General features: G+C 74.9%; 45 protein-coding genes and 2 pseudogenes (1 of these 47 running past the window's edge). 16 read left to right on the top strand and 31 right to left on the bottom strand.

From position 1 onward, the window contains the following. Nucleotides 1–697 carry the 5' portion of a transposase gene (locus tag WJM95_RS33365; RefSeq protein ID WP_339134580.1) on the bottom strand. 668 nt of this gene lie to the left of the window's left edge, so 697 of the gene's 1,365 nt are visible here — the first part of the coding sequence; its start codon is at nt 695–697; its stop codon lies beyond the left edge, outside the window. Nucleotides 698–709: 12 nt separating this feature from the next. Between WJM95_RS33365 and argC the strand changes: the two genes are divergently transcribed. From argC to WJM95_RS33330, 7 genes are all read left to right on the top strand, one after another. Next, on the top strand, nt 710–1,738 hold the full coding sequence (gene argC, locus WJM95_RS33360; RefSeq protein WP_339134578.1) for an N-acetyl-gamma-glutamyl-phosphate reductase: 1,029 nt from the start codon (nt 710–712) through the stop codon (nt 1,736–1,738). 55 nt (nt 1,739–1,793) lie between these two features. Next, nucleotides 1,794–2,945: a bifunctional glutamate N-acetyltransferase/amino-acid acetyltransferase ArgJ gene (argJ, locus tag WJM95_RS33355; RefSeq protein ID WP_339134576.1), complete on the top strand. Its 1,152-nt coding sequence runs from the start codon at nt 1,794–1,796 to the stop codon at nt 2,943–2,945. Next, entirely contained in the window at nt 2,942–4,369 is a 1,428-nt protein-coding gene (locus WJM95_RS33350) for an acetylornithine transaminase (RefSeq protein WP_339134574.1), read from the top strand. Before argJ ends, WJM95_RS33350 begins: the two co-directional genes overlap by 4 nt. 145 nt (nt 4,370–4,514) lie before the next feature. Continuing rightward, nucleotides 4,515–5,201: a hypothetical protein gene (locus WJM95_RS33345; RefSeq protein WP_339134572.1), complete on the top strand. Its 687-nt coding sequence runs from the start codon at nt 4,515–4,517 to the stop codon at nt 5,199–5,201. 29 nt (nt 5,202–5,230) lie between these two features. Continuing rightward, nucleotides 5,231–6,226 carry an ATP-binding cassette domain-containing protein gene (locus WJM95_RS33340; protein WP_339134570.1) on the top strand — a complete coding sequence of 332 codons (996 nt, stop codon included), beginning with the start codon at nt 5,231–5,233 and terminating at the stop codon, nt 6,224–6,226. Then, the gene (locus WJM95_RS33335; protein ID WP_339134568.1) at nt 6,223–6,999 is read left to right on the top strand and encodes an ABC transporter permease; all 777 of its coding nucleotides are present in this window, start codon (nt 6,223–6,225) and stop codon (nt 6,997–6,999) included. The genes WJM95_RS33340 and WJM95_RS33335 overlap by 4 nt, the downstream gene beginning before the upstream one ends. 296 nt (nt 7,000–7,295) lie before the next feature. Then, complete coding sequence (locus tag WJM95_RS33330; RefSeq protein WP_339134566.1) at nt 7,296–8,078, top strand: LmbU family transcriptional regulator; 783 nt, start codon at nt 7,296–7,298, stop codon at nt 8,076–8,078. A 28-nt stretch (nt 8,079–8,106) separates the two neighbouring features. Here WJM95_RS33330 and WJM95_RS33325 read toward each other — a convergent pair whose 3' ends face one another. After that, nucleotides 8,107–8,751: an FMN-binding negative transcriptional regulator gene (locus WJM95_RS33325; protein ID WP_339134564.1), complete on the bottom strand. Its 645-nt coding sequence runs from the start codon at nt 8,749–8,751 to the stop codon at nt 8,107–8,109. Nucleotides 8,752–9,298: 547 nt separating this feature from the next. Between WJM95_RS33325 and WJM95_RS33320 the strand changes: the two genes are divergently transcribed. The 3 genes from WJM95_RS33320 (at nt 9,299) to WJM95_RS33310 (ending at nt 12,530) form a co-directional block, all read left to right on the top strand. Next, nucleotides 9,299–10,651, top strand: coding sequence for a SidA/IucD/PvdA family monooxygenase (locus WJM95_RS33320; protein WP_339134562.1), 1,353 nt, complete (start codon nt 9,299–9,301; stop codon nt 10,649–10,651). Nucleotides 10,652–10,935: 284 nt separating this feature from the next. Continuing rightward, entirely contained in the window at nt 10,936–11,847 is a 912-nt protein-coding gene (argB, locus tag WJM95_RS33315; RefSeq protein WP_339134560.1) for an acetylglutamate kinase, read from the top strand. Beyond that, nucleotides 11,844–12,530, top strand: coding sequence for a hypothetical protein (locus WJM95_RS33310; RefSeq protein ID WP_339134558.1), 687 nt, complete (start codon nt 11,844–11,846; stop codon nt 12,528–12,530). Before argB ends, WJM95_RS33310 begins: the two co-directional genes overlap by 4 nt. Before the next feature lie 75 nt (nt 12,531–12,605). Here the strand turns inward: WJM95_RS33310 and WJM95_RS33305 are convergent, their stop codons facing one another. The 15 genes from WJM95_RS33305 to WJM95_RS33235 form a co-directional block, all read right to left on the bottom strand. After that, nucleotides 12,606–13,559: an AfsR/SARP family transcriptional regulator gene (locus WJM95_RS33305; protein ID WP_339134556.1), complete on the bottom strand. Its 954-nt coding sequence runs from the start codon at nt 13,557–13,559 to the stop codon at nt 12,606–12,608. Then, a complete protein-coding gene (locus WJM95_RS33300; RefSeq protein ID WP_339134554.1) occupies nt 13,556–14,311 on the bottom strand; it encodes an alpha/beta fold hydrolase in 756 nt (251 codons plus the stop codon). Before WJM95_RS33300 ends, WJM95_RS33305 begins: the two co-directional genes overlap by 4 nt. 293 nt (nt 14,312–14,604) lie before the next feature. Further along, entirely contained in the window at nt 14,605–15,066 is a 462-nt protein-coding gene (locus WJM95_RS33295) for a nuclear transport factor 2 family protein (RefSeq protein ID WP_339134552.1), read from the bottom strand. 50 nt (nt 15,067–15,116) lie between these two features. After that, complete coding sequence (locus tag WJM95_RS33290) at nt 15,117–16,382, bottom strand: MFS transporter (RefSeq protein ID WP_339134550.1); 1,266 nt, start codon at nt 16,380–16,382, stop codon at nt 15,117–15,119. Between the two features lie 86 nt (nt 16,383–16,468). Further along, the gene (locus tag WJM95_RS33285; RefSeq protein ID WP_339134548.1) at nt 16,469–17,797 is read right to left on the bottom strand and encodes an insulinase family protein; all 1,329 of its coding nucleotides are present in this window, start codon (nt 17,795–17,797) and stop codon (nt 16,469–16,471) included. Then, nucleotides 17,794–19,122 carry an insulinase family protein gene (locus WJM95_RS33280; protein WP_339134545.1) on the bottom strand — a complete coding sequence of 443 codons (1,329 nt, stop codon included), beginning with the start codon at nt 19,120–19,122 and terminating at the stop codon, nt 17,794–17,796. Before WJM95_RS33280 ends, WJM95_RS33285 begins: the two co-directional genes overlap by 4 nt. Next, on the bottom strand, nt 19,119–19,661 hold the full coding sequence (locus tag WJM95_RS33275) for a GNAT family protein (RefSeq protein WP_339134543.1): 543 nt from the start codon (nt 19,659–19,661) through the stop codon (nt 19,119–19,121). The genes WJM95_RS33280 and WJM95_RS33275 overlap by 4 nt, the downstream gene beginning before the upstream one ends. Further along, complete coding sequence (locus WJM95_RS33270) at nt 19,658–20,578, bottom strand: AAC(3) family N-acetyltransferase (protein ID WP_339134541.1); 921 nt, start codon at nt 20,576–20,578, stop codon at nt 19,658–19,660. The genes WJM95_RS33275 and WJM95_RS33270 overlap by 4 nt, the downstream gene beginning before the upstream one ends. Next, nucleotides 20,575–22,680: a prolyl oligopeptidase family serine peptidase gene (locus WJM95_RS33265; protein WP_339134539.1), complete on the bottom strand. Its 2,106-nt coding sequence runs from the start codon at nt 22,678–22,680 to the stop codon at nt 20,575–20,577. The genes WJM95_RS33270 and WJM95_RS33265 overlap by 4 nt, the downstream gene beginning before the upstream one ends. After that, nucleotides 22,677–23,954, bottom strand: a complete 1,278-nt coding sequence (locus WJM95_RS33260; protein ID WP_339134537.1) for a TfuA-like protein — start codon at nt 23,952–23,954, stop codon at nt 22,677–22,679. The genes WJM95_RS33265 and WJM95_RS33260 overlap by 4 nt, the downstream gene beginning before the upstream one ends. Next, complete coding sequence (locus WJM95_RS33255; protein ID WP_339134535.1) at nt 23,951–25,144, bottom strand: YcaO-like family protein; 1,194 nt, start codon at nt 25,142–25,144, stop codon at nt 23,951–23,953. Before WJM95_RS33255 ends, WJM95_RS33260 begins: the two co-directional genes overlap by 4 nt. Next, nucleotides 25,141–26,106, bottom strand: a complete 966-nt coding sequence (locus WJM95_RS33250; RefSeq protein ID WP_339134533.1) for a cupin domain-containing protein — start codon at nt 26,104–26,106, stop codon at nt 25,141–25,143. The genes WJM95_RS33255 and WJM95_RS33250 overlap by 4 nt, the downstream gene beginning before the upstream one ends. After that, entirely contained in the window at nt 26,106–26,972 is an 867-nt protein-coding gene (locus WJM95_RS33245; protein ID WP_339134531.1) for a cupin domain-containing protein, read from the bottom strand. Before WJM95_RS33245 ends, WJM95_RS33250 begins: the two co-directional genes overlap by 1 nt. Before the next feature lie 74 nt (nt 26,973–27,046). After that, the gene (locus tag WJM95_RS33240) at nt 27,047–27,223 is read right to left on the bottom strand and encodes a hypothetical protein (protein ID WP_339134529.1); all 177 of its coding nucleotides are present in this window, start codon (nt 27,221–27,223) and stop codon (nt 27,047–27,049) included. Nucleotides 27,224–28,124: 901 nt separating this feature from the next. Then, nucleotides 28,125–29,339 carry an aminotransferase class V-fold PLP-dependent enzyme gene (locus WJM95_RS33235; protein ID WP_339134527.1) on the bottom strand — a complete coding sequence of 405 codons (1,215 nt, stop codon included), beginning with the start codon at nt 29,337–29,339 and terminating at the stop codon, nt 28,125–28,127. A 399-nt stretch (nt 29,340–29,738) separates the two neighbouring features. Here WJM95_RS33235 and WJM95_RS33230 point away from each other — a divergent pair, with 399 nt between their 5' ends. Beyond that, a complete protein-coding gene (locus tag WJM95_RS33230) occupies nt 29,739–30,311 on the top strand; it encodes a hypothetical protein (protein WP_339134525.1) in 573 nt (190 codons plus the stop codon). A 299-nt stretch (nt 30,312–30,610) separates the two neighbouring features. After that, nucleotides 30,611–34,825: a methyltransferase gene (locus tag WJM95_RS33225; protein WP_339134523.1), complete on the top strand. Its 4,215-nt coding sequence runs from the start codon at nt 30,611–30,613 to the stop codon at nt 34,823–34,825. A 275-nt stretch (nt 34,826–35,100) separates the two neighbouring features. Here the strand turns inward: WJM95_RS33225 and WJM95_RS33220 are convergent, their stop codons facing one another. From WJM95_RS33220 to WJM95_RS33205, 4 genes and pseudogenes are all read right to left on the bottom strand, one after another. Next, nucleotides 35,101–36,327: a helix-turn-helix domain-containing protein gene (locus WJM95_RS33220; protein WP_339134521.1), complete on the bottom strand. Its 1,227-nt coding sequence runs from the start codon at nt 36,325–36,327 to the stop codon at nt 35,101–35,103. Between the two features lie 451 nt (nt 36,328–36,778). Continuing rightward, entirely contained in the window at nt 36,779–39,139 is a 2,361-nt protein-coding gene (locus WJM95_RS33215) for a hypothetical protein (protein ID WP_339134519.1), read from the bottom strand. Between the two features lie 332 nt (nt 39,140–39,471). Beyond that, a pseudogene (locus WJM95_RS33210) lies at nt 39,472–39,855 on the bottom strand (transposase); the annotation flags it as partial. After that, nucleotides 39,854–40,186, bottom strand: a complete 333-nt coding sequence (locus tag WJM95_RS33205) for a hypothetical protein (RefSeq protein WP_339134517.1) — start codon at nt 40,184–40,186, stop codon at nt 39,854–39,856. The gene WJM95_RS33205 and the pseudogene WJM95_RS33210, both read right to left, overlap by 2 nt. A gap of 41 nt (nt 40,187–40,227) precedes the next feature. Here WJM95_RS33205 and WJM95_RS33200 point away from each other — a divergent pair. The 4 genes and pseudogenes from WJM95_RS33200 (at nt 40,228) to WJM95_RS33185 (ending at nt 43,986) form a co-directional block, all read left to right on the top strand. Then, a pseudogene (locus WJM95_RS33200) lies at nt 40,228–40,805 on the top strand (IS607 family transposase). Further along, entirely contained in the window at nt 40,802–42,259 is a 1,458-nt protein-coding gene (gene tnpB, locus WJM95_RS33195) for an IS607 family element RNA-guided endonuclease TnpB (RefSeq protein ID WP_339134515.1), read from the top strand. The pseudogene WJM95_RS33200 and the gene tnpB overlap by 4 nt, the downstream one beginning before the upstream one ends. 33 nt (nt 42,260–42,292) lie before the next feature. Beyond that, nucleotides 42,293–43,720 carry an ATP-binding protein gene (locus WJM95_RS33190; protein WP_339134513.1) on the top strand — a complete coding sequence of 476 codons (1,428 nt, stop codon included), beginning with the start codon at nt 42,293–42,295 and terminating at the stop codon, nt 43,718–43,720. 8 nt (nt 43,721–43,728) lie between these two features. Further along, nucleotides 43,729–43,986 (top strand): acyl carrier protein, encoded by a 258-nt coding sequence (locus WJM95_RS33185; protein ID WP_339134511.1) that lies wholly within the window; start codon nt 43,729–43,731, stop codon nt 43,984–43,986. A 183-nt stretch (nt 43,987–44,169) separates the two neighbouring features. Here the strand turns inward: WJM95_RS33185 and WJM95_RS33180 are convergent, their stop codons facing one another. From WJM95_RS33180 to WJM95_RS33135, 10 genes are all read right to left on the bottom strand, one after another. After that, nucleotides 44,170–44,991 carry an AfsR/SARP family transcriptional regulator gene (locus WJM95_RS33180; RefSeq protein WP_339134509.1) on the bottom strand — a complete coding sequence of 274 codons (822 nt, stop codon included), beginning with the start codon at nt 44,989–44,991 and terminating at the stop codon, nt 44,170–44,172. 401 nt (nt 44,992–45,392) lie between these two features. Continuing rightward, the gene (locus WJM95_RS33175; RefSeq protein ID WP_339134507.1) at nt 45,393–46,382 is read right to left on the bottom strand and encodes an ornithine cyclodeaminase family protein; all 990 of its coding nucleotides are present in this window, start codon (nt 46,380–46,382) and stop codon (nt 45,393–45,395) included. Nucleotides 46,383–46,601: 219 nt separating this feature from the next. Further along, complete coding sequence (locus WJM95_RS33170) at nt 46,602–47,474, bottom strand: 4'-phosphopantetheinyl transferase superfamily protein (protein WP_339134505.1); 873 nt, start codon at nt 47,472–47,474, stop codon at nt 46,602–46,604. Nucleotides 47,475–47,634: 160 nt separating this feature from the next. Beyond that, nucleotides 47,635–48,486, bottom strand: a complete 852-nt coding sequence (locus tag WJM95_RS33165) for a phosphopantetheine-binding protein (RefSeq protein ID WP_339134503.1) — start codon at nt 48,484–48,486, stop codon at nt 47,635–47,637. Nucleotides 48,487–48,708: 222 nt separating this feature from the next. Then, the gene (locus WJM95_RS33160; RefSeq protein WP_339136008.1) at nt 48,709–49,686 is read right to left on the bottom strand and encodes an AfsR/SARP family transcriptional regulator; all 978 of its coding nucleotides are present in this window, start codon (nt 49,684–49,686) and stop codon (nt 48,709–48,711) included. Nucleotides 49,687–49,998: 312 nt separating this feature from the next. After that, entirely contained in the window at nt 49,999–50,196 is a 198-nt protein-coding gene (locus WJM95_RS33155) for an acyl-CoA carboxylase subunit epsilon (protein WP_339134501.1), read from the bottom strand. A gap of 233 nt (nt 50,197–50,429) precedes the next feature. After that, a complete protein-coding gene (locus tag WJM95_RS33150; protein ID WP_339134499.1) occupies nt 50,430–52,742 on the bottom strand; it encodes a condensation domain-containing protein in 2,313 nt (770 codons plus the stop codon). Nucleotides 52,743–52,863: 121 nt separating this feature from the next. Continuing rightward, nucleotides 52,864–53,958 (bottom strand): 4'-phosphopantetheinyl transferase superfamily protein, encoded by a 1,095-nt coding sequence (locus WJM95_RS33145; protein WP_339134497.1) that lies wholly within the window; start codon nt 53,956–53,958, stop codon nt 52,864–52,866. Continuing rightward, entirely contained in the window at nt 53,952–55,379 is a 1,428-nt protein-coding gene (locus tag WJM95_RS33140) for a hypothetical protein (RefSeq protein ID WP_339134495.1), read from the bottom strand. The genes WJM95_RS33145 and WJM95_RS33140 overlap by 7 nt, the downstream gene beginning before the upstream one ends. A gap of 404 nt (nt 55,380–55,783) precedes the next feature. Next, a complete protein-coding gene (locus tag WJM95_RS33135) occupies nt 55,784–56,728 on the bottom strand; it encodes an SRPBCC family protein (RefSeq protein WP_339134493.1) in 945 nt (314 codons plus the stop codon). Nucleotides 56,729–56,798: the final 70 nt, after the last annotated feature.

Raw genomic sequence — 56,798 nt, 5'->3', positions numbered from 1 at the left:
CCAGGTCGATGCCGACCTCGGCACCCACGGGCGCGAGCGGCTCGGGCTCGACCTGAACGACGAAGCTCGCGAAGTACCGCCCCGACGGATCCTTGAGCACAGTCACCGAGGAGGGAGGCGACGGCAGTTCCCGGGACCAGCGGACCCGCACGTCCCCGATCTTCGCGAGGTTCAGCCGGCCGTTGTCCCGCAGCCGGAACCCGTTCCTGGAGAAACGGACCGCCCGCCGGCTGTCCCTCTTCGACTTGAACGTCGGCAGTCCCATACGGCGCCCTGGCCGCTTGCCCGACACCGACGCGAAGAAGTTCGCGTACGCCGTATCGAGATCACGAAGAGAAGACTGCAAGGCGTCCACCGACACCTCGGCGAGCCAAGCCCGCTCGGCCGTCTTCTTCGCATCGGTGATCACCCGCTTCGCCAGAGCACCCGTCGCGATCCGCGACCTGTCTGCCTGGTAGGCGGCCTTCCTCGCCGCCAACGCATCGTTGAAGACCACCCGGGCACAGCCGAACGTACGAGCCAGCGCGATGCGCTGACCCGGCGTCGGCTCGATCCGGAACGAATACCGCAGATGCACCCGAGCAACGTAGCGGCCGCCACTGACAACCCCGGTCCACCCGACGGGCGAAACAGCTTTCCCCGCCCTGCTCCGCAGGACCTTCACTTCCTCCCCCGGCCTGAAGGCCGGGGTATCCACGAAGGAGACCTGATGACAGTGCGAGCAGCGGTGGCCGGAGCGAGCGGCTACGCGGGGGGCGAGCTCCTGCGTCTGCTCCTTTCCCATCCCCAGGTGCGCATCGGCGCCCTGACCGGGCATTCCAGCGCGGGAGAGCGGCTGGGCGTTCTCCAGCCGCATCTGGCGGCGCTGGCCGGGCGGGAGGTGGAACCCACCACCGCCGAGGTCCTGCGGGGGCACGATGTCGTCTTCCTGGCCCTGCCGCACGGCCAGTCCGCCGCCGTGGCGCGGGAGTTGGGCCAGGACACGCTCGTCGTCGACTGCGGGGCGGACTTCCGGCTCGTGGACGCGGCCGACTGGGAGAGGTTCTACGGCTCGCCGCACGCGGGCACCTGGCCCTACGGCCTGCCCGAACTGCCGGGCTCCCGGGAGAAGTTGGCGGGTGCCCGGCGCATCGCGGTGCCGGGCTGCTATCCGACCGCGGTGTCGCTGGCGCTCTTTCCCGCCTACGCGGCCGGTATCGCGGGGCCGGAGGCGGTGGTGGTCGCGGCGTCGGGCACGTCCGGTGCGGGCAAGGCGCCGCGGGCGGACCTGCTGGGCAGCGAGGTCATGGGGTCCATGCGGCCCTACGGGGTGGGCGGCGGGCACCGGCACACCCCGGAGATGGTGCAGAACCTCAGCGCCGTGGCGGGCCGGCGGGTCGCGGTGTCCTTCACCCCGGTGCTGGCCCCGATGCCGCGCGGCATCCTGGCCACCTGCTCGGCCGCCGTCCGGCCCGGCACCAGTGCCGGGCAGGTGCGGGCCGCGTACGAAGAGGCGCTGGCCGGCGAGCCGTTCGTCCGGCTGCTGCCCGAGGGCCAGTGGCCGAGCACCGGGGCGGTGTACGGGTCGAACGCCGTGCAGGTCCAGGTGGCCCTGGACCCGGCGGTGGGCCGGATCATCGCGGTCTGCGCCGTCGACAACCTCACCAAGGGCACCGCGGGCGGTGCCGTGCAGAGCATGAACATCGCCCTGGGCCTGACCGAGGAGCTGGGGCTTTCCACCACCGGAGTCGCCCCGTGATCCGGGGCGGCACGGACATGAGCCGCCGACGCGGCGGGCGAACGAGGGAGTTGCGTTGAGCGTCACCGCAGCACGAGGCTTCAGGGCGGCGGGCATCGCCGCGGGAATCAAGACCAGCGGCGGCCTGGATCTGGCGCTGGTCGTCAACGACGGGCCGCGCCGCGGCGCGGCCGGTGTCTTCACCTCCAATCGGGTGCAGGCGGCGCCCGTCCAGTGGTCCCGGCAGGTCCTGGCGGACGGCGAGATCCGCGCGGTCGTCCTCAACTCCGGTGGTGCCAACGCCTGTACGGGGGCGCAGGGGCTGAAGGACACGCAGGCGACCGCCGAGCGGGCCGCCCGTCTGCTGGGTCTTGACTCCGGTGAGGTGGCGGTGTGTTCCACCGGGCTCATCGGGGTGCCGCTGCCGATGGAGCGGCTGCTGCCCGGTGTGGAGAGCGCCGTCGCGGTGCTGTCCGCCGACGGCGGCCAGGACGCGGCCCGCGCGGTGATGACCACCGACACCGTGCGCAAGACGGCCCTCGCCCGCGGGAAGGGGTGGACGGTGGGCGGCATGGCCAAGGGGGCTGGGATGCTCGCCCCGGGTCTTGCCACCATGCTGGCCGTGCTCACCACCGACGCGGACGTGGACAGTGCCTGGCTGGAGGAGGCGCTGCGGGACGCCGTCCGTGTCACCTTCGACCGGGTCGACTCCGACGGCTGCATGTCGACCAACGACACGGTGCTGCTGCTCGCCTCCGGGGCCGGTGAAGTGGTCCCGGACCGGGCGGAGTTCGCCGAGGCCGTCCGGGCGGTCTGCGCGGATCTGGCCCGGCAGCTGACCGGGGACGCGGAGGGCGCGAGCAAGGAGATCCGGATCGAGGTGGCGGGGGCGGCGAGCGAGGACGACGCCGTCGAGGTGGGCCGCTCCATCGCCCGCAACAACCTCCTCAAGTGCGCGATCCACGGCGAGGACCCCAACTGGGGCCGGGTCCTGTCCGCCATCGGCACCACCTCCGCCGTCTTCGAGCCCGACCGGCTCGGCGTCGCCATCAACGGCGTGTGGGTCTGCAAGAACGGCGGCGTCGGCGAGGACCGGGCGCTGGTGGACATGACCGGCCGCGACGTCGGCATCACCGTCGACCTCGGCGCAGGCCCGCACAGCGCGGTCGTCTGGACCAACGACCTCACCGCCGACTACGTCCACGAGAACAGCGAGTACTCCTCATGAGCCCCCTCGACCCCGCAGGCGCGGGAAGCGGCACGACCGGCAGCGCGGCCAGCGGCACGACCGGCGGCACGACCGGCGGCACGGCGGGCAACGCGGCGCTGACCGGGCGCTGGCAGGAGGTCATGATGGACAACTTCGGCACCCCCCGGCTGCCGCTCGTCGAGGGCCGCGGCTGCCGGGTCCGGGACGCCGAGGGCAACGAGTACCTCGACTTCTTCGCCGGCATCGCGGTCAACGCGCTCGGCCACGCGCACCCCGCGGTCGTCCGGGCCGTGTGCGGGCAGATCGCCTCCCTGGGGCACGTCTCGAACCTGTTCGTCGCCGAGCCGACCGTGCGCCTGGCCGAACGTCTGCTGGAACTGGCCGGGCGCGAGGGGCGGGTGTACTTCTCCAACTCCGGTGCCGAGGCGGTCGAGGCGGCCTTCAAGATCGGCAGGCTCACCGGCCGCACGCGCATGGTGGCGACGGCCGGCGGCTTCCACGGCCGCACCATGGGGGCGCTGGCACTGACCGGCCAGAGCGCCAAACAGCGTCCCTTCCTGCCGCTGCCGGGCGAGGTCGTCCATGTGCCGTACGGGGATGCCGCGGCCCTGCGCGGCGCGGTCACCGAGGACACCGCGCTGCTGGTCCTTGAGCCCGTGCAGGGGGAGAACGGTGTGGTCGTGCCGCCGCCGGGCTATCTGCGGGCGGCCCGCGAGATCACGGCGGCGACCGGAACGCTGCTGGTCCTGGACGAGGTGCAGACCGGGATCGGGCGCACGGGCCACTGGTTCGCGGCCCAGGCCGAGGGCGTCGAGGCGGACGTCGTCACCCTGGCCAAGGGGCTGGGCGGCGGGCTGCCCATCGGCGCGACGCTCGCCTTCGGGGCGGCCGCGCGTCTGCTCACCCCCGGCGCGCACGGCTCCACCTTCAGCGGCAACCCCGTGGTGTGCGCGGCCGCCCTCGCCGTCCTGGACACCATCGAGCGGGACGGGCTGCTGGAGCGGGTGGCGCGGGCCGGGCGGCGGCTGCGGCGCGGTCTTGAGGACCTGGCCCATCCGCTGGTGCGCGAGGTCCGCGGCGCCGGGCTGCTGGTGGGCGTCGTGCTGGAGGGGGATCTCGCGGCCCGGGTGCAGCAGGCCGCCCAGGACAGGGGGCTGCTGGTGAACGCGGCGGTGCCGGGCGTCGTCCGGCTCGCCCCGCCGCTGATCGTGTCGGACCACGAGGTGGACGCCTTCGTCGAGGGGTTCGGGGCGGCACTGTCCGCGGTCCGCGCCGGGACCGATGCCCGGGCCGGGACCGGTATCGGCCCCAGGGCCAGGGCGGGTGCGGATACCGGGGCCGGCGCGGGTGCCGGGGCGGGTGCGGATACCGGGGCGGGTGCGGGTGCCGGGAGCGCAGCGGAGCGTTCACTTCCACCCCATTGCAACACGCCCAGCCGTTGACGTTGCGTTAGATTCAGCTCCATTGCAACAATTGAGCAGCGCTGAGCTGCGGATACATACACAGTGCGCAACAGGCTTGTTGCCAGCTCCTTGAATGCAACGTAGCGTTTTCCATATCGGAAAACACGAGTCCAAGGAGCCGGCCATGCAGAAGACCGAGTACGCGACGCAGCAGTTCGACACCCCCGCCCCCGTCCGCGCCGTGGTCGACATCCCCGCCGGACGCATCCGGTTCGTCGCCGCGGAGCGGAGCGACACCGTGGTCGAGGTCCGGCCCGCCGACCCGGCCAGGAGCCACGACGTGAAGGCGGCCGGCGAGATCAGCACCGCCTACGGCGACGGCGTCCTGCGGATCGAGGCCCCCGAGGCGGCCCACGCGCTCCTCGGGCACCGCGGCTCCGTCGAGGTCACGGTCACGCTGCCGGCCGGCTCCGGGGTCGAGGCCAGGGCGGGCGCCGCCGAGTTCCGCGGGGTCGGACGCCTGGGCGAGGTCTCCTTCACGGGCGGCTGCCGCTCGGTGGAGATCGACGAGGCCGCGAGCGCCCGTCTCAGCGTCCACGAGGGCGAGGTCGTCATCGGCCGCCTCGAAGGCCCCGCCGAGATCAGCGTCGACAAGGGCGCCATCCGCATCGGCGAGGCCGTGCGCGGCGCGGTCGCCCTGGACATCCGGCACGGCGACATCACGGTGGGCGCCGCCCGCGGCGTCTCCGCCTGCCTGGACGCCCGCAGCGGCTACGGCCGTATCGACAACTCCCTGCGCAACAGCGGCACCTGCGACCTGGAAGTACGCGCCGACACCGCCTACGGCGACATCACCGTCCGCAGCCTCTGACCGCCCGCAGCCCCCAAGGAGCACCCCTCATGAGTACTTTGGCCATCGCGGCGAACGGGCTGCGCAAGTCCTACGGCGACAAGACCGTGCTCGACGGCATCGACCTGGCCGTCGAGCAGGGAACGGTCTTCTCCCTGCTCGGCCCGAACGGCGCCGGCAAGACGACGGCCGTCAGCATCCTGTCCACCCTCGTCCGCGCCGACGCCGGCGAGCTGCGGGTCGGCGGCCACGACCTCGCCGCCGACCCGCAGGCCGTGCGCGCCGCGATCGGCGTCACCGGGCAGTTCTCCGCCGTCGACAACCTGATCACCGGCGAGGAGAACATGCTCCTCATGGCGGACCTGCACCATCTGCCGAAGGCCGAGGGACGGCGGGTGGCCGCGGCGCTGCTGGAGCGCTTCGACCTGGTCGAGGCCGCGAAGAAGCCCGCCTCCACCTACTCCGGCGGCATGAAGCGCCGCCTGGACATCGCCATGACCCTGGTCGGCAGCCCCCGGATCATCTTCCTCGACGAACCCACCACCGGCCTCGACCCCCGCTCCCGCCACACCATGTGGGGCATCATCCGCGAACTGGTCTCCGGCGGCGTCACCGTCTTCCTCACCACCCAGTACCTGGAGGAGGCCGACCAGCTCGCCGACCGCATCGCCGTGCTGCACAACGGCGGGATCGCCGCCGAGGGCACCGCCGCCGAACTCAAGCGGCTGGTCCCGGGCGGGCACGTCCGGCTCCGCTTCACCGACCCCGCCGCCTACCGGTCCGCCGCCTCCGCACTGGACGCGGCCACCCGGGACGAGGAGGCACTGGCGCTCCAGATCGTCAGCGACGGCACCCAGCGGGACCTGCACGCCCTCCTCGGCCGGCTGGCCGCGGCGGGCATCGAGGCCGACGAACTGAGCGTGCACACCCCCGACCTCGACGACGTGTTCTTCGCCCTCACCGACACCGCCGCACTGCCCGGCCAGACCGGCCGCACCGACCACCACGACAGCCGGACCGGCCAGACCAAGGAGACCCTGCGATGAGCTCCCTCTCCCTCGCCCTGCGCGACTCCTCCACCATGCTGCGCCGCAATCTGCTGCACGCCCGGCGCTACCCCTCGCTCACCCTGAACCTGCTGCTCACCCCGGTGATGCTGCTCCTGCTGTTCGTCTACATCTTCGGCGGCGCGATGAGCGGCGGCGCGGGCCGCGCGGCGTACATCGCCTACATCGTGCCCGGCATCCTGCTGATGACGGTCGGCTCCACGGTGATCGGCACCGCGGTGTCCGTCTCCACCGACATGAGCGAGGGCATCATCGCCCGCTTCCGCACCATGGCCATCCACCGGGGCTCCATCCTGGTCGGGCATGTCATCGGCAGCGTCGTGCAGTCGGCGCTGAGCGTGGTCCTGGTCGCCGCCGTCGGCGTGGCCATCGGTTTCCGCTCCAGCGGGGCCGGCGTCCTCGACTGGCTCGCGGCGTTCGGGCTGATCGTCCTGTTCGCCCTGGCGCTCACCTGGATCGCGGTCGGCATGGGCCTGGTCAGCCCGACCGCGGAGGCCGCCAGCAACAACGCCATGCCGCTGATCCTGCTGCCGCTGCTGTCCAGCGCCTTCGTCCCGCTGCACTCCATGCCCGGCTGGTTCCAGCCGATCGCCCGCTACCAGCCCTTCACCCCCGCCATCGAGACCCTGCGCGGCCTCCTGCTCGGCACCCCGATCGGCGACAACTGGTGGATCGCCCTGCTGTGGTGCCTGGGCCTCGCGGTGCTCGGCTACTTCTGGGCGGCCTCCACCTTCGACCGGGACGCGCACTGACGTCCCGCACGCGGCAGGCTCCCCGCCGCCGCCCCCTTCCGCCCCCGGGGCGGCGCGCACCGGCACCGGCCGGAGCACGCCGCCCCGCTTTTTTCTTTCCGCCGGAAAACCCCTCCCCCGGGATTTCCTTTCCCGTGCCGCACGACCGGTCCGCGGATTTCTTATTTCCCGGCGGAAAAGACGGACACCCTTCGGGAAAGAAGTTCGAGGCGCAACCGTTCGAGTGCCGCTCCGGTGCCACCCCAGGCCACCGTGCGACGGTTATCGACGGTTATATGCACCGTTTCTCAGGAGGCATGATGGCGCATCAGGCCGGTCAGACCGCGCGGCCGCACGGCGGCACGGCGACCACCGTCCCGCAGCCGGTGCCGCGGCCGGCCCGCGCCGCCGCGTCCGCGCCGCGCCGGGTCCCGGTGCTGACGACCAGGGTGGGCCTCCAGATGCCCGCCAAGATGGCCTACGACGAGTGGGAGCGGGCCGGCCGGCAGCTCGCCGACGTCCTCGACTCCTCCTCCTGGTGGCTGGGCGACTGGATGGTGTACGGCAAGGACCACTACACCGACCGCTACCAGCGCGGGATACGCGCCGCCGGCCTGTCGTACCAGACCCTGCGCAACTACGCCTGGGTCTCGCGGCGTTTCGACCTCACCCGGCGCCGCCCCGCCCTGAGCTTCCAGCACCACGCCGAGCTGGCCTCCATGCAGGTCGCGGACCAGGAACTCTGGCTGGACCGCGCCGAACAGGGGCAGTGGACCACCAAGCAGCTGCGCGGTGCCCTGCGCGCGGCGCGCCAGGGCGAGCAGCGGCCGGCCGCTGCGGCCGAGCCGAGCCGCCGTCTGGAGGTTCCCGGCAGCCGTCTCGAGTGGTGGCACCAGGCCGCGCGGGAGCTGGGCGTCGACTTCGAGCAGTGGGTGACGGCCGCCCTGGACAGCGCGGCCGCGACCGCCCTGGAGGCGTCCGGCGCCCCGGCGGAGCGCGGCGAGGCCGCCGGCCTCAAGGGCGTTCAGGGCGTTCAGGGTGTGCAGGACGTGACGGCGCTCGCCGGGCAGCGGACCCTGCCGGTGGCCATCAGCGCCTGAAGCGGCCGGCGCCGGGGCCACCGGCGTCTCACGGCAGCCGGTTCATCAGCCCGGCGACCTCGCGCCTGTAGGTGCATCCGCTCTGCCCGAACGAGGTCTGGACCCGCTCGCGCACCGCTTCCGGCTGCTCCTGGCTGAGCTTGAACATGCCCTCGGCGCCGGTGACGGTGAGCCGGAAGGCCCCCACGGCGGGCACGATCTGGCGGAAGTAGCCGAGCGAGTCGGTCATGTCCCAGCCGTCGCCGAACGCCCCCTCGAAGGCGCGCACGGTGGACTGCACCACCTCCAGCGTCTCCTCCGTGGAGTCGATCCTCTCCACCGTGCCCCGGACGTGGACCGCGGTGAAGTTCCACGTCGGGGCGGCCGGGCTCTTCCCGTAGACCGTGGGCGAGACGTAGGAGTGCGGGCCGGTGAACGTCAGCAGCAGCACCTCGCCCGACCGCAGCGCCGCCCAGTGCGGGTTGGCCCGGTTCATGTGCCCCAGCAGCGTGGTCCCCTCCAGCTCCTGGCCCGCCTCACCGGCGGCGCCCGGGTCGAAGATGACCGGCAGGTGCGTGGCGAAGGGGCCGTCCTGGGGGCTGCCGTTCGTCACCGCGAGGGCCAGGGGGTTGCCGCGGATCAGATCCGCCATCCAGGAATGATCCGGCTCGCGGTAGAAGCTGGGCACGAACATTCGCATTCTCCTTTTCGGAAATGGGCCTGTTTCGAGAATCCCAGCCGACCATACGGCCGTCCCGCCGGCAGGACAATGCTTCCACGTCGCGAGCGGCTGGAGAAGACCTGAAGAAGGTCCGTAGAAGACCTGAAGGGTTTCTCAAGCGGTCTTCGATTCCTTTTCGAGAAATGCTCGAAAAACATCCCGCTCCGCCGCCCCCGCCTTTTTCCCGGCCGCGATCGGCGCCGCCTTCCCGCACCCGCCTCCGCGCCGCCTTCCCGCACCCGCCTTCCCGCGCCCGCCGCGGACGGGCCGCCCGCCCGGCGCCTCCCGGGCCCCCGGTGGTGCGGCGGTGCGGCGGTGCGGCGGGCTTCCCGCCGCTCGCGGGCAAGGCTCCCCCTCCGCTCCGCGCCGATGTCACGCCTCCCACCAGCGACTCCGCCACCGCTCCAGCGTCACGAGACCGGATCTCAGGATCGGGTTGCCAACATCATGGCAAGGTTTTGCCAAGCCGGACGGCGCTGTGAACCGCCGGCTGACTTCCAGACGCATCGGGAGCATTCACATGGAGACAACGGGCAGGCGGAGCGCAGAGGTCTACGACGTGGTCGGCATCGGGTTCGGCCCGTCCAACCTGTCGCTCGCGATCGCTCTGGAAGAACACGGGGCGAGCACTCCCGGACATCCGGTCACCGCCCACTTCTTCGAGCGGCAGCCCTCCTTCGGCTGGCACCGCAACATGCTGCTGCCGTCGACGACCATGCAGATCTCGTTCCTCAAGGACCTGGCGACGTACAGGAACCCGCTGTCCCGCTACAGCTTCGTGTCCTACCTGCACGCCTCGAACCGGCTGGTGCAGTTCGTGAACAACCAGGACTTCTTCCCCACCCGCCAGGAGTTCCACCAGTACCTGGAGTGGGCCGCCGCCGATCTGGGCGACCGGGTCAGCTACGGCACCGAGGTCACCTCGATCCGGCCCGCCGCCGAGGCCGGGGCACCGGCCTCGGACCTCCTGGAGATCGAGGTGCGCGGCGCCGACGGCACCGCCCGGGTGGTCCGCGCACGCAACGTGGTCGTCTCCACCGGCCTGGTGCCGCGCCTGCCGGACGGCGTGACCTCCGACGAACGGGTGTGGCACAGCTCGGAGTTCCTCACCAGGTTCCGCGCACAGGACCCGAAGGACCTCAGGAACGTGGTCGTGGTCGGGGCCGGCCAGAGCGCCGCCGAGATCACCCGGTTCTTCCACGACGAACTGCCCCACGCCCAGGTCTCCGCGGTCGTCCCCTCCTACGGCTACGCCATCGCCGACGACACGCCCTTCGCCAACCAGGTCTTCGACCCCGGCGCGGTCGACGACCACTACTTCGGCACCGAGCAGGCACGGGACGCCTTCTGGCGCTACCACCGCAACACCAACTACTCGGTGGTCGACTCCGACGTCATCCGCGACCTGTACCGGCGCTCCTACGACGAGCGGGTGCGCGGCACCCAGCGGCTGCACTTCCGCAACCTCACCCGGGTCACCGACGTCAAGCGCGCCGGGACCGAGACACGGGTGAGCCTGCGCTCGCTGCTCGACGACCGCACCGAGGAACTCGCCGTGGACGCGCTGGTGTTCGCCACCGGCTACGACGGCCTGGACCCCGCCCGCCTGCTCGGCGACTTCGACCGGCACTTCCTGCGCGACGCCGAGGGCAGGCACCAGGTGGAACGCGACTACCGCCTGGTCAGCGCGTCGGGACTGGCCGGCGGGGTCTACCTCCAGGGCGGCACCGAGCACACCCACGGCCTGTCCTCGGCCCTGCTGTCGAACATCGCGGTCCGTAGCGGCGAGATCGCCGACTCGATCGTGCTGCGGCGCACCGAACGGGAGCTGAGCCGCACCTGCCCCGTACGGGCCGCGCACTCGGCCGCCTGAACCGGCGGCCCGGACGGCGGCACCAGCCGCTGTCCCGTTGACAGGACGTGACCTCGCGGCAGGACACTCGAGGACCCGCGCGCGACCACCGCGGCGCGCACGCACCCCTCGCCGGCCGGCGTCCACCGTCCCAAGAACCCGCAGCACAGCCAAGTCCTCTCGTGCGGCTTTCCAGCACATGTCCACCGGCCACGGGGCCCGCCCCACGGCCGGGGCCCCCACAAAGGAGTCCCCATGAGCGCCCATTCCCCGGTCGGCGGCCTCGTTCGGCGGGCGAGGGTCCGATGACCGTCAGCGTGCAGCAGGCCCGGGCCAAGGCCCACTGCCTCGGCGAGGCCCTGCCCTGGCCGGACCGTCACCAGGGCCGGACCGTCGTGATCAAACTGGGCGGACACGCCATGGTCGACGCGGAGCTCACCGCGGCCTTCGCCCGCGACATCGCCTGCCTGCGCTACGCCGGGCTGCGGCCCCTGGTCGTGCACGGCGGCGGCCCCCAGATCGACGCCGAGCTCGAACGGCGCGGCATGCGGCGCGAGTTCGCGGCGGGCCTGCGCGTCACCCCGGCAGAGGCGATGGACGTGGTCCGCATGGTCCTGGCCGGCCAGGTGCAGCGCGAACTGGTCGGGCTGATCAACCGCCACGGCCCGCTCGCCGTCGGGATGACCGGCGAGGACGCGGACACCCTCACCGCGGTACGGCACGTGCCGTGGATCGACGGGGAACCCGTCGACGTCGGCCGGGTCGGCGACATCACCCGCGTGGACACCACCACCCTGGAAGGACTGCTGGCGGCCGGCCGGATCCCGGTGGTCTCACCGCTCGCCCGCAGCGCCGAGGACGGCCTGGTCTACAACGTCAACGCCGACACCGTCGCCGCGGCGCTCGCGACCGCGCTGCGCGCCGAGGAACTCGTCATGCTGACGGACGTCGCGGGGCTGTGCGCGGGCTGGCCGCACCGCGCCGAGGTCATCCCCCGGCTGACCGCGGACGAACTGGAGAAGCTCCTGCCGGAACTGAGCGACGGCATGGTGCCCAAGATGACCGGATGCCTGGAGGCCGTACGGGGCGGGGTGGGCGCGGCCCGGGTGATCGACGGGCGGATCCCGCACTCGGTGCTCCTGGAGATGTTCACCGACGACGGGACCGGCACGGTGATCGTGCCGGACCCGGACGACCAGGAGGTGGTCCTGCCGTGAACGAGCAGTGGCACCGGCGACAGCGCCCGCACGCCGTCGAACCGGCCGGCCCCGGGCACGCCCCGCAACCGGCTGTCCTCGTGCACGAGTTGGTCACCGCGGCCGGGACGGACGGGGACCAGGCCCTGCGGTGCGCACGGCGTCTGGCCGCCGCGCTGCCGCCCGGGGCCAGGGACGTCCTGCTGGACGCCCTGACCGAGACGGACCCCTGGCCCGACGACGAAGAGCCGCAGGCGTACGAAACCGGCGGCGGACTCTCCTTCGACGGGCCCGAGTACGCGCTCCCCGCGGCCCGTTCCCCCCTCAGCCTCCTGCCCGCCTACCGCGAACCCGGACCGCAGGAGCCGTCCGCGGCCCCCGGCGACGACGGGCCCGGTGGCGGCGGGCCCGGTGGCGGCGGGCCCGGTGGCGGGGTGTGGCCCGAGCCCCGCACCGGGCCGCCGGCCGCCGTCATCCGCCTGCGGTTCGCCGACCCGTTCGCGCTGGAGCGGGCCGGCGCCTGCTTCGAGGGGGCCTGGAGCGATCCGGGGAGCGGCATCCTCCAGGTGCCCGGGGACGCCGGTGTCCAGACGCTGCGGTCCGTGCTCGCGGCCCTGGACGCGGCGGCGCTCGCACCCGAGTCGCTCACCGTGCACACCAACGAACTCGACGACGTCTTCGCCGCGTTCACCACCCTGCTGTGAATCCCTCCCCCGGCCGGAGCAGGGAATTCCCGGGCTGGAGCAGGGGATTCCCGGCCTTGGCCGAAGCCGCCCGGGTCAGCGGCCCGCGTCCAGTTCCCGGACCCGGCGCAGCAAGTCCGCCTGGTCTCTGACCAGTTGGTCGATACGGTCCTGGAGGCGGGCCGTCTCCGCGGTCAGGTCGGGCCGGTGCGGGCGCGCCGCGGTCAGCGTGGGGCAGTGGTTGAGGACGGCGTCCAGGCGGCAGCGCAGCGCCGGGCCCGGTTCCACGCCGAGCGTGGCGACCAGGTGGCGGCGCGCGCGTTCGTAGACGCCGAGGGCCTCCGACTGCCGGCCGCACCGGTACAGGGCGATCATCAGCAGGTCGTAGAGGCGCTCGCGCAGCGGGTGGGCGGCGGTGAGGCGTTCCAGGTCGCAGACGATCTCGGCGTAGCGGCCGCAGTTCAGGCTCGCCTCGTACAGGGCTTCCAGGGCGGTGAGGCGCTGTTCCTCGAGGCGGTCGGCCTCGGCCGTGCACAGCGGGCCGTGGCAGCTGTCCTGGAGGGCCGTCCCCTGCCACAGCGCGAGCGCCAGGCCAAGGAGGCGGGTCGCCTCGCGGGGGTCCTGGGGGAGGGCCGCGCGGCCCTGGGCGGACAGGCGGGTGAAGCGGGCCACGTCGGTCGAGGCCCGGCCCAGGCGCAGCAGGTATCCGGTGGGCAGGGTGCTGATCCATTCGTGGCCGCGGGCGGGCAGCAGCCGGCGCAGCCGGGCGACGTGGGTGTGCAGGGCGCTCGGCGCGTTGGCGGGGGGCCGCTCGCCCCACAGTTCCTCCACCAGGCGGTCCACGGACAGCTGCCGGCCCGCGTGGGCGACGAGCGCGGCGAGCAGGGCCCGCTGTTTGGGTCCGGCGGGGGCGATGCCCGTTCCGGTCCCCCGGTCGTGGACGACCACCGGGCCGAGCAACCGGAACTCGGTCGCCGCCTCGATCGCCCCGCTCGTGTCGGCTGCTCCGGTGGGGGCGGGGGCCGGTGCGGTGAGGTCGAGGACGGTCATCGGGTCACCGCGGACGGTGTGCGGGCGCTCTGCCGGGCGCGGCGCACGTCGTCCTGGATCTGCCGGGCGACCGCGGGAAGGTGGTCCTGGAAGTAGAAGTGGCCGCCCTCGAAGAGGTGGCGGCCCAGGAAGTGCTCGGTGGCCTCGGCCCAGCCGTCCAGGCGGTGCGGGGGCGCGACCTGGTCCCGGGTGCCGCCGAACACCGACAGGGGAACCGGCAGCGGCGCGGTCAGCGGCGGGGTGCGCCAGGTCTCGCTCATGCGCAGGTCGGCGCGGATGGTCGGCTCGAACAGCTCCCACAGTTCGTCATGGTCCATGACCTCGGAGGGGGTGCCGCCCATCGTGGCCAGTTCGCGGCGCAGTTCGGCGTCGGTCAGCAGGTGGCGGCGCACCGGGTCCCCGTCGGGGTGCAGGGTGCCGCGCGCGGACACGCCGAGCCAGAGCGGCGGGGTGCGGCCGGCGTCCAGCAGGCGGCGGGTGAGTTCGTAGGCGACCAGTCCGCCCATGCTGTGTCCGAAGAACGCGTAGGGGCCCGTCAGCCGGGTGTCCAGTTCGTGCAGGAAGTGGTCGAGCAGGGCGCCCGCGTCGCGCAGCGCGGGGCGCCGGTCGCGCGGGCCGCGGCCCGGGGCGTCGGGGACCTGCACGTCCCAGTGGGCCGGGAAGGCGGCCGGCCAGTCGCGGTAGGCCAGGTGCGAACCGCCGGAGTGGTGGAACACGAACAGGCGCAGTGTCGGCTCTTCCGCCTTGTGCATGGGCACTCCATCGACGAGACGCTCCGGCGTCCGGGCCGCCGGCGGGCGGGCGCGGACTGGGGGGAATCAGGACGATAGCGGCGTGCGGTCCGCGGCGGCGGCCGTCGTGAGCGGGCCTTGATGCGCTCTCGACCGCTCGTGGACCGTCCTTCGAGCGCGTCCGTGCCCGCCCCATGCCGGGGGGGACGGCGGGCGGGCACGGACCGGGGCCGGCGGCCGGGGGCGGGGCCGGCGGCCGGGGGCGGGGCCGGCGGCCGGGGGCGGGGCCGGCGGCCGGGGGCGGCGGGGCTGGTTCAGGCCAGGTCGTCGCGGGTGATCCGGCGGTGCGCGATGTGCCACCGGCCCGCACGGCGGACCAGGACGTCCTCCATGGCGTACACGTGCAGCGCCTTGGGCCCGCCGGGGCCGGGTGTGAGGTAGGCGAGCGCCGAGCACCGGGTGTGCAGTGAGCCGTCGCTCTGCGGCCGTACGTCGAGCATGCCGACCCAGTGGTCCAGGCGGCCGCCGGCCTGCCGCCGGCGGGCGGCGCCGGCCCGTACGTAGCTCTCCAGGACGGTGCGTGCCCGCAGCGGTGCGGACGGGGAGGGCAGGTGCAGCAGGGCGTTCTCGGTGAAGGTCTCGGCCCAGCGCCCGGTGTCGTGGGTGTCCAGGAGCCGCATCTGGTGGGCGTAGAACACCTGCGCCTGCGCGTACAGGGTGGCGAACTCCCCTGCGGGCGGAGGGTGTTCGGCGGTGTCCAGGAGCTCGGCGGTCATCTCTTCTCAAGCCTCCGCTCTCGTCCGGGTCCTCGGTGACCGGATGCCGTTCAGGCCGCGGTCTGCGGCTGGGGTGAGGTCTCGGGGCGGGCCGGTTCGGGGGGCGGTGCGGGCAGGTTGCGGCGGGCGCGGGTGACCGTGGGGCCGATGGCGGCGGCGCCGGCCGCGAAGAGGGCGGCCAGGGCGAGCCAGCCCGTGGCGCCGTGGCCGATGACGAGGAAGGTGACCAGGGCGGGGCCGAGGGTGGCCTGGATCACCATGTGCAGGTGGAAGGCGCCGAGGTATTCGCCGCGTGCGGCCTCGGGGGCCAGGCCGAAGCCGAGGCCGAAGCCGCTGGCGGACTGCCACAGTTCGGCGAGGGTGAACAGCAGGACCGCGCCGAGGGTGACCGCGCCGGTGACCCAGGATCCGGTGAGGGTCCCGGCGGCCAGGGCGGCGCAGGCCAGCACGCTGACCGCGCCCGAGCGGCGGGCCGCGCGGACGGCGCCGTCCAGACTCTCCGAGCCGCGGGCCGCCGCGACCTGGAAGAGGACCACCAGGACCGTGTTGACGGCCAGGATCAGCGGGACCAGACCGCGCGGCAGGCCGGTGTTGCGGACGATCCACAGCGGTATCCCGGCGAGCAGGACGGCGCTGTGCAGGGCCAGGAGGCTGGAGGAGCCGATGACGCCGAGGAAGGGCACATCGCGCAGGACGCGGAAGGCCCTGCCGCCGCCGTCGGCGGCCCGGGCGCCGCCGACGGGCAGTTTGAGCACCAGGGCGGCCGCCGCCAGGAACGTCAGTCCGTTGCCGAGCGGCAGCAGGGCAAGGGTGTCCCGGCCCAGGGAGATCAGCGCGGCCGCGATCAGCGCGCCGGCCGAGAAGCCGGCGTTGAACAGGGAGCGCAGGGCGGCGCGCGCGGTGACGCGTTCGCCCTCGGGGACGAGTTCGGCGATCAGAGCGCCGAAGGCCGGTCCGCAGCCGTACTCCAGGGCGCCGATCAGGACGACGACGGGGAAGTACAGGGCGGGTGAGTGCACGGCCGGGTAGAGGGCGTAGGCGCCGGCCAGGAGGAACAGCAGGACGGCCAGCAGGCGCCGGGCGCCCGCCCTGTCGGTCATCCGGCCGAAGACGAGGCTGGCCACGAAGCCGCTGAGGCCGGCGAGGGACAGGCCAAGGCCGACGACGGTGGCGGGCAGGCCGGCCACGGTCACGAAGTAGACCGCGGAGCCGGCCATGAACAGGCCGTTGCCGAGGCTGTCGACGAAGTGCAGCGCGCCGAGCGTGCGGGCCGGGCCGCGCAGTGACGAGAACGTGCGCTGGAGGAACGTTTTCACGACGGTGGGTCCCCATCCTGGAGGTGGTCCGGGTCGGTGGGGCCGTCCGGTCTGGTTCCTGGGCCCCTGCTTCGTGCCGGGTGTGTTCAGGCGCCGCCGGGCGCGGCGGGCGGCAGGCCCGGGATCAGGGCCGGGGCGACGACCACGCCGGTCAGCGCGGGCGCGGCCAGGTGGGCGGCCGCGGCGCGGGCCACGTCCTTGGCGCTCAGGGCGCGCAGCCGCTCCTCGTAGCGGGCGGGCCAGCTCGCGGGCAGGCCGCCGGCCAGCACGGCGGCGTAGGTGGAGGCCAGTCCGGAGCGGGAGGAGCAGGCCATCGCCATCGAACCGACGGCGTAGTTCTGGGCGTTGCGCAGTTCCTGAACGCTGAAGCCGCCGTCCGCCAGGCGCCGGGTCTCCTGGGCGATGAGGGTCAGGGCGCGGGCTGCGCCGTCGTGGCGCACGTCGGCCTCCACGGTCAGTACGGCGTGTGCGCCCAGCGGGTCAAGGACGGCGCGGGGCGCGTAGGCGAGGCCCTCGCGTTCGCGCAGGACGAGGGTGAGGCGGCTGGCGTAGTAGCCGCCGAGCATGAGTGCGGCCAGTTGCAGGGCCGGGTAGTCGGCGTGGCCGCGGCCGGGCACCAGACCGCCCAGGCGGAGCAGGGTCTGCGGGGTGGCGGGGTGCAGCAGGGTGCGGCGCGGTCCTGGCACGGGCGCGGACACGCCGGCCGTGGGGGCCGGGGTGGTGGTGCGGGGCAGCAGCGCGGTCGCCTGGGCCAGGAGTTCCCCGGCCGGGCCGGGGCCGACGACGACGCTGCGGCGGCGGGCGGCCGGCGTGCCGTGCAGCAGGGCGGCGGTGTCTGCGGCGTCGACGGCGTCCGCCGTGGTGGCGCTCGCGGCGCGGCCGTAGGGGTGGGGGCCGTAGGCGGCGGCGAGGAAGCCGCTGCGGGCCAGGAAGGCGGGCGCGGCTTCGGCGGCGGCCAGCCGGCGGGCGACCCGGCCGGCCGCCTCGCGGACCCGGGCCGCCTCGTGGGGGCGGCCTTCGTCCAGGCAGTCGCGGATGCGGGCGCGGGTGGCGGCGAAGTCGTCGGCGAAGGTGCGCACCGCGACGACGGCCCGGTCGCCGCGCGCCTCCACCCGTACGGTCGCCAGGTCCGCGGCGGCCTCGGTGAGGGCGTCGCGCAGGGCCTCGGCCATCACCTCGACCCGGCTCTGGTGCGCGCCGGGTGCCGGTGTCAGCGGGAACAGCAGCCTGGCCTCGGTGAGTTGGCCGGTCCCGGCGCGCTGGATAGCGACGGCCGTGCCCCGGCCGGTGCTCTGTTCGCTGTGCGCGGGAGCACAGAAGCGCGGAACGGCCGCGGGCACGGACGCGTCCACGGACGGGGGCCCGGATGCGGGGGCGGTCGGGGACATGGTCTGGGGGGCGGTGGGGGCGGTCATCGTGCGGCTCCTGTCGGGACGGCGGTGACCGCGGTACGGGCTGCGGGGGCCGGCGGGGCGGGGCGGCTGGTGAGGCGGGCGGCGGGGGCGGCGGCGTGGCGGGCGGCGGCTGCGGCCACCTCGGTGTCGGGCAGCCGCAGCAGCGCGTCCGGCAGGCCGGCCAGGTGGAGCGGGTCGTGGTGGACGGCGGCGCCGACGCACAGCCAGGACGCCTGGCTCATGACGGAGTCCAGTTCGGCGTGCAGGGCCAGGGCGAGCTGTCTGCGGATACGGGCCAGGGGCCGGGCGATGGGCACGGTGCCGTCGGCGATGCCGGCGAGGACGGAGCGCAGGCAGCGTTCGGGTGCCTCGGGCCCGGTGTCCGCGGGGTGCGGGACGTCCACGGCGAACAGCGCGTCGCGGGCGACGTCGAAGGGGTTGCCGGTGCGGTGGGCGCGGGCCTTGAACGCGCCCCAGGTCCGCCCGGTGCCCCGGTGGCAGGGGCAGTCGGTGCCCAGGGCCTCCAGCAGTTCGCCGAGCAGCACGCCGGCGAGGTGGGCGTCCGGGTCGGCGGCCGGGTCCGGGGTGCGGAAGCCGATCGCGGTGCGGGCGCCGGAGGCGATCCGTTCGTCGCGCAGGGCCCGGCGCGGGGCGGTCAGGGGGGCCTCGGGCCGGTGGGGGCGGGGCCGGGTGGGGCGGGCCGGCACGGCGGCCAGGTGCCGCTCGACCAGGTCGCGGGCGTGTTCGGGGTCGAAGTCGCCGGCGAGGGCGAGGTGGATGTCGCCGGGTGCGTAGGCCTCCTCGAAGAAGCGGCCCAGTTCGGCGGGGCCCAGGTCGTGCAGGGCGTCGATGTCGCCGTATCCGTTGTGCCGGTTGTTCCAGTTGTCGTGCAGCAGGGCGGGCAGGTCGAACAGGACCAGTCCGCCGTGCGGGCGTTGCAGCATGTTGCGGCGGATCTCGGCCTGGACGACGGCGATCTGCGCGCTGACGTGGGGCAGGCCGAGGTCGGGGTCGGTGAGCCTCTCGCGCTCGATGCGCAGGCCGAGTTCGAGCGCGCCGGCGGGAAGGACGGCGGTGTACTGGGTGTAGTCGGCGGCGGTGCGCGCGTTGGCGGTGCCGCCGGTGGCGGCGACCGCGTCGGTCAGCGGCCTGCTGCTGGAGGCGCCCTGGGCCAGGACGTGCTCCAGCAGGTGGGCGGCGCCGGCGACGGGTTCGTTGCGGAAACCGGTGGCGACGTGCAGGCAGGTGGCGACGACCTGGCAGCCGGGCAGCGGTTGCAGCAGGACGTTCAGACCGTTGCCCAGACGCAGGCCGGTCGGCTGCGGGGTGGTCGGCTGCGGGGTCATCGAGGTTCTTCCTCCCACAGGGGCAGGTCGGTGCGCAGGACCGAGTAGAGGACCTGGTCGTGCCAGCGGCCGGAGCGCCACTGGGCCGAGCGCAGGGTGCCCTCGCGGGTGAAGCCGGCCTTTTCCAGGGCGCGTTGTTCGGCGAGGTTGGCGTGGTCGGTGAAGGCCTGGACCCGTTCGGCGCGGGTGTGGGCGAAGAGGTAGCCGGCGATCCGGCGCTGGGCGGTGGTTCCGGTGCCGCGGCCGCGGGCGGCGGGGACCAGGGCGATGGCGATGGTCCAGCAGGAGGAGGTGGCGGGGCGTCCCCAGGCGGAGGCGAACCATTCGACACGGCCCACCGCCTCGCCGGCCGCGGTGATGGTGAGCATGCCGCCGTCGGGGCCAAGGAGCCGGTCCTCGGCGAAGCGGTCGCGCAGCCGGTGGGCGGAGGTGAAGCCGAACCACTGGAAGGGTCCGGTGCCGTCCTGGGTGGTGAACTCCCGCTCGAAGAGGTCGAGATCGCCGGGGATGACGGGTCGCAGGGCTACTTCGCCGCTCATGTGATGGACTCCTTGGCCGCCGTGTGGGTGTGCGCCGCGCCGAGTTCTCCGGCGGGCACGGGAGCCTCAGCATCCACCACGTCCCGCCAGCCGGGCGGGGGAAGTCCGCGGCTCAGGTCGCGGTGTGCGGCCAGCCAGGCGCAGGCGAACCGCACCAGGTGGCGCAGCGGTACGGCGCGGCAGCGGGCGCCGCCGACGTGTGTGTCGGCGAGGGGGGCGCCGGAGGTTTCGTAGGCGGCGCCCAGGGCGTCGAAGTCGCCTTCCCATAGGAGGAGTTCGGGTACGTGGTGCCAGCGGCTGCCGCCGCTTTCGTCGGGTTCGGGTACGGCCCACAGGCCGGAGCGCCGGCCCGGGTAGGCGGTGGCGTACTCGGCGAGGTGCAGGGCGGTGGCCTTCTGCCAGGGGGTGCCGAGCAGCAGGACGAGGGCGTCGAGGTCCCACAGCCGGCCCAGCGGGCCGTGGGCGGCGAGCCGCCAGGCGGTGGGGTGCTCGCGCACGACGGCCCGGGCGTGGGGGCCCTGGGCGGCGAAGGAGACGTGCGGGTGGCGGGAGCGCAGGGTGTCGGGCTGGGTGCGCAGCAGTTCAGGCAGGACGCCCATGGTGCGGGCGGCCGGGGTGCGCAGGGGGTCGAAGGGCGGCATCTGGGCGGCGATGCGTGGGTCGGCGGCGGCGTGGGCGAGGTCGGGTGCGCGCCAGGTGTGCGGGTGGCACAGCTGGGGGGTGAAGGCGGGCATGACCAGGGTGCCGTGGGGGCCGAGGGCGTCGCGCAGGCCGAGCAGGACGCTGTGCGCCCCGCCGACGACGTGGCCGAAGGAGCTGAGGGAGGTGTGGGCGATGACGGTGGCGCCGGGGCGGAAGCCGAGGCGGGTGATTCCGTCGGCGACGGCGGCACGGGTGACGATGTGACGGTCTGTCATGACGCTTCCTCCGTGCGGGTTCCGGCGGCCCGGAGGGCGGGTTCACCGGTGGCCGTGGTGTGCACGGCGGTGTGATGGTCCGTCATGTCGTCTTCTCCGGCGGGGTGTTGTGGGGGGTGGGGGTTGCCGGTGGGTTTGGGGGTGAGTTCGTCGGTGACGGCCGACAGGACCCAGCGGTACCAGGCGCGGATGTTCCCGGGCCGGCTGATGGGGTGGGCCTCGGAGCGGAAGAAGGCGACCTCGCTGCGTACGCCCTGGCGGGCGAGGGCGCGGTGGGTGCGCAGGGTCTCGGTGGGCGGGACGAGTCCGTCCTGGAGTCCGTGGGAGAGCAGTACGCGGGTGCCGGGGCGTACGGGGCGGGGGGCGAGGCTGTTGATCTGGTAGAGGGGGCGCCATTCGGTGGGGTCGCCGAATTCGCGGATCCACTGCCAGCCGACGTCGCTGCCCTCGGCGACCTGGGTGAGGTCCAGGGGGGCGGCGTGGGCGACGACGAGGTCGGGGTTGAGGGAGTCGGCGGTGCTCAGGGCGAGGTAGCCGCCGAAGCTGCCGCCCATGAGTGCGAGGGGTGAGTCGAGGAGTCCTTCGGCGGCGCGGACGGCTTCGACCTGGGCGGCGGCGCTGGCGGCGATGCCGCCGCGCCACTGGCGCCAGCCGGTGCGCACGGCGTCGGGGTAGCCGAGGCTGAGCGGGGGTTCGACGAGGACGACGGCCAGTCCGCAGGCGACGAAGGGCCACGGGTTCCACCGCCAGGACCATTCGCTCCAGCTCTGGAACGGGCCGCCGTGGTAGAGGACGACGGTGGCGTGGGGGGTGGTGTGCTCGGGCAGGCACACCCAGCTGGCGAGGTCGCCGTCGCTGCCGGGCAGGCGCTGGCTCCGGTACTGGAGGCGGCCCGGCGGCGGGGGTGCCTGGGCGGAGACGACGCGTTCGGCGCCGTGGCCGGGGTGCAGGGCGGTGACGTCCAGGGCGGGCGGGGTGTCGGGGGCGGAGGTCAGGACGGCGGCGCGGCCGTCGTGGACGCGGGTGTTCATCACCGAGGCCGGGGTGGGCACGGGCTGCCAGGTGGCGGCGTCGAGGTCGTGGACGTACAGGCCGCGGCGGGGTCCGGATTCGGCGGTGCACACCAGCCGGCGTGGTCCGTCCCAGCCGGCCGGGCGCTGCCACAGGCCGTTCTCGGCGGGCAGCAGGACGACCTGGTGCAGTGGTTCGCCGACGAGGCAGGCGAACTGGGTGACGGGGGTGTTGTCGTGGCGTGGTGTGGTGCCCAGGTAGGCGACCTGGCCGCCGGGTCCTGGGACGGGGTAGCAGAGGTCGACGGTGTCGGAGAAGAGGGTGCGGGTGGTGTCGCCGTGGTCGACGGCCAGGGAGAGCAGGCCGAAGTTGCGTACGCCGTGGCGGTGGTGGCGCAGGGCGCCCAGGAACAGGGTGTCCGGGGTGGCCCAGGCGGCCTCGCCGGACAGGGCGAGGTCGGCGGGGACGTGGGGGGTGAGCAGGCGGGGGCCGGTGCCGTCCAGGGGGACGAGGTGGACCTGCCATTCCTTCTGGGGCTGTTTGGCGTAGCTGAGGGTCATGTCGGAGCCCTGGGCCCATACGGCGTCGGAGCCGGCCAGCAGGCCCTGGGGGTGTTCTCCGGGTCCGCCGAAGGTGCTGGTGGTGACGGCGATCTGGCCGCCGCCGGGGCGGGGGGCGAGGGCGCCGACGCGTCCGGGAGTGGTGAGCAGGAGCTGTCCGGGGCCGCCGTCGGCGGGCCGCAGTTCCACCAGGGTGCGTCCGTCGGCGCGGCGCACGCACACGTAGCCGCCGGGCACGGGCAGGGCCTGGCTGCCCCAGGGCAGGGTCCAGCCGGCTTCCCAGGTGCCGTCGGGGCGGCGCGTGTAGTGCACCAGGTGCTGCTGTTCGGCGCCGTGCCGGGTGGGCACGTCGACGCGCAGCAGCAGTCCGTCGTCGCCGAAGGCGGCGATCTCCCGGGGGCGTGGTTCGGTGCTGTGCGCCTCGGCCAGGGCCAGCCCCCGGACCAGACCCCGGGCAAGGTCCGGTGCGGGGCCTTGGGCGGGGGCCTGGGCGGGGGCCTGGGTGAAGGTGGTGGGTGGGGTGGGGGTCATCGGGCCGCCGCCGGGGCCCGGAGCAGGCGGGCGATCAGGGCCAGGTCGAAGGCGCCGGCCAGCCGGGCGGCCTCCTCGGTGTCACGGAAGCCCCGTTCCAGTGCGCACAGCCGGTAGTCGTGGTCGCAGTCCGCCTGCCACAACTGCCGCAGCAGGGTGTGCCGTTGGGTGGTGGGCAGGGGATGCGCGGCCGGGGGCAGGAGCAGTTTGAGGCAGCGCTGTTCCAGTTCGTCCAGGGTGCTGCCGGCGACGGCCTCGGCGGGCAGGTCCTGGTAGACGAGGCGGCCGGGCGGCAGGCGGAAGGTGCGGGCCAGGAGGCGTTCGTCGGCGGTCCAGTGGGCGGTGGCCTCGGTGCCGCGGGCGAGGCGGGCGTAGGGGCGGGTGGCCGGGGCGAATCCGGCGGCGCTGAGCAGCCGGCCGGCGGGGCCGGTGCGGCCGGTGGTGGCGGCGGCCAGGCGCAGGGCGTAGGCGCGGTGGCGTTCGGGGTAGTCGACGGCGAACAGCTGGAGGCAGGCCAGGGCGAGGCGGGCGCCGACGGCGGAGCCGGGTTTGAGCGGCCGGTGCTCGAAGTCCCCTTCCCTGCCGTAGGAGCTGGTCCACACCTCGGCGGTGCCGGGGGCGGGGGCCGGTGCGGGGACGGGGCGGGCGGCCAGGGTGTCCAGGGCGTGGCGGGCGTCGCGGGTCTTGATGTCGCCGTGGCGCTTGAGGTGGTCCAGGAGCAGCTGCATGGCGTCGCGGTCGGCTCCGGCCACGTGGCGCAGGCCGGTGGCGGAGCGTTCGGTGAAGTGCAGGCGGGCGGCGGCCTGTTCGAGGCGGGCGGCCTGGCCGGGGTCCAGTTCTCCCGCTTGGAGCAGTTCGCCCAGGGCGTGGCGGACGCAGACCATGGCCTCGGTCAGGCGGCGGGCGCCGGCGCTGTCGTCGGTGTGCAGGACGGCGACGTCGGCGTCGGCGCTCAGGCGTCCGGCGCGCGCCTCGCCGTAGACGTGGCCCAGGCCCTGCATGCCGAAGCCGGCGAGTTCGGCGGCGCGCAGGGCGCCGAGGCTGGCGGTGCCGGCGACGTGCACGCCGCGGGCGAGCTGGGCGAGGATCTCCTTGTGCCGGATGGGGGCGAAGTGCTGGTAGACGCCGTCGATGACCAGGACCTGGTCGCCGGGGCGCAGGCACAGGTCGAAGAGGTCGCCGTGCCGGACGGGCGGCCGGTATTCGAAGCAGCCCCGGGGCCGTTGGTGCGGGGGCAGGGTCGGGCCGACGAAGGCGATGCGACGGGGGGTCACACGAAGCTCCTGCTGGCGAGGGACTGCGGGCGGGGGTGCTGGAGGGTGAGCCCGAGTCCCGGTGCGAAGACCTGGACGACGGCGGGCCAGGGCCGGCGGTGGGGGGTGAGGTCGACGGCGATCACGGGCCGGCCGGTGGTGCGGTGCACGGCGGTGACCAGGCTGTCGAGCACCTCGTCGAGGGAGGCGGCCGGCCCGGTGGCGGTGGGCATCGGTTCGGTGCGGTGGGGGGTGGGGCGGGGCCGGTCGGGTGGGGCGCCCAGGCGGCGGAAGGTCCATTCGGGGATGTCGTCGCGGCCGCCGCTGATGGTGGAGCCGCGGCTCTGGACGGCTTCCAGCAGGGCGCGTTCGGCGGCGATCGCGGGGTCGGTGTGGCAGCCGGAGCCGGCGAAGATCTGCCACATCTCGGGCTGGGTGAGCCAGCAGGTGTAGGCCCAGGTGCCGGGGACGGAGGGGATGCGTTCCAGGGCGAGGTCGGCGCCGGCGGCGCGGATACGGGTGACGACCGCGCCGAGGCGTTCGCCCAGGGTGTCCAGGTCGGTGGTGACGGCGTCGCCGGGGCGCAGGCGGGCCAGGGCGTCGCGTTCGACGGTCTCCAGCAGGGCGTGGACGGTGGCCTCGACGTGGTCGTTGCCGGAGGCCAGGCCGTTGGTGGTGGTGACGAAGGTGGGGGGCTGCCAGCGGGCGGCGGCCCAGCCGCGCAGTCCGACGGCCGCCGTGGGGATCATGCCCGGTGTGCCGGAGGCCAGGTCCCAGCCCCTGGTCCATTCCAGGACGCTGCGGTCGTCGACCAGGGAGACGGGGTGCAGGGTCAGTTCGTCGACGCCGTAGCCGGGGGCCAGGGCGCGGGCGGTGCCGTGGGCGGCGCCGGCGGGCCGGGCCTGTTCGGCGACGGCGACCTCGAGGGACTCCATGACCGCGGAGATGCGGGCGGCGGTGTGCGTGAGGCCTTTGCCGGCGCTGGCGACCAGGGTGGCGGCGGCGGGCCGGATCGCCGTCCACACCGGGACGTCGAGGATGTCCAGGCCGGTCAGGTCGGCGACCCGGGTGATGCCGCGGTCGGCGAGCTGCGGCTGTAGGCGGGCCCAGGTGGTGTCGAGGCCGGTGGTGCGCAGGGTGCCCTCGGTGACGGCCGCGGGTCCTCCGCCGCTCATCCAGGGGGCGCGGCGCGGTGCCCGCGGCCCGTTCACCGGTGTTCCCTGCGCAGGGTGACGGCGGCCCGCGTCGCGGCGTCCTCGTCGGCGTGGGCGAGGTGGTCGAGCAGGGCCTGGCGCAGCAGTTCGGTGCGCCGGGCCAGGGGGTGTCGGTGGTGGCTGTCGTGCAGGGCCTTGAAGGCTTGGGTGCCGAGGAAGCCGGCCAGGAGCACCTCGGCGAGGTTCTGCGCGGTGGGCTCCTCCACGGTGATGGCGATGTGGATGGAGTTGCCCTCGCGGGCGGTGGCGTAGTGCGGGGTGCCGTGCGGCATGTACATCACGTCGCCGGGGCGCAGGGTCAGCTCGATGCGGCGCTCGTCGGGGATGGCGCCCTCGTGCAGGACGGAGTCGCTGGTGGAGGTGTCGTCGACGCGGCCCACCACCCAGTCCTTGACGCCGGCGACCTGGAGGATGAAGACGTGCGCGCCGTCCATGTGGGCCTGCATCGCGGTCTTGCCGGGCGGGCTGAGGAAGACGAAGGACTCCAGTCCGCCGCTGAAGTGGGGTTCGAGGGCCTTGACCAGGGTGCGGATGCGGGGATGCCAGTGCTCGGCCTGGTTGAACTTGAACGTGGCGCCGTTCGCGAAGTCCTCGCGGATGCGTTCGGGTTCGATGAAGCCGGGCAGTTCGTGGCCGACGACGGTGCGTTTGCGGGTCATGTCGCTGATGGCGGTGCGCACGCCCTCGTTGAAGATGGTGAAGTACGGGCGGGACAGCAGTCCGCAGTCGACCTCGTCCCACATCTCCTGCTCGGTGATGAGCCGGCTCAGGTCGCTGTGCGCGCGCAGGACGACGGGCTGGCCCGCCCAGTGGTCGCGGAAGAACGCGCCGGTGTCGCCGACCAGGTGCTCCAGACGCTCCGGCACGACACTCTCGTGGTCGTGGGCGGTGTCCGGTGCGGCGGGCCGCAGGGGTGCGGCGGCCTGGGCCTCGCGGATCCTCGTGGTCGTGGTGGACATCAGCCGATCGCCTCCCGCATCGTCTCGAGCGCGGTGCGCGCCCAGTGGTCGCCGTCCAGCGTTTCGGCCCGCCGGGTCAGGGCCGAGCGGACCTCCGCGGTACGGGCCGCGAGCGGGCGGGTGTGGAAGTGGTGGACGAGGTTGTGCTCGTCGTCCAGGAAGCGCCGCAGGAGCGCGTCGACCAGGTCCTCCGGGGTCGGTTCGGTGAGGGTGAACGTCAGGTGGAGGGAGTCGCCGCCGCGGGCGACGGCGTCGTGCGGCCAGCCGTGCGGCAGGTAGAGCACGTCGCCGGGTTCGAGAGTGAAGACGTGGGTGGGGCGGGCCGCGTCGACGTCCAGGCCCGCCGAGGCGCCGACCTGGTCCGGTTCGGCGTACAGGTGCCACTCCTTGCGGCCTTCGAGCTGGATGGCGAGCACATGGGCGGCGTCCCGGTGCGGGAGCATGCCGCGGGACTCCCGGGGCGTGTGGAAGACGTAGGAGTTGACCGCCACCGGCAGGAGCTCCTCCAGCTGCCGGGCGATGGCGCGGGTGGGCCGGTGCCAGTCCCCGATCTGGTTGAGCTTGAGGGAGGCGCCGGCCGCCATGTGGCGGGCGACGGCCCGCGGGTCGGCGAATCCGGCCGCCTTGTGCCCGATCACGTCCCGCTTCGTCGTGTACGACGACACGGTGGGCACCTCACCGTGCTTGAGCAGGGTGAAGTAGGGCCACTTGAGGAGGCTGGCGTCGAGCATGCGGCGGACGGTGGCGGAGGTGAGCAGGGCCGTGGGGTCCAGGGCCTGCTTCTCGACGCGGTGCGTGATGCCCCAGGAGGTGTCCCCCAGGAGCCTGCCGGTCAGGGCGGCGGGCAGAGGAGTGGCTGCGGTCATGCGGGTGCCAACCTTTCCGGTCCGGGGGCTGCCTGGGAGCGGTGCGCTCCCAGGCGGCCGCCTGCTGGTGCTGCTCAGGCCTCGTTGATCTGGCTGAGGACGGTCATGGGGGCGTCGGCGGCCTCCTCGTTGTTGCTGAGGACGGCGGCCTTCTCCGGGTCGAGGACGCCCTCGCCCGCGAGACGGGACTCGGCCGGCGAAGCGACGGAGTCGGTCTCGTTGAGGGACTGGAATACGTCGCGCAGAGCCATGCGAACCTCCTTTGAGGCCACTGCCGATCAGTGACCGCCCCTGGAGGGAACACGACCCGACTCGGACCGCACCTGGACCCTCCTCGCGCCCGACTCGAAGCAACTGACGCCGGCGGACCGGGATTTGACGGGGCCGGGGAGATCTCCTCCGGCCCCGCCAAGCCGGGGGGCGGCCGGCCGGTGGGCCGGTGGGCCGTGACCGGTGGACCAGTGGGCCGATGGCCTGAGCCGCGGGCCGCGGTCCGGTGGACCCTGACCGGTGAACCGTGAGCCGTGACCGGTGGGCCAGTGGGCCGATGGCCTGAGCCGCGGGCCGCGGTCCGGTGGACCCTGACCGTTGGGCCGGCGGCCGGCGGCCGGTGAGCCTGCGGGTCCGTGGGCCGGCACCTAGCGGCTCCGCGGCGGGCGGCGGGCCGCGGGGCCCGGGAGGGGGCTCATCCTGAGCCCCCTTCGTCATGCCCAGCGGGCCCGCCTGACGGCGGGTGTCCGGCCAGGCGGACCGGACACCGGTGGTTCAGCCGGCGGGACGGCGGCCGGTCGCCGCCTGCGGGCCGATGGCTCGGCCGACAGACGACGGAGCAGCAGCGGCCGGACCGAGAGGCTCGGGAGAGGGTCTCCTCCCCGGCCTCCTCACGCCAGGCGGGCCGGCCTGGCGGCGGGCGGCGGCCCCGCTGGGCGGTGGCTCGGCCGACGGGCGGGACAGTGGCCGGCCGGGCCGAAGGGACCGGGAGAAGGTCTCCTCTCGGGCCTCCTCATCTCCTGCGGGCAGCGGGCCTGCTGGGCGGTGGCTCGGCCGACGGGCGGGACAGTGGCCGGCCGGGCCAAGGGGCCCGGGAGAAGGTCTCCTCCCGAGCCCCGTCATCTCCGGCGGGCCGGGCCGGGGGGTGGGTGCGGTGGGGGGTCATGCTCCGGGGCGGATCCGGGCGGTGTCCGGTACCAGGGCCAGGTGGCGCCGGGCGGCGAGCCGCGTGTGCGGGATCGCGGCGGGCGCCGGTGCGGCGGTCAGCGGGTGCCGGGCGGGCGCGGGAAGCGGGACCGGCCCGCTCACGGCGTCCTTGAGGGCGTCGGCGAACAGCTCGATGTCCCGGGCCGAGTTGTCGTGGTGGACGGAGGCGCGTACGGCGGTGACGACACCGCGCTTGGGCAGGTACAGCGGGACCTCCTCGGCGACCGTCTTCCACACGACGACGCCGCGGTCCGCGAGGCGGCGGCGCACCAGAGCGGCCGGCACGTCCGGGTGCCGGAAGGTGACGATGCCGCTCTGGAGGCGTCCGGGGGCGATCAGTTCGGTGCCGGCCGTGTCCTGGACGGCGGCCCGCAGGCCGGGTGCGAGGTCCGGGCGTGCGGTGGCCGGCGTGTGCAGGGCCAGGGCCGCGTTGAGCGCGGCGGCCGCGGCGCCGTGCGGCGGCACCAGGGGCACACCCCCGTACGGGGCGAGCGTCTCGCGCAGCCGCGGTGCCACGCAGGCGAACCCGGCCGCGTACGGGCCGCGCAGGAACCTCCAGCCGTCCCCGGTGAGCAGGTGGCAGCCGATGCGGGCGGCGTCCACGGGCAGCTGGCCCACCGCGTACGAGGCGTCGACGGCGTACAGGGACCGGTAGGGGGCCAGGAGGCGTCCGATGTCCTCGACGGGATGGACGACGCCGCAGCCCGAGGGCACGTGCGGGACGCAGACCAGGGCGACGTCGTCGCCGATGTGCCGGGCCATCCACTCCAGGTCGAGGTCGCCGTCGGGGCGCAGCGGTACGACCTCCACCCGGCAGCCGGTGCGTGCGCGCAGCGCGAAGACTGCGCCGAGGTTGGCGGCCGACTCGTAGGGAGTCGTCCAGAGGCGGTCGCGCGGTCCGAGCGGCAGCCGGGACAGCACGGCGGCGAACGCCTGCGCGGCGCCGGCGGTCACGAAGGTGTCCGCGGCCGGCGCGCCGAGCAGGGCGGCCAGCCTCTCGTGGATCTCCCGGTGCAGGACGTCCTCGAGGCGTTCGTCCAGCTCGTAGGGCCCGTACCGGTCCTCGAAACGCGTCCACTCGGTGAGGACCTCCCGTACGGCCGCGGGCATGCGGCCCGCACCGGCCGGGTTGAGGTGGATCCTGCGGCCGCCGTGGGATTTCTCGTTCACTTCAGGGGCCTCCCCCCACAACTGAGGCAAATAATTGCCTACTTCATGGCAACACCTTGCCCAGAGTGTCGGAGGTTTGGCAACCTCGGACAGCACCGGCTCAGGCACGGCTCTAGTACGGGCCCGCGGCACGGGTCCCGGCCGCTTCCGGGCCGTTTCTCCAGGAGTTGCCAAGCCTTGCCAGAGCACTTCCGGCTCTGCCAAGAATGCGCGTTTCCGCAGCTCAGGGCGGCTTTCTTAGGCAACTCCGTGCCGTCTCGCCGCCCTCTGGGGTGTTCCTGGCGTGCACCTTGAGTCCGAATCGACCCATTCACGACCCATTTGCGAGCTTTGGTTGCCAATCTTCTTGGCAGAAGGTTGCCAAGCAACGAAAACGAAATTGACACCGAGGAGCCCGCCATGAACCGCATCGCCCGCATCGCCGTCGCCGCCGCCGCCCTGACCGCCTTCTCCGCCGCCGGCGCCACCGCCACCGACGCGATCGGCTGGCCGACGACGGCGAAGACGGTCTCCACCACCATCCAGGCGGACACGAACTGGCCGACCGCCCCCGCCGCGATCCAGGTCGGCGACACCAACTGGCCGGTCGCCCCCGCCGCCATCCAGGCCGACACGAACTGGCCCACCGCGCCCACCGCGATCCAGGCGGACACGAACTGGCCGACCGCCCCCGCCGCGATCCAGGTCGGCGACACCAACTGGCCGGTCGCCCCCGCCGCCATCCAGGCCGACACCAACTGGCCCACCGCCCCGACCGCGATCCAGGCCGACACCAACTGGCCGACCGCGCCCACCGCCATCCAGGCCGACACGAACTGGCCGGTCGCGCCCACCGCGATCCAGGCCGACACGAACTGGCCCACCGCGCCCGCCGCGATCCAGGCCGGCGACACCAACTGGCCGGTCGCCCCGGCCGCCATCCAGGCCGGCGACACGAACTGGCCGACCGCCCCCGCCGTCGCCAGCGTCTGATCCCTCTCCGGGCATCCGTGCCCGCCCCGTGACGCCCCCGCAGGCAGCCATGCCCAGCGGGGGCTTCGGTGTTTTCCGGGGATGTGCGGGCCGCGCGCGAGACCCGGGTGATCGCCGGGCACTCCCCCGCCCCGGGCGCCCTGGCAACCTCGCGCCCCCGCCCCCGGCGGCAACGCCCCCTCGTCACCAGCGGCTCCAGTGCCGCTCGACCGCCTCAGGACGCCACCTCAGGCCACTCTTGCCAGGATTCAAGAAACATTTTGCCAAGCCGGAAGGCGCGTCATAAGGAGCGGGTACCGATGTCGATCTCCGGCCTCGTCGAGCAGCAGGTCCAGGAGCGTCCCCACGCGGTCGCGGTGCACCGCCCCGGGCAGGACGACGGTGGGCGGGAGGGGGGCGGGCCGGCCGGTGAGCGGGTCGAGCTGTGCGGGCGGCGGTTCGGGCTCGGTGAGGTCGAGTCGGTGCTGAGCGCGCATCCGGCGGTGTCCGCCGCGGCGGTGTCCGTGCACGAGGACGCGGACGGCGACCGGCGGCTGGTGGCGCACGTGGTGCCGGCCGTCGTGGCCCCGGCGGCGGCCGAGGAGGAGGCGCAGAGCGCGCGGTGGAAGGAGATCCACGAAGCGCTGCACGCCCAATCCGCGGCCCGGGGGCCGGAGGACGGCTTCACCGGCGGCTGGACGGCCAGCAGTTACGACGCCCTGCCGATCCCGGCGCGGGAGCTGCGGGAGTGGCGGCAGGCCACCTTGGCCCGGATCCGGGAGCTGCCGCGCCGGCGGGTGCTGGAGATCGGTGCGGGGAGCGGGGGGCTGGCTCTCCCGCTGGCGCGCGAGAGGGAGGTCCAGGAGTACTGGGCGACCGACTTCTCCCCCGCCGCGGTCGCCGCGCTGGCCGCGCGGGTGGAGGCCGACCCGCTGCTGAGGCGGAAGGTGCGGCTGGACTGCCGTGACGCCGGGGACACCAGCGGGCTGCCCGCCGGTCACTTCGACGCGATCGTCGTCAACTCGGTGGTCCAGTACTTCCCGGGCCTCGCCCGTCTGCGGACCGTCGTGGAGCGGCTGCTGCCGCTGCTCGCCCCGGGCGGCTCGCTCCTGGTGGGCGATGTGCGCAGCCTCGACCTCGCCCGCTGTTTCCGTACCGGGATCGCGCTGGCCCGGCCGGGCGGTGCCGGGGGCGGCCGGGAGGCGCTGCTCCGTGCCATCACCCGTCGGGTCGCCGCGGAGAGCGAACTGCTGCTCTCCCCCGCCCTGTTCGGGGCGCTGGCCGGGGAACTGCCGGCGGTGCGCGCGGTCGACGTGCGGATCAAGCGGGGTGTGCATCACAACGAGCTGACGCGTTACCGCTACGACGTGGTGCTCTCCACCGCCGAGCCGGTCGCCGACCTGGCCGGTGCGCCCGTCGTGCGCTGGAGTGCGGGTGAGGGGGTGGAGGTCGTGGACCGGGTCACGGCGGCGCGGCCGGCGGTGGTGCGGCTGGCCGGGGTGCCCAACCGGCGGGTGCACGACGAGTACGCGGCGATGCGGTCCCTGTTCGATCCGCGCGAGGGCCTGGACCTGGCGCCGCAGGACGCGCCCGCCCCCGGCCCGGAGGCGCTGTGCGAGCGGGCGGAGCGTCTGGGCTACCGGGCCCTGCCGACCTGGGGCGAACGTCCCGAGCTCCTGGACCTGGTTCTCGTGGATCCCGCGCAGGTGCCCGCGGGCGTGGTGACGGGCGTGTACGCGCCGCCCGGCACCGGGACGGACGGCGGCACCGGGCCGGGCGGCGGCATCGGGGCGGGCGGCGGGGCCGGGGTGGAGGGGGGTGGCGGGTTGGCGGGGCTGGCCGGTGTTCCGGTCGCGCTGGAGCGGGCCGTGGATCTGGAGGTGGTGCTGCGTGCCCATCTCCAGGAGCGGCTGGCGGAGCACATGGTGCCCTCCGCGCTGATGGTGCTGGAGGCTTTGCCGCTGGACGCGGCCGGGGCGGTGGACCGTGCGGCGCTGGCGGTGGACGCGCGTGCCGTCGGCCGCCGGGGCACCCAGCCGGGCACGCCGGTCCAGGAGATCGTGCGGGATCTGTTCGCCGAGGTGGCGGGCCTGCCCCGGCACCGGGTGCACGCCGAGTCCGACTTCTTCCGTATCGGCGGGCACCACCTGGCCGCCCGGCTGCTGTCGCGGGTCCGCGCCACGCTGGGCGCCGACCCCGGTATCCGGGCGCTGTACGGGGCGCCGACCGCGGCCGCGTTCGCCGCGCTGGTCGGTGACGCGCCCGCGGCGGCGACCGGGCCGGGCGACACGGCCGGTGACAGCCGCGCGTTCTCGCTGCGGCTGCGCGGTCCGCTGGAGCGGCGTGCGCTGGAGGCGGCCCTGGAGGATCTGGGGCGGCGGCATCCGGTGCTGCGCAACTCCCGGCTGGGTTCGGCCGGTACCCGGCTGCGTGCCCTGGGGGCGGACGAGCACCTGCTGGAACTGGCGCTGCCCGCCGACTCGGTGGACCTGTGGTCGCATGTGCCGCTGGCCGCCGATCTGGCCCGGGCCTACGGGATGCGGGCCACCGGGGGGATCCCGCACCGCTCCCCCGCCGGGCTGGACGCGGCTCCCCGCGCGGTCTTCGGCGATCTGCCGCCCGCCGTGCTGCCGGGCAGCGGGCCGCGGCGCGGCCCCGCCTCCTACGGCACCCTGGAGTACGGCCTGGACGCGGACCTGCACGCCCGGCTCGTGCGGCTGGCGGCCGGGCAGGGCGCCACGGTGTTCATGGTGGTGCACGCGGCGCTGGTGGCTTTGCTGGGCCGGCTCGGCGCGCAGGACCCGGTCACGGTGGCCGCGCCCGTACCGGCGCGGGACACGGCCGCGCTGCGCGAGGCCGTCGGCCCCTACGCGCGGGTGCTGGCTTTGACGGTGGACACCTCGGGCGATCCCGCCTTCACCGAGCTGCTGGCCCGGGTCCGTGAGCGGGATCTGGCCGCCTACCGGGACGGGCGGGCGGCGCTGGCGGCGCTGCCCGGCGGGGTCGCGCTGGCGGTGGTGCAGGAGTGCGTGGGCCGGTTCGAGGCGGCCGGGCTGTCGGTGCGGGCCGAGCACTGCACGCCCGCGGTGCCGGCCGCGGACCTGGGGCTGACGCTGACGGAACGGCAGGGTCCCGCGGGTGAGGCGGCCGGGATCGCGGTCACCGTGACCTTCCGTCACGAGACGGTCGGCGAGAGCGCGGCCGCCTCCCTGACCGGCCGGCTGACCGCCGTCCTGCGTTCGGCCCTCGCGGCGCCCGGCGCGCGGCTGAGCCGGCTGCTTCCGCCGCCCGGTGCGGCGGACGGAAGCGGGGTGTGGGCGGGTGCGCGGCTGCCGGCCGGGCGCAGGGACGTGGCCGCGCTGTTCGCGGCGCAGGTGGCGCGGGCCCCGGGGGCGCCCGTGCTGGAGGGCCTGGACTACGCGGGCCTGGACGCCCGTTCCGATCTGCTGGCGCGTGCCCTGGCCGGGCACGGGGCCGGTCCCGGCGGCTGTGTGCTGACCGCGCTGTCCTCGCCGGCCGCCTTCGCGGTGGCCGCGGTGGCGGTGGCCAAGACCGGGGCCGCGCTGGTGCCGGCCGATCCGGCGGTGGATCCCGGCGGGTCGCCGCGCCCGGTGGTGCTGCTGCTCGACGAGACCGCGGACCTGCTGCTGCCGGCCGTGCCCGGCGCGGCCCGGCTGGTGTGCGAGGAGGCCGCCGGGCGGTGGACGCCGGCCGGGCACCGGCCGACGACACGGGCCGGTGCGATCGGGCCGGTGCGCGGCGGTGGTCCGCTGGTGCTGCTGCCCGGTGAGGACGGCACGGTCGTGGTGGGTCCCGAGGCGGTCACCGCGGCGGCGGGCGACGCGGCCTGGCTGGTGCGCGGCTATCCGGACGGGGACGCGGCGATCGGGCTGCTGGGCGTCCTGGTGGGCGGTGGGCGGGTGCACGTCCCGGACGGCTCGCTCTCCCGGGAGGTGCCGCACGAGGTGCTGGGGTGGCTCGGCCGGCAGGGGGCGCGGGTGGTGTTGGGCGGCGCCGACGACGTGCTCGGCGCGTTGGTGCCGCTGGCCCGGGCGCAGGGGGCCGGGCTGACCGTGAGCGGCGGCTGGGCCGAGGCCCGGCTCGTCGTGGAGCACACGCCCGGTGCCCCGGTGCGGCCCGCGCCCGGTCACCGCGCCTATCTCCTGGACGCGCGGCTGCGCCCGGTGGGCCCGGGCCGCACCGGTTCCCTCTACATCGCGGGGGCCGGTGTGGCCCGCGGCTATCTGGGGGCGGCGGCGGACGGCGGGCGGTTCCTGCCCGATCCGTTCGCCCCCGGCGGCGGGCCGCAGGGCGCCGCCGCCCGCATGTGGCGCACCGGCCGGGCCGCCCGGCTGGACGAGTACGGCAATCTGCGGGTGCTGGACGAGGCGGCCCCCGGCGATCCGTTCGACGACGCGGCGACCGCTTTCGTGATGCTGGCCGACGGGGCCGGCCGGCAGGCCAGATGGCCGGCGACGGCCGCCGTCCCCGAGGGCTGGCACGAGCTGCGTGCGGAGCATCTGCGGGAGGGATGACAGGGGGTGCCCCCGCGGACCGGATGGTGCCCCCGGACCGCCCCCGGGGCGGTCACGCCCGTCCCCGGGGACCGGGGGCGGTCACGTCGCGGGGACGGCCGGGGGCAGCCGCCTCCCGGTCATGCCCGGGCGTGGCCATGGGCAGCCCCTGACCTGGCCAGAGGCGATCACGCCCCGCGGGCAGCAGGGGACAGCCACGCCCCGCGAGTAGCCCAGGGCGGTCGCGTCCCCGGCGTGGCCGGGGGCGGTCAGGTTCCGGGGGTGGCCGGGGGCGGTCAGGTTCCGGGGGTGGCCGGGGTGGAGTGGGTGGCGAGGGATTCGGCGAGGATGCGCCAGATGTCGGCGGCCAGGTCGATGTTGGCGTCGGCCTGGGCCTGTTCGGCCAGGTCCCGCAGTCCCTGGACGCCGCTCTGGTCACCGGAGCGGATACGCAGCTGGTTGCGGAGGATGTCCAGGCGTACCCGGTCGCGGTAGCTCATCCGCAGCTGGGTTCCGGCGAGTTCGCCGAGCAGGGCGTGGGCCTCGTCGTAGCGGGCGGAGAGGAAGGCGACGTCGGCCTTGAGGGCGAGCAGGTCCTGGCGCAGGCCGGGGGTGCCGACGAAGGCGAGCGCGGGTTCGGCGGCGGTCAGGCAGCGTTCGGCGGCCCGGGGGTCGGGGGGCTGCTTCTGGAGGTACAGGCGGCCGGCCGCGAACCGCAGGCGCAGCCACAGGACGAGGTCCTCGCGGCTGCTGAACTTCTCCAGTGCCTCTTCCAGGTGGACCTGCGCGGCGGGGTAGTCGCCCTGGCGCAGGCGGACCGCGGCGCAGGTCCACATGGCCTCCGCCCACAGGGTGTCGCTGCGGCCGGCGACGAGTTCGGCCAGTTCGTCGGCGTGGGCGCGGGCGTCGGGCATCCGGCCGGCCTCGGCCTCCACCGAGACCAGGGCCAGCAGTACGGCGGCGCGGTCCTCGGCGTCGAGGTCGTCCTCGCGGGCGAGGTGGTGGGCGCTCATCGCGGCGTCGAGGGCCGCGGTGATCTCGCCCAGGGCGCGCAGGCAGCGGGCCAGGCGGGTCAGGCCGCGCACCCGCAGGGCGACCAGTCCGACCGATTCGCCGAGCTGTACGAGTTCCTCCAGGTACTGCCGTTCGCCGTCGTGGTCGCCCTGGAGGCGGCGCTGTGCGGCCAGTTGCCACAGGGCCTGCCAGCGCAGCACCGGTGCTTCGTGTCCTTCGGCCGCCAGGGCTTCGCGCAGGGTGTCCATGGCGCTCTGGGAGCCGGTGGAGGAGACCAGGGACAGGGCGTGGGCCAGGGAGCCGCCGGCGGGTTCCTCGAAGTCGGCGGGGTCAAGGCCGAGCCGCTGGGCGAGGTGGGCGACGGCCCGTTCGGTGGGCTGGCGTGCGCCGGACTCCAGGCGGGAGAGGTATCCGGTGGACATGCCGTCCCCGGCCAGGGCGGTCTGGGACAGCCCGCGGGCCTGTCGCAGTTTGCGGAGACGACGGCCGAAGGCGGGCTGACGCAGCATGTGACCATTCCCTGGGACGGACGGGTGGGGGGTGGCCCGTGGGGCGGGAGCGGGCGCGCCGCCCGGGCGGTGTTGTCGGGGAGCCGTCCCGAGCGTAGGCGGCCCGGCAAGGGGCGGGCAATGTTTTGCCAGACGGCGTGCCGTGGAGTTCGTGCGATCCTCACGGGTTTGTCTGGCGTTCCTCGAGCGGCTCTTGAGCGGTTGCGGGGAATATCTCAAGCACCGGGGCCGGTACCTGCACCGGCCCGTCCTCGCTCACGGGAGCTGTCCTCGTCCGCGTCCACGGGAGTCCCCCTCATGAAACACGCGGTTCCTGCCCGTCGCGCCGCCCGCGAGGCTCTCGCCGGCCGGCGGGCGCTGGTGCGTGACCGGTCGTGCGACGACGACATCGGCTGGCCCAAGAGGTGTTCTCTCCCGCGATAGTGCGGGCGCGAACGGGCGGGGCCATGTCTCAGGGCCGGGCGGCCCGCGCGGCCGCCCGGTGCAGGACCTCTGCCAGGTGGCGCGGTGCGCCGGGATCGTCGTGGGCGCCGCCGACCACCACCAGGGGCGGACGCACCCCGGCCGCGGTGAGCTGCCGGGCCAGTTCGCAGGCGAGGGCGCCGGTGCCGGAGTGACCGCCCAGGACCAGCCGGCCGCCGCCGCGGGCGAGACGGGCGAGCGCGTCGGTGTGGTCCGTGTGCCGGCCGGCGCTCAGGCGCAGCGCGGTCAGTGCCTCCGGTCCCCGGTAGTGCCGTATGAGTTCGCGGTGCCCGGTGCGCGGGGCGCCGGGGACGTCGAGCAGGCACACGGTGGCGGCCGCGGGCGCCAGCGGGCCGCGCAGCGGCACAAGGAAGTCCCTGTCCCGGGCGGGGGGACCGTCCGGGACGCGGGGGGTGGGGGTGGGGGGCAGCAGGGCCAGCGCGTCGGCGACGGTGGTGGCCGCGGTCGCCGTGGCGGGCAGCAGGCGCAGCAGCCGCACGGTGTGTTCCAGCAGGGTGCGCACCGTGCCACTGTCGATGAGGTCGCGGTCGTAGGCGCAGGTCAGGACGAGGGCGCGGCGGGTGTCGTGGCCGGCGCGCAGGCGCAGCGCGTACCCGGCGGGTGTTCCGGCGGCCTCCTGTTCCTCCAAGCGGATTCCCTGGGCGGCGAGTTCGTCGCCGCAGGCGGTCTCGGGCCGCGGGCCGCAGTCGAAGGCGAGCAGGCCCCCGGCCCGCGCCCCGGGACCGGCGCCGTCCGGTGCGCCGGCGCTGTTCCATTCGTAGGCGGACAGGTCCATCACCACATCGCGCAGGGTGTGCAGCAGGCGGGGCAGACGCAGTCCGGGGTGCAGGGCGAGGGTCAGCGGCAGCGCGTTCTCGAACGGTCCCGGGACGCCCTCGATGCCCTCCAGGAGCAGTCCGCGGCCGGGGAAGTCCAGACCGAAACCGATGGTGGCCGGAGCAGGCACGGTGGCGGGAGCGGTGGCGCCGGCGCGGTAGCGGAGCAGGGCCCACACCGCCTGGAGGACGCTGCTCTCCGCGACGCCCCAGCGTGCCGCCCAGTGGGCCAGGTGGGTACTGCGGGCCGGGGACAGCACGGTGCGCAGCACCCCGGTGGGACCACTGCCCCCCGCCACCCGGCCCCGGCCCGGGTCCGACGGCGGGGACGAGAACGGAAACGAGGGCGGGACCGGGGATGAGGGCGGGACCGGGGACGGAGCACGGTGGCGGGCGCTCCCGGGCCCGAACCCGGGGTCCTGGCCGGGGACCGGCGGGGACAAGGGCGGGGGCGCGGCAGGGCGGCGGACGCTCCCGTGGCGAAAGCCAGGGTCCTGGCCGGGGTACGGGCCGAGGTCCTGGCCGGGGTACGGGCCGAGGTCCTGGCCGGGGTACGGGCCGAGGTCCTGGCCGGGGTACGGGCCGAGGTCCTGGCCGGGGTACGGGCCGAGGTCCTGGCCGGGGTACGGGCCGAGGTCCTGGGCTGTGAGCTGGCGGGCGCAGTCGCCGAGGTCGGGACGGCGCGGGCCGCCGGGCAGGATGCCGCCGGCGAGGTAGGCGCGGCAGCATTCGCGCATCAGCAGCCGCGCGCTCCAACTGTCCAGCAGGGCACGGTGGTAGGTGAGCAGGATGTCGGTGAAGGGGGCCGCCGCGTCCTCGGGTCCGCTGTCCAGCAGGGCCACGCGTACCGCGGCCGGGCGCCGCAGGTCGAAGGCGCGGGCCCGCTCGCGCTCGCGCAGCGCCGCACGCCGGATCGCGGTGGCGTGCGGGTGGCGGACGACGTCGGTGACCGGGCGGTCGAAGACGACGGCGCGGGGCCGCGGGTCCCAGACGAAGGCGGTGCGCAGGATGCTCTCGCGCTCGCCGACGGCGTGCCAGGCCGCCGTCAGGCGTTCGGTGTCCAGGGGCCCGTACCAGCGCCAGCGCAGCTGTTCGGCCTGGTGTCCGGGCCAGGCCAGGGTGTCGGCGAGCCGGCGGCGTTGCAGCGGGGTGACCGGTTCGGTGCGGGGCAGGGTCCGGCAGGGCGGGCCCGCGGGCGCGCCGCAGGAGCCGGGTGCGGGGTCGGCGGCGGTGAGCAGGTCGGCGAGCAGGCCGACGGCCCCCGGTACGGGTGCTTGGGCGCCGGCGGGGAGTTCGACGCTGTGCAGGCCCGGTGCGTGCCGTACCAGCCGGGGTCCGGGGTGCCGGGTGCCGGGTCGGGTCTCCGCGACGCGGTGCAGGGCGCGGTGGAAGGAGGCGGGGTCCAGGGTTCCGTGCAGGTGCATGGTGCCGTGCTCGCCCCGCTCGGGGTCGATCACCGCGCACACACCGGCGGGCCGGTCACCGTCCATCGTCTCCCCCTGATTTCCGGACACCCCCCGGGGTGTGCCATCGGGCAACTGCCCTCTGGGCCCGGGGAGTCGGCGTACGGGCCCGGGCGGCCCGGCCCGTTCCACGCTAGCTCCGCACGGTGGTGGCCGTCCGTTTTCTCCAGCGGCCCCCGAACGGTCCTCGATCCGGCCCGGTTTCAGGCGCGGGCCTGGTCAGGACCCCCGGGCGTGTACCGGGGACCGGCTCAGGGCGGGGTCCGAAACGGCCTGTGCGTACGGGAGTTGCCGCCGGGTCACCGGGCGGGCGGGGCGGCTGCCGTGCTGTCGGGCACGAGCAGGTGGTGACTCCTCCCCCTGGTGAACGAGGGGGCTTCTCGCTATGCCGGTTGGGCTTGGCGACGGGCCAGCCCGGCCCGTTGAGCGCGCCCACGGTGTCGGCGTGCGTCTGGTGGTCGCAGTTCTGACAGTGGAACTTCTCCGGTGTGGGCCGGTTCTCCGCTGCGACGTGCCCGCATTCGGGGCAGGTGCGGGAGGTGTTGCGGGGGTCCACGGCGATCACTTCCCGTCCGGCGCCTTCAGCCTTGGCGTGCAGGATCGTCAGGAACACCCCATCCGGCATCTGAGATCGAGCGGTTGAGTCCGGCTTTGGGGGCGGCCCCGTTGGGCAGGAAGCCGCCCGGGATCGTGGGGTTCGGCTTCGGGGCGGGAGCTCTGAGCATATTGCGGATCTTGAGGTCTTCGTGCGCGATGAAGTCGTGATCAGGGATGGCACTGCTTGATGCGGCCCGCGGCATCGAAGCGGAGCTCGGCGATCAGTGACCAGGCCGCTCCTTCGGTACGGGCGGTGGCGCGCGGGGTGACGGCGTCGTGGTCGGCGATGACGCTGTGGGCCGTCAGCCGCAGCCCCGCGGGCAGGGCCTGGGGTGTGGTGGTGCCGGTCCAGGGGCGGGTGAGGTGATTGCTCTCGCCCCGGTTGCCCGCCGCGACCAGCGCGAGGGCCAGTTCCCTGTTGCGCTCGCGCAGGCTGCGCGCGGCCAGGAGTTCGTGCAGCCCCGCTGAGGGAGTGATAGCTGCTACGGGTTTCTTGGTCATTCATGGCTTTTTCCGGTCAGGCGTCTCAGTAGCTTGGTGTTGTGAAGCTGCTTTCGGTGTGGGCGCGTCGGCAGGGCGTGAGTTACCAGACCGCTTGGCGGTGGGTGAGGGATGGGGAGATGCTCGTGCCGGTCCGTCAGGCGCCGTCCGGGACGTGGTTGGTCGATGAGGTTGCCGCCCCGTCGTTCGGGCGCGTGGTGGCGTACTGCTGTGTGTCGTCAGCCGATCAGGGGGCCGATTTGGATCGGCAGGTCGCGCGGGTGGTGCCCGGCGCGAATGGGCTGGGCCTGGCTGTTGCGGAGGTTGTGACCGAGGTCGGGTCGGGGCTGAAGGGCGTCGCCGCAAGCTGCACCGGCTTCTCGCCGACCCGGGTACGGCTGTGATCGTGGTCGAGCACCGTGAGTGGTTGGCCCGGTTCGGCGTCGAGCATCTGGGGGCCGTGCTGTCGGTGTCCGGCCGGCGTCTGGTCGTCCTTGACCCTGCCGGGACCGCCGACGATGTGGTGCGGGACGTCACCGAGGTGCTGGCCTCGATGTGTGCCCGCCTGTACGGGCAGCGCGTGGTGAAGAACCGGGCCGCCCGCGCGGTGGCCGTGGCGACCGGCGAGGCCCTCGAGTGAAGAAGTTCCGGCCGCGGCCCGGGTTCGTGGTGCAGGCGTTCCGGTTCGCGCTGGACCCGAACGCCGCCCAGGAGCACGCGCTGCGCTCGCACTGCGGTGCGGCGCGCGCAGCGTACAACTGGGCTGTCGGATGGGTGACCGCTTCCTGGTGGCAGCGCCGGGCGGAGGAGTCCTATGGCGTCCCTGCCGACCTGCTCACCGAGTGGCGGCCGTGGTCGCTGCCGGCGCTGCGCAAGGAGTTCAACCAGGCCAAGAAGACCGACCCGCGCTTCGCTGCCTGGTGGCAGGAGAACTCCAAGGAGGCGTACTCCACCGGTCTGTCCAACGCGTCGGCCGCGTTCGACAACTACGCCAAGTCCAAGCAAGGCTGCCGTATGGGCAAGCGGGTCGGGATGCCCCGCTTCAAGTCGAAGCGGAAAGCACCCCTGTCCTGCCGGTTCACCACCGGCACGATCCGCCTCGACGCCGACGGACGTCACGTCACCCTGCCCCGCCTCGGGACGATCCGCACCCACGAGCCCACCGGCAGCCTCCTCACCCGCATCACGGTCGGGACCGCGCGGATCCTGTCCGCGACCGTCCGCCACGAACGCGGACGCTGGTTCGTCGCCTTCCAGGCGGAGGTGAAGCGCGACCTCGTCCGGGTCGCCCGGCCTGACGTGACGGTCGGCATCGACCTCGGTATCAAGACCCTGGCCGTCATGGCCGACAGCGCGGGTGAGATCCGTGAGGTCCCCAACCCGCGGCACCTGGACAGCGCCCTGAAGCAACTGCGCCGAGCCTCCCGCACGGTCTCCCGCCGCCAGGGCCCCGACCGCCGCACCGGACAAAAGGCCTCCCGCAGGTGGGAGAAAGCCAACGCCCAGCGGAACCGCGTGCACCACCGCGTCGCGAATCTCCGCGAAGACGCCCTGCACAAGCTCACCACGAGCGTTGCCGGCGAGTACGGCACCGTCGTGATCGAGGACCTCAACGTCGCCGGCATGGTGAAGAACCGGCGCCTTGCCCGGCACATCGCCGACGCCGGATTCGGCGAGATCCGCCGCCAGCTCACCTACAAAACCCGCCGGCGCCACGCCACCCGCATCATCGCGGCCGACCGCTGGTTCCCCTCCTCCAAGACCTGCTCCGGGTGCGGCACAGTGAAAGCCAAGCTGCCGCTGCACGTACGGACCTACCAATGCGACGCCTGCGGCCTGGTCATCGACCGGGACACCAACGCGGCCCGCAACCTCGCCGCCCTCGCCGCGGCAGCCTGCACGACTGGTACCGGAGTGGCCGGAGACCAGGACACCGCCCCGGCGGTGTCGAAGCCCCGTGGAGCCGACCACAAGACCCGCACCACCCGCCCCCGCCGCACGACGGGGACGGGGCGGGCAGGCGGCACAACCCTGCCGCACCAGCAGCAGACAGAAACGGGAGACCGTCCACACACCGAGCCCCTCACGCTCTGATGATGTGACGGACCTCCAGGCAGAAATGCCGGAATGCTGATACCTGACTACGGACTCAGCAACGGCTCGTTCAGCATCGGCGTCATGACGACAGGCCCTTCCTTCGTGGTCCGTCCTCGGCCCTGCGGCCGGCCCGGGCAGCATGACCGTCCGTACTGGAGCGGGGATGGAGGACCCCTCTGCCCCTCCCTCACCCGGGGCGGCGGCGGTCGGCCGACGGGCGATCCGGCCGCCCCGGTGACAGCCATGCCGGTGGCGGCCGTACCGGTAGTGGCCGCCCCCCTGGTGGGTGGCCGTGGTTCACTTCCGTCGCGGCTCCAGCGGTGCTGTAGGCGGCGTGGCCAGGCTGGCCCGGTGAGGGGTGGACCGACCGACAGGACCGCTATGACGCTGGCCGGCAGGACCGCGGCGATCAGAACCTTGACGGATGCCTTCACCGACTCCACCGAGGGGTGTTTCCGTACCGTCCTGGTGGAAGGGCCCACGGGCTGCGGCAAGAGCGCGCTCGTGCACCTGCTGGTCGAACGGGCCGCCGCCGCGGGAGCGGTGGTGCTGTGCGCGGCCGGCTCCCGGACCGGACACGGCACCGTGCGCGCCGTGATCCGCCGTGCTGCGGCCGGCCCCCGCCCCGCAGTCCCCCGCGCGGGCCGGCAGGCCGCGGAGAGCCGCGAGAACTGGGAGGGCCGGGAGGGTGTCGCGTGGCGGGCGCCCGGCGGTGAGGACGTCCTGGGGCTGTGCGCGCGGCTGCGGGAGGTGGGCGGGGGCGGTGCGCTGGTGCTGTGCGTGGACGACGTCCATCACGCCGATGCCGAGTCCCTGGCGGTCCTACGGGCTCTCGCGGGCCGTGTGCGGCCCGCCCGGACGCTGCTGGTGGTCGCCGGGACGGTCCCCCACGAAGCCGGTGATCCGGCGCTCGCGGCCGAACTGGCGGGCCGGGCGGGCTCCCGGCGCGTCCGGCTGGAGCGGCTGGCTCTTGGCGAGGTGCGCCTGCTCGCCGAGCGGGCGGGCCGCCCCGGGCAGGCCGCGTTCCTCCACGAGGCCGGCGGCGGCAACCCCCTGCTGCTGAACGCCCTGCTGGCCTCGCCGCAGCCCGCCGCCGGGCTTGCACCCAACGGCCCCGTCCCGGACACCGACGGGTTCTTCGCCCGGGCGGTGCAGGCCTGTCTGCACCGTGCCGGGGCCACCGCCGCCGCGGTCGCCCGGGCCGCCGCGCTGCTGGAGGACACCGCCACACCGGAGCGCATCGCGGAGCTGACCGGCATCGCGCCGGACGCCGTCCGCCGGGGCCTGGCCGGCCTGGGTGCCGCGGGCCTGCTCGGCGCGAACGGCATCCCGCGCCCGTCCGTGCGGGCCGTGGTCCTGGGCGCCCTGCTCGACGGACGGACCACCACCGAGACCACCGATACGACCGATGCGACCGATACGACCGAGAAGACCGGGATGACGACATGCAAAGGGTGAGGTCAGCGATGGCTTGGGACAAGAAGTTCGAGGAACTGCTGCGTGAGTACCTGCCGTTCCTGGGCGCCGGGGAACCGCTGGAGGCCGACACGGACCTGAGGCTCTCGGGCCTGGACTCGCTGGGCGCGGTGGAGCTGCTGAGCTCCCTGGAGGGCGCCTACGCGGTGCACTTCGTGGACGACGTCCTGTCCCTGGACACCTTCGCCACACCGGGGGCCCTGTGGAAGACGCTGACCCGGCTGCGGGCGGCCGCCCGCTCCCTCTGACCCGCCCGCGCCGTACGCGCCGTACGAGCCGTCTGGGCCGTACGGGCCGTCTGGGCCGTACGGGCCGTCTGGGCCGTACGGGCCGTCTGGGCCGTACGGGCCGGTTCGGCGGGCGTCCGGTGGCCGGACGGCAGGACGGCCCGGCCGGGGGGCCGGTCGGGCCGGGGCCGGGCGGGCCGTCGCTCAGGCCGCAAACAGGTCGAACGTCGAGCCGTGGCGCGGTCCCGCGAGCATGTCCAGCTGCGGGTCCACGGCCAGCATCGCCTGGTGCATGCGCTGGAGCTGCGGGGAGGGTTCCACGCCCAGCTCGTCGATGAGCCGGATGCGCAGCCTGCGGTAGACCTCCAGTGCCGTGGCCTGCCGGCCCGAGCGGTACATCGCCACCATGACCTGGGAGTGCAGGCCCTCGTGGTGCGGGTGGCGGGCGGTCAGCTCGGTCAGTTCGGCGATCAGCTGCGCGTGGCGGCCCAGCCGCAGGTCGGCGTCGATGCGCCGCTCCACGGTGACCAGCCTGCTCTCCTGGAGCCGCATCACCTCGATCTCCAGGACGGGGCCGAGCCGCACGTCGACCAGCGGCGGCCCGGTCCACAGGTCCAGTGCCGCGCCGAACCGGGCCGCGGACACCTGGTCGTCGCCCTCCACGAACGCCGCCTGTCCCTGGCGGGCCAGTTCCTCGTAGGCGTGCACGTCGACGCAGCTGCGGTCGATCTGGAGCAGGTAGCCGCCGTGCCGGGTGGCGAGAATGTCCTTGGCGCCGGACGGCGCGCCCGGGCCCATGGCCGTGCCCAGCCGTCTGCGCAGCTGGAGTATGTACGTCTGAAGGGTCGTCAGTGCGCTGGCCGGAGGCTCGGTTCCCCAGAGTTCCTCCATGAGCGTGGGAACAGGCATGACCCGTCCGGGATAGAGCGCCAGCAGCGACAGGATCTGTCGCGGCTTGCCCGCCGTCGGAACGATGGATCCCCCGTTGACCTCGGCACTCAACGGACCCAGAACCTGAATCTCCATGGTGGCCTCCCCACCTCGTCGAGTTCCTCGTCCAGTTCCTTTTGTGGCCGGAAATCTCCGCCGCTAGGCACGCTAGCCGTCTCCGTGACCCCCGAGCGTTTTCCTGTAGCGGTCCTCCAGCGGTGCTCCACACGAGGTGGTGCGCGCCGCTCCGGCGGTGCGCGGGAGACCCGCCCGCCGCCCCGAGATGAACTCCGCATTCCGCTCCGGCCCCGGGAACGGCGGGCGCTCCCGCCCGGCAAACACCCCTGTTTTTCCGGTCGCGGGCACGGATGTGGATACGGCCCGGGCCGTACGCGGGGACGGGGTGCAAAGTGCGGGGTGCGGGGATGGGATGCGGGTGCGGGGATGGGGTGCGGGGTGCGGGTGCAGGGGTGGTGTGCCGGGGGCTGGGGGCGGGGTCAGTCCAGGGTGAGTTCCTCGCCGACCGATCGTTCGCGGGCGCGGGCGATGACCAGGGCCGCGGCCGCGGCGTCCTGCACCGCCACGCCGACCGACTTGTAGAGGGTGATCTGGTCGGGTGCGGTGCGTCCCGGCTTGCTGCCGGTGAGGAGTTCGCCGATCTCGGCGTGCACGTGCCCGGCGGTGATGAGCCCGTCGCGGATGGGTGCGAGCAGGTCGTTGCTGCCCCCGAAGTCCGGGGAGAGCACGGCCTGGCGGGATTCGACGCACACCAGTGCCTCGGCGATGGTGGCGTCGTCGATCTCGCGGCCGGCCGGGTTGAATCCCACGGACGTGATGTGCACCCCGGGGGTCAGCCAGGGGCGGCGGATGACGGGTTCGACGGCGTGGGTCGTCGCGGCGGCGATGTCCGCGCCGTCGAGGGCCTGGGCGTAGCCGGCGACGGCCAGGACGTCGGCCTCCAGCACGGCGGAGAGTTCCTCGGCCAGTGCGGCGGCCTTCGCCGGGTCGCGGCCGGCCACGCGGATCTGCCGGATCGGGCGGACCCGGCAGATCGCGCGGGCGTGGGAGCGGGCCTGGACGCCGGTGCCCAGCACGGCCAGCACCTGCGCGTCCGGGCGGGCCAGCAGCCGGGCCGAGAGCGCGGAGCCGGCGCCGGTGCGCGCCGCGGTGATGGCCGTGCCGTCCAGCAGGGCGGCGGGCTCGCCGGTGTCCGGGTCGAACGCCACGATCAGCGCCTGGTGGGTGGGCCGTGCTGTCCCCTCGTTGTGCGGGAAGAGGGAGACCAGTTTGGTCATGAGCACCCTGGAGGAGGGCAGGAAGCCCGGCATGGCGGCCAGGAACCCGTCGCGGTCGGCGACCCGGGCGGCGACCCGGGCGGGCACCGAGGCGCGGCCCGTGCTGAGGTCCGCCATCGCCGAGGCCAGGGCGTCGATCAGCGCGTCGGTGGAGAGCAGGGACTCGACCTGCGAGCGGCCCAGAACCAGCATGCGCTTCAGCCTCCCGGCACCGGCGGTGCGGCCGGCAGCCGCGCCGCCCCTCAGCGTCGGCGCCGCGCCCCGGCCGCCCGGTCCCGACACGCGGTGCCCGCCGGGCACGTTCATCCGTACGCGCCCGCACCCGCCGGCGGGCAGGCACCCCGGCACACGGCCGCCCCGTCCCGCGGCGTCCCGTCCCGCGGTGTGCCAGGAGGGGCGGGGCGGGGTGGGTCAGAGTGGTGCGGCGGCCGGCGTGGGGGCGGTGGGGTGGGGTGCGCCGACGGGTTCGGGCAGGGTGATGGTGCGGGGGGCGGAGCGGTCCCAGGGGAAGCCCTGGTGCAGTTCCAGGTGCGGGGCGGGGCCGTCGTCGGCGGGCAGGGCCACCGCGGCCAGCACGCCGGGCAGCGGTTCCAGTTCCAGCAGCCTCCAGCGTCCGCCGAGGTCGTCGGGGGGCGGCTGGAAGGCGAGCACGCCCCGGTCGTCGTCCAGGGTGAAGGCGAACTCGTCGAAGGGCAGCCCCAGTCCCAGTCCGCGGGCTTTGGAGTAGGCCTCCTTCAGGGTCCACAGCCGCAGCACCCGGCGGTCCCGCTGCCGCCCGGGGGGTGCCTGGGCGGCCCAGTGCTGCTCCTGGGCGGTGAAGGTGGTCAGGATGGTCTCCAGGGCGCCCGCCTCCCGGTCCAGGCACTCGACGTCGACTCCGACGCGCTGCCTGCGGACGATGCCGAGCAGGCTGTAGCCGCCCGCGTGGGAGAGGTTGAAGTCGAGGTGGCCGCCGCCTCTGGGCAGGCCGCCGGGCAGCGGCTGGAGGAAGGGGCGGCCGCGTGAGGAGCGCCAGATGACCAGTTCGGCCTCGCCGAGGCCGGCCTCCAGCGCCAGCGCGCGGCGGACCAGGGTGTGGGCGACGAGGTATTGCCGGCGGTCGCGTTCGAAGAGGAACCGGGCGGCGGTCGCGTTCTCGCGTTCGTCGAGCCAGTGCGAGGCCAGCAGGCCGGCGACGGCGGGAGGGAGGGCGTCGTTGGGGCACAGCCACAGCGTCACCGGGGGCACCGTCGCGTGGTGCGGGGCACTGCCGGCGCCGGGCGGCCCCGGTGCGGTGAGGGTCATCGTGTGGGGTTCCAGTCCGTCTCGGTTCGCCGTCCCGCTGCGGACGGGGCGAGGGGGCGGCACGGTGCCGCCGGGGCCGAAAGCAGGCGCGGAGCCGGCCGGGGCCGCCGCCGTCGGCGTGCCCGGGGCGGGCCGGTTCCGCGAAGGGTGCGGTGTCCGTTCAGGTCTGGCGGTCTGACAGGAACGCGGCGGCCTCGTCGACGCCGATCCGGTCGCCGCGCACCGCGTCGAGGAGCGCGAGCACCTCCTGCCGGGACAGCGCGGGCCGCTCCCGCACCGCGGCCGCCGGCAGGCGCGGCACCGCGGCCTCCGGCGGGCCCGGCGGCGCGGGCACGGCGGCCGGCACACCGCCACCGGGGTCCGCCGCCCCACCGTCCGCCGCCGCACGGTCCGCCGCAGGCGCTGGTGCCAGGGGGGCCGGTGCCTCTGCGGGGGCCGGGGCGGTGGCGGGGGCTGGTGCCGCGGGGGCCGGGGTGTCCCGGGTGCGGGAGGCGATGTAGGCGGCCATCGCGGCGAGACCGGGATGCTCGTGGACGGTGACGGGGCGTTCGCTCAGGCCGTAGGCGCGGTTGACGCCGGCGGCGAAGTCGGCCGCCAGGATGGAGTCGATGCCCAGTTCCGCGAAGGAGGCGCCGCCGTCGATCTCCCACGGGTCGCAGTGCAGGATCCGGGCCAGCTGGTGGCGCAGCACCTCCAGGACCGCGGCCGCCGCACCGGGGTCCCGGTCCGCGGGAGCCTGTTCCGTGCCCCGGCGCAGGGCCGCCAGGTGCCGGGCGAGGAGGGCCGGGGTGGCGTACTGGTAGAGGTCCGCGCCGGCGATCCGGACACCGAAGCTCCGGCCGATGGCCGAGACGAACTCGATGGTGAGCAGGGAGTCGAGGCCCAGGACGGAGAAGGGCTGTTCGGGGTCGACCCGGTCGGGGGCGGCGTGCACGACACCGGCCAGCACGGCGGTGAGCTCGGCGAGGATGTCTCCGTGGCCGTCGGATGATGCCGTCGGCTCGCTGGTCATCAGGTCGTCCCTTCGTGGTTGCCCCGGCCTTCGGACCGGGTGGGGGTACCTCCCCCCCTGCACAGGGGTGAAGACGAAACTCCCGCCGGGGCCAGGCCACATCAAGCGGGCCGCGGGCAAGCGAGGCGGGACGGGCTGGGGCGGGGCGATACGGGGCGAGGTGGGAGCGGCCCTATCGCTGCTGCCGGAGCAGGCCCGGCCGGCCCGGGCCGGCCCGGGGGCCTAGCGGCCGGTGCTCTGGGGTGCGGCGCTCTGTGCGGTGCTCTGTGGGGTGCTCTGTGGGGTGCTCTGTGGGGTGCCCGGCCGGTATCCGGCGCGGGCGGCGCGGGGCGGGGTGGGTGCGGTCTCGGGCGCGGCCATCAGGATCGAGTGCTGGAGCCGGCGCAGCCGCGGGGAGGGTTCCAGGCCCAGGTCGCGGCCGAGGGTGGTGCGCAGGTGCGTGTAGGCGTGGAGCGCCTCGCCGCGCCGCCCCGAGCGGTGCAGCGCGATCATGAACTGGGCGTGCAGGTTCTCGTGGTTGCGGTAACGGCTGGTCAGGACGGTGAGTTCGGCGAGGACTTCGCGGTGCCGGCCCAGGTGCAGGTCGGCCTCGATGCGCTGGTCCAGTGCGCACAGCCGGCTCTCGTCCAGGCGCCTGGCCTCCATGGCGAGCTGGGCTCCGGTCTGCACGTCCGCGAAGGCCGGCCCCGACCACAGGTCCAGGGCGGCGCCGAGGTGACGGGAGGCGCCCGGGAAGTCGCCGGCGTCCATGGCCCGGTAGCCCAGTCCGGCCAGGCGGTCGAACTCGCGGACGTCGCTGGTGCCGCCGCCGGCGGCGAGGAGATAGCCGCCCGGCAGGGTGACCAGGACGTCCTTGGCACTGCGGCGCCCGGGACCGCCACCGGGACCAGAGCCGGGACCGGGACCGCCACCGGGTCCGACACCGGGGCTGCCGTGACCGGGGGCGGGCTGCGGTGCGGCGGTGCGGGCCAGCGCGGCGCCGATGAGTTCGCGCAGTTGCAGCACGTAGGTTTGCAGGGTGGTGCGGGCGCTGCGCGGCGGGCGGCCCGACCACAGTTCCTCGATGAGCGAGGCGACCGGCACCACCCGGTCCGCGTGCACGGCCAGCAGGGCCAGCACCTGGCGGGGCTTGGGTGCCGTCGGGGCGACGGACACCCCGTTCTCCCGCACGTCCAGTGCACCTAATACGTCGATGTCCACGCCGTCTCCCCTGTCCCCGTGCGCTGCTGACACTCCGACGATTAAAAAACAGCGCAGGCGGTATGTCAATACGAGACCGATCGCCCTGTTTCCAGGAGTGTTCCAGCGGCTGTGCAGCGGTCCTCGATGACGGCCGCTGACATGCAACTCCCCCGGGAAAGCGGCCGTGTTCGCGTCCCGTACGCACCCCTGCGGGCCGGTATGCACCCCCGGGTCCGGGGGTGCGGGCCCGGGGAGAGTAGACCGGAATCCGTGCCTGACCTCTCCTCAAACAGACCGGTAGGTCTTCTCGTTGTGTGCCGGGCGGTCGTCTCAGCGCCGGCCGTGCACTGCGCGGCGGCCGTCGCGCAGCCACCAGCGGGGGCCGCCGGCCGGCGGGGCCGGTGTCCGCTCGCGGGCGGGCCGGGCGCGCAGGGCCAGCAGTACGACGGTCAGCGCGGCCAGTTCCTCCTCGGTCGCGGTGCCCCGCTCGACGCGCAGGGCCGGCCGGCCGGGGTTCGTGTCACCCATGACGCCTCCTCTTTGGGCGCCACCCTCGGCCAGGCCGCTCAAGAAACGCTCTCGGCCCGCTGGACGGCCGGACGCCTCCGGACGGCGCGGGCGGCGCGGGCGGCGCGGGCGGCCCGAACTGTTCGAGTGGCTGGGGTGGTTCGGGCGGGCCGGGCGGAGAGGGGTGAGCCCGATGAGGCGGGTGGCCCGGGCCGTCCGCGCGGCCCGGGCGCCCCTGGGGGTGCGGGTGGTGGTCAGGTGCTGCGGGTGCGGATCGCCAGCAGGGCCCGGGACAGTGCGTGCGCGCTCTCCGCGGCGCCGCCGAGCCCGGTCATGACCACGGCCGGCGGACGGCGCAGCAGGTGTGCCGCGCCGCGGGCGATCTCGTGGGCGGCGGGGCCGGCCGGTCCGGCGCCGCACACGGTCAGCCGTCCTCCGTCGCCGAGCAGTTCCGGCAGGGCGTCGGGGGGCATCCGCTCCTGCGCGGCGGTGGCGGTCAGCGACACGATGCGTTCGGGTCCCTCGTACTGGCGCAGGAACGCGTTGTAGGTGCCGGGGGTGACGCCGGGGACGGTGACCAGGCAGACGAGGTCCGCCTCGGGGTCCCCGGCCCGCAGCACCGCGAGCGTGGGGCCGGCGGCGGGCGGCGGGGGCGGTGCGATGGCGGGGACCTGTGCGCTGTCCAGCAGGTCCAGGGCGTCGGCGACGGTGGCCGGCTCGTGCGGGCGGCCGGGCAGGCCGTGCAGCAGCTGCACGGCCTGCGCGAGGGTGCTGGAGGCGTCGGTGTCGGTGAATCTGGAGCGGTCGTAGAGGGCGTCCAGCACGAGGGCGTCCTGGGTGTCGTGGTGCGCGAGGAGGGTGAGGGGCACGGTGGTGGCGCCCTGGGCGCTCTGCGGGGCGCCCACCCCGATGCCCTGCGCGGCGAGCTGGAGGCGCAGGTTCTGGGGCAGGCCGGGATGGGTGTCGAAGCGGACGGCCGTCTCGGTGAGGCGGGAGCCCGGGGCGCGTCCGCTCCACTCCCGCACCCGCTCGCCGCTCACCCAGGCGTAGGCGGTCAGGTCAAGGGCCGCGTCCCGCACCCGTAGCAGCAGGTCCGCCAGCGGGGCGGACGCCTCGACGGTGACGGTCATCGGCAGTGCGTCGCCCAGCAGTCCGGGCACCCCGGCGGCGGAGCGCAGCGGCAGGTCCCGTCCCGACAGGTGCACGCCGAAGGCCACCGGCAGCGGCCCCGTCGTCCCGGCCGCCCGGTACAGCAGCAGCGCCCACACCAAGTGCAGGGCGCTGCTCTCCCCCGCGCCGCGGCTCGCGGCCCAGGACCGCAGCCGGGCGCTCTGCGCCGGGCCGAGCCGGCGCTGGATCCGGCCCGTCCCCGCGGCGTGCAGGAGCAGCGGCGCGGGGCGGGCGGGGCTGACGGCGGCACGGGCGGGCGGTGCGGCGGCGGTCCAGAACTCCCGTGCGCCGGCCGGGTCCTGGCGGGCCAGCCAGGACGCCTGGTCGCGGATGTCGGGCCGCCGGTCCGCGCCGGGCAGCACGCCGCCGGCGAGGTAGGAACGGTAGAACTGGCGCACCAGCAGCCGGGCCCCGCGCTCGTCGAGCAGGGCCCGGTGGTAGGTCACCAGCAGCCGGGTGGGCGCCGTGCCGGCGGGGCCGGCCGGATCCGGCGGCGGCCCCTGGAGCAGGGACACCCGCAGCAGGCCCGGCCGGTACAGCTCGAAGCCGCGCTCGCGCTCGCGGCGCAGCAGTTCCTCCCAGCCGCCGCCGGTGTGCGGGTGGTGCACGACCTCGACGGCCGCACGGTCGTGGAGCACCAGGCGGGGGGTGCCGGTCCAGTCGAAGGACGCGCGCAGCACCGCCTCCCGCTCGGCGACGGACTGCCAGGAGGCGGTGAAGCGGGTGAGGTCCAGCGGGCCGGTCCAGTCCCAGTGGATCTGCTCCACGAGGCGTCCGGGGCCGCCCCTGGCGCCGAGCGCCGCCTCCAGCAGCGCCCGCTGGTGCCCGCCGACCGCGACGGTGCCCGCGACCAGCGGCGCCAGCAGATCGGCCAGCAGATCCCCGGACAACGGCGAACCCCCACCCCCCGGACCGGCCGGGGTGCCCGGGGTGCCCGGGGCGAGGGGAGTCAGCCGCAGGACATGACGCCCCCGCCCCCCGGGCTCCGGCACACCGCCGGAAGCACCGGAAGCACCGGGCAGGCCGGGCACGCCGGATGCAACGGATACGCCGGGCGTGCCGGGCGTGCCGAAAGCGTCGGGGGTGCCGGGCGTGCCGGAAACGCCGGGGGCGTCGGGGGTACCGGAAACGCCGGGGGCGTCGGGGGTGCCGGGGGCCCCGGACGGGCTGGGGACCTCGGGTGTGCCGAACTGGCCGGGGGTGTCGGGTGGGTTGGGGGTGTCGTCGAGTTCGACGTCGTAGGCGCGGTGGCTTCTCGCGACGCGGGCGGCGACCGCCTCGGCGTCGGTGCGGGCCGGTCCGCACAGTTCGAGGACCAGCGGTGCACCGTCGTGGGTGCCCGGCGGTTCGTGCACGACGGCGAGAACGGCGCCGTCGTGCCAGTGATGACTCCTCATCCACCCCCCGGGGTGCCGGACGGCTTGCCGCAGCAGAGTCCGCCGATCACCCCGACCTCCTTTTCGAATCGTTTCTGCACGGCCGGGCCGCGGGTCCGCGGCCCCCACCCGGCCCGTCCGCTCACCGCGGCCCGGGACCCCGGCGTGCCGGGTGGTACGCCTCGCTGACCAGGTAGCGTTCATCGACGAGATGGGTGGCAAAGGCCCACTCCCCCGCCGTGTCGTCGGCCAGCCGGGGAGTTCCGGTCGCGTTCCACTCGAAGCCGATGGCCGAGAACCGGCGCCGCATGCCGTGCCCGAGCGCCTTGGCGTAGGCCTCCTTGAGGGTCCACAGGCGCAGGAACGCGCCGGTGCGTTCCTCCTCGGGCAGGGCGGCGAGCAGGCGGGCCTCCCCGGCGGTGCACACGTGCTCGCTCAGTGCCTCGAAGGAGATCCGGCGTGCCGCGGGTTCGGCGTCCACGCCGATCGGCCCGGTACGGCTGACGCCGACCGCGATGAGCTCGTCGGTGTGGGTGAGGCTCACCTGGAGGTCCGCGCCCAGGCCCCGCAGCACGGGCCGCCCGCCCGGCAGCACGGCCAGGTCGAGCCGGCCGGCGGGGACCTGGAGGGCCGCGGCGGCCGTGTGCTTGAGGACCGTCCGGGACACGGCGAGGATCAGCCGTCCGGCCGGGGCCGGATGCTGCCGGTAGCGGGGCCAGTCACGGCCCAGCAGGGTGCGCAGTCCCGGATCGAGCAGGGCCGGGGTCAGCCACTGGCCCCAGGTGGTGTGCACCACCGCACGCCCGCTCTCCTCGACCCGCTCCTGCACCTCCTCCCACGGCCCGTCGGGACCGGCCACATGACACGGCGCCGGAAACGACGGCAACACCGGAACACGGCCGCTCGGCCCACCGGGCACGTCGTATGCCGGGATACGGTCCTGCGGCGCCGGCAGGTCGTGCGGTGCCGGCAGGCTGTACGCCGGTGCGCGGTCCTGCGGCACCGGCCGAGCGGACGCTGCCGGCCGGTCCTGCGGCAACAGCCCTTCCTGCGGCGCCCGTTGCTCGTAGGGCGGCGTCCGGTCGTACGGCAGCGTGGGGTCGTACGGCGGTACGCGGCCCTGCGGCACCCGTCGGTCGTACGGTGCCTGCCGGTCGTAGAGCGGCGTGGGGTCGTACGGCGGTACGCGGTCCTGCGGGGGTGTGGGGTCGTACGGTGCCCCGCTGTCGCTCACCATGCCGGCCTCGTCGCGTACAGGTCGCAGTCCACGCCGTCGGCGGCGCGCCGGGCCAGTTCCTGCCACAGGCGCGGCTGTGCGTCCGGGATCGCGGTGGGCAGCGGCAGGCCGAGCCGTACGGTGATCCGCCCGAGCACCGGCAGCGTCCAGCCGGCGTCGCCGAGGAAGGGCAGGCCTGCCGCGGCGGCCGCCTCCCGTACGGCTGTCGTCGCGGTGGCCAGGACCAGCAGGGCCTGACGGTCCGCCAGGGCGCGCGCCGCGGGGTCGGCGGGGTCGTGCACGGCTTGGGCCGCGCAGGCGGTGCGCAGTGCCCGCCGCTCGGTGGCCAGCCGGCGCCCGAAGCGGGCGAGCGCGCCGGCGGCAGCGTCGTCATCGTCGGCACCGGGCGGCGGGCAGACACCGGCACCGGCCGGTGCTGTGGTGCCCGCTGTGGCGGCGAGGGTGGTGGCGGTGTCGTGGAACAGGGCCGTGAGCCGTGGGCCGTCGTCCCATCCGGTGCCGCCGGACGCGCCGAGCCCTTCGACGATGCGGGCCTGAGCGGCGTTGGTGGCTCTCCGGCCGGCCCCGGCGAACTCCCGGTCCCCTACCAGGCGTGCCAGGGTGCGCCGTTCGACGGTGTGGGCGTCGAACCCGCACTCGTTCAGGACCAGTTCGAGATCGCCGAGGAGTTCGACGGCGAGCCGGGGCACCAGGTATCCGGTGACGGCGGCAAGCAACTCCGCCTCCGTGGTGGAGGGTTGGCCGGCCGGCGGGCAGGTGCGCAGGGCCGTGGCCGTCAGGCTCTCGCAGGCCAGCAGGTCGGCGAAGACGGTGGCCAGGACCGGGCGCCACTGCCGGGCGGCGGTCTGGTGGCGGCCCAGGCCCTCCACGATGCGGGCCGCGCCGAGCAGGACACCGCCGGCCGCGGCGAGCAGCGCCGCCGGGCCGAGCAGGGCGGCCGCCGGGTGGGGCACCGGGGCGGTGAGCAGCGGGCGGATGCTCCAGGCGTGGGCCAGGGCCAGGTCGCGGCGAAAGAGGGGGCGCAGGGCGCGGGCGAGCTCGTCGGCGCCACCCGGCACGTCGCCGGCGCCGGGCAGGAACGCGGGCGGGGCGGGCAGACCGGCGCCACCCGCGGCCCCGGCGGCCCGCAGGGCGGCACGGCCGTAGGGGTTGCGGGCATCGCGGGGGTCGCCGAGCAGTGCTTGCAGCCGCGCCGCGTACTGCGCCGCACCGGCCGGGGCCGAAACCGGTGCCGAAGCCGGGTTCGGTGCCAGGTCCGAGGCCAGGTCCGGGACCGAGGCCGGAGCCGGAGCAGGGGTCAAGGCCGGGTCGGGGACCGAGGCGAAGTCCGGGGTCGGGACCGGGGTCAAGGCCGGGTCTGGTGCCAGGCCCAGAGCCGAGGCCGGGGCCAGGTCCGAAGCCAGGTCCGGTGCCAGGACCAAGGCTGGAGCCTGGGTCAAGTCCGAGGCCGGGGCCAGGTCCGGGGCCGGGACCGGGGCCGGGACCGGGGCCAGGGCCAAGTCCGGGGCCGGGCTCAGGGCCGAGGCCAGAGCCAAGTCCGAAGCCTGGTCAGGGGCCAGAGCCGGAGCCTGGGTCAAGTCCGGTTCCGGAGCTGGGGCCTGGGCCAGGGGTGTCCGGGGTGCCGGGGGCCGCCCGGCCTGACGGTGCGGCCGGGTGGGGGCCATCGCCGATCTCCTCCTCGTCGTGGGGCGCCCGCTGTGCGGCGGCCGCCGCCGTGGCCGCCGCACGGCGGCCGGACGGTCGCCGGTGGCCGCCGCCGCAGTTGTGGCTGTGGCCGGGGCCGTGGCCGTGGCCGTGGCTGTCGGGCGGGGGTTGCCGGGTGGGCTCATCTCAGGCGGCGCAGGGCGCTCTCGGCGTGCCAGCGCGCCAGGGTCAGGGTCTGCGTGCTGGTGCGTGTCAGCTGTTCGCGCACGTGGCGGCGGGCGTCGACGGGCAGTGCCCCGGCGCCCAGAACGCGCTGCACGGCGCTCTCGCGGAGCATCACCTGGTGGGTGCGGGCGACCCGTACCCCGCGGGCGTCGGGTTCCAGGTACCACTCGCCGCAGTGGGCGGCGACGAGGTCGGGGGTCACGGTCGCCTTGTCGACGATCCGTCCGGCGGCCGGGAAGCACAGCCGTACGGCCCGGGACAGAACGGTGTCCCCGGTGTCGGGGTCGCTGGTGTGCAGGACGGTGCTCTGCACGCCGGGCCGGTCCTCGGTGACCTCGGCGTGTTCGACGTGGGGGACGAGGTCGGCCCAGTCCGCGATGCGGTAGAGGAAGTCGTAGACGATCTCCGGGGAGCCGCAGACGTAGACGCTGTCCTCGAAGGAGAACAGCAGTTCGTCCAGGCGGTCCCAGCGTTCGGCGGCCTCGGCGACGGCCGCGAGTTCGGCGCGGACCTGCGTGTCGAGGGTCCCGGGTGCCTGTCCGGGGGCGGGGTGGTGTTCCTGGTGCAGGGTGAGCCGGCAGTGGCCGGCGGGGCCGGGTGACACGTTCCAGCCGCCGCGGGCCGGGGCGTCGGGCAGCAGGGGGTCGCGCAGTTCGAACGCGATGCTGCGCTCGCGCGGGTGCAGCGCGCGGCGCACGAGCGCGGAGCGGACCTGGCCGTGGTGCAGCTGCCACAGCCGCAGGCTGTCCCCGGCCCGGTCGGAGTCGACGCGTTCGGCGTGGACGCAGGAGGGCAGCAGGAGCGGCCAGCGGGGGGCGTCGGCGAGCAGGCCGTAGACGACGCCGGCGGGCGCCGCGACCGGGACGGTGTGCCGGGCGGAGTGCCATCGCTGCGACGGCATGCGCGCTCCTCTCCTCCAGGTGTGATCAACGCTGCACGGCCAGAGCTGAGCGGTGCTCGATTCCTGGTGG

This window comes from Streptomyces sp. f51 (assembly GCF_037940415.1).
Classification (GTDB): domain Bacteria; phylum Actinomycetota; class Actinomycetes; order Streptomycetales; family Streptomycetaceae; genus Streptomyces.
Note: the sequence above shows the minus strand (reverse complement) of the source record. Positions and strands in the feature narration are given on the sequence as shown.

What these genes read in the sequence shown, in the direction of transcription:
- WJM95_RS33220 (WP_339134521.1), bottom strand. Translation starts at nt 36,327, where the DNA reads ATGCTGCGTCAGCCCGCCTTCGGCCGTCGTCTCCGCAAACTGCGACAG.
- WJM95_RS33170 (WP_339134505.1), bottom strand. Translation starts at nt 47,474, where the DNA reads ATGACCCTCACCGCACCGGGGCCGCCCGGCGCCGGCAGTGCCCCGCAC.
- WJM95_RS33135 (WP_339134493.1), bottom strand. Translation starts at nt 56,728, where the DNA reads ATGCCGTCGCAGCGATGGCACTCCGCCCGGCACACCGTCCCGGTCGCG.
- WJM95_RS33240 (WP_339134529.1), bottom strand. Translation starts at nt 27,223, where the DNA reads ATGGCTCTGCGCGACGTATTCCAGTCCCTCAACGAGACCGACTCCGTC.
- WJM95_RS33245 (WP_339134531.1), bottom strand. Translation starts at nt 26,972, where the DNA reads ATGACCGCAGCCACTCCTCTGCCCGCCGCCCTGACCGGCAGGCTCCTG.
- WJM95_RS33270 (WP_339134541.1), bottom strand. Translation starts at nt 20,578, where the DNA reads ATGACAGACCGTCACATCGTCACCCGTGCCGCCGTCGCCGACGGAATC.
- WJM95_RS33185 (WP_339134511.1), top strand. Translation starts at nt 43,729, where the DNA reads ATGGCTTGGGACAAGAAGTTCGAGGAACTGCTGCGTGAGTACCTGCCG.
- WJM95_RS33285 (WP_339134548.1), bottom strand. Translation starts at nt 17,797, where the DNA reads ATGACCGCCCCCACCGCCCCCCAGACCATGTCCCCGACCGCCCCCGCA.
- WJM95_RS33180 (WP_339134509.1), bottom strand. Translation starts at nt 44,991, where the DNA reads ATGGAGATTCAGGTTCTGGGTCCGTTGAGTGCCGAGGTCAACGGGGGA.
- WJM95_RS33350 (WP_339134574.1), top strand. Translation starts at nt 2,942, where the DNA reads ATGAGCCCCCTCGACCCCGCAGGCGCGGGAAGCGGCACGACCGGCAGC.
- WJM95_RS33305 (WP_339134556.1), bottom strand. Translation starts at nt 13,559, where the DNA reads ATGACCGTCCTCGACCTCACCGCACCGGCCCCCGCCCCCACCGGAGCA.
- WJM95_RS33330 (WP_339134566.1), top strand. Translation starts at nt 7,296, where the DNA reads ATGATGGCGCATCAGGCCGGTCAGACCGCGCGGCCGCACGGCGGCACG.
- WJM95_RS33320 (WP_339134562.1), top strand. Translation starts at nt 9,299, where the DNA reads ATGGAGACAACGGGCAGGCGGAGCGCAGAGGTCTACGACGTGGTCGGC.
- argB (WP_339134560.1), top strand. Translation starts at nt 10,936, where the DNA reads ATGACCGTCAGCGTGCAGCAGGCCCGGGCCAAGGCCCACTGCCTCGGC.
- WJM95_RS33335 (WP_339134568.1), top strand. Translation starts at nt 6,223, where the DNA reads ATGAGCTCCCTCTCCCTCGCCCTGCGCGACTCCTCCACCATGCTGCGC.
- WJM95_RS33230 (WP_339134525.1), top strand. Translation starts at nt 29,739, where the DNA reads ATGAACCGCATCGCCCGCATCGCCGTCGCCGCCGCCGCCCTGACCGCC.
- WJM95_RS33325 (WP_339134564.1), bottom strand. Translation starts at nt 8,751, where the DNA reads ATGTTCGTGCCCAGCTTCTACCGCGAGCCGGATCATTCCTGGATGGCG.
- WJM95_RS33190 (WP_339134513.1), top strand. Translation starts at nt 42,293, where the DNA reads ATGCTGATACCTGACTACGGACTCAGCAACGGCTCGTTCAGCATCGGC.
- WJM95_RS33155 (WP_339134501.1), bottom strand. Translation starts at nt 50,196, where the DNA reads ATGGGTGACACGAACCCCGGCCGGCCGGCCCTGCGCGTCGAGCGGGGC.
- WJM95_RS33300 (WP_339134554.1), bottom strand. Translation starts at nt 14,311, where the DNA reads ATGCACAAGGCGGAAGAGCCGACACTGCGCCTGTTCGTGTTCCACCAC.
- WJM95_RS33175 (WP_339134507.1), bottom strand. Translation starts at nt 46,382, where the DNA reads ATGCTGGTTCTGGGCCGCTCGCAGGTCGAGTCCCTGCTCTCCACCGAC.
- WJM95_RS33225 (WP_339134523.1), top strand. Translation starts at nt 30,611, where the DNA reads ATGTCGATCTCCGGCCTCGTCGAGCAGCAGGTCCAGGAGCGTCCCCAC.
- WJM95_RS33265 (WP_339134539.1), bottom strand. Translation starts at nt 22,680, where the DNA reads ATGACCCCCACCCCACCCACCACCTTCACCCAGGCCCCCGCCCAGGCC.
- WJM95_RS33250 (WP_339134533.1), bottom strand. Translation starts at nt 26,106, where the DNA reads ATGTCCACCACGACCACGAGGATCCGCGAGGCCCAGGCCGCCGCACCC.
- WJM95_RS33345 (WP_339134572.1), top strand. Translation starts at nt 4,515, where the DNA reads ATGCAGAAGACCGAGTACGCGACGCAGCAGTTCGACACCCCCGCCCCC.
- WJM95_RS33340 (WP_339134570.1), top strand. Translation starts at nt 5,231, where the DNA reads ATGAGTACTTTGGCCATCGCGGCGAACGGGCTGCGCAAGTCCTACGGC.
- WJM95_RS33145 (WP_339134497.1), bottom strand. Translation starts at nt 53,958, where the DNA reads ATGGTGAGCGACAGCGGGGCACCGTACGACCCCACACCCCCGCAGGAC.
- WJM95_RS33295 (WP_339134552.1), bottom strand. Translation starts at nt 15,066, where the DNA reads ATGACCGCCGAGCTCCTGGACACCGCCGAACACCCTCCGCCCGCAGGG.
- WJM95_RS33150 (WP_339134499.1), bottom strand. Translation starts at nt 52,742, where the DNA reads ATGAGGAGTCATCACTGGCACGACGGCGCCGTTCTCGCCGTCGTGCAC.
- WJM95_RS33280 (WP_339134545.1), bottom strand. Translation starts at nt 19,122, where the DNA reads ATGACCCCGCAGCCGACCACCCCGCAGCCGACCGGCCTGCGTCTGGGC.
- WJM95_RS33165 (WP_339134503.1), bottom strand. Translation starts at nt 48,486, where the DNA reads ATGACCAGCGAGCCGACGGCATCATCCGACGGCCACGGAGACATCCTC.
- WJM95_RS33205 (WP_339134517.1), bottom strand. Translation starts at nt 40,186, where the DNA reads ATGACCAAGAAACCCGTAGCAGCTATCACTCCCTCAGCGGGGCTGCAC.
- argC (WP_339134578.1), top strand. Translation starts at nt 710, where the DNA reads ATGACAGTGCGAGCAGCGGTGGCCGGAGCGAGCGGCTACGCGGGGGGC.
- WJM95_RS33275 (WP_339134543.1), bottom strand. Translation starts at nt 19,661, where the DNA reads ATGAGCGGCGAAGTAGCCCTGCGACCCGTCATCCCCGGCGATCTCGAC.